The 57,671-nt window shown below is 33.7% G+C and carries 54 protein-coding genes, 1 tRNA gene and 1 pseudogene (2 of these 56 only partly in view); 34 read left to right on the top strand and 22 right to left on the bottom strand.

Annotated elements, in window-relative coordinates:
* Both GIY83_RS23810 and GIY83_RS23805 read right to left on the bottom strand, forming a co-directional pair.
* Positions 1–1,582, bottom strand: partial view of a polysaccharide deacetylase family protein gene (locus tag GIY83_RS23810; protein WP_208683835.1) — the 5' end (the start) only. It extends 1,814 nt beyond the left edge of the window; only the first 1,582 of its 3,396 coding nucleotides appear in the window; it begins with the start codon at positions 1,580–1,582; the stop codon falls past the left edge of the window.
* 415 nt (positions 1,583–1,997) lie between these two features.
* Complete coding sequence (locus GIY83_RS23805; RefSeq protein ID WP_208683833.1) at positions 1,998–2,450, bottom strand: DUF4442 domain-containing protein; 453 nt, start codon at positions 2,448–2,450, stop codon at positions 1,998–2,000.
* 232 nt (positions 2,451–2,682) lie between these two features.
* Between GIY83_RS23805 and GIY83_RS23800 the strand changes: the two genes are divergently transcribed.
* The 5 genes from GIY83_RS23800 (at position 2,683) to GIY83_RS23780 (ending at position 7,043) form a co-directional block, all read left to right on the top strand.
* Entirely contained in the window at positions 2,683–3,162 is a 480-nt protein-coding gene (locus GIY83_RS23800) for a DUF4870 domain-containing protein (RefSeq protein ID WP_229029165.1), read from the top strand.
* A 163-nt stretch (positions 3,163–3,325) separates the two neighbouring features.
* Entirely contained in the window at positions 3,326–3,658 is a 333-nt protein-coding gene (locus GIY83_RS23795; protein ID WP_008464689.1) for a PadR family transcriptional regulator, read from the top strand.
* Between the two features lie 3 nt (positions 3,659–3,661).
* Complete coding sequence (locus GIY83_RS23790; protein WP_208683831.1) at positions 3,662–5,386, top strand: PspC domain-containing protein; 1,725 nt, start codon at positions 3,662–3,664, stop codon at positions 5,384–5,386.
* 3 nt (positions 5,387–5,389) lie between these two features.
* Complete coding sequence (locus tag GIY83_RS23785) at positions 5,390–6,124, top strand: head GIN domain-containing protein (protein ID WP_194616859.1); 735 nt, start codon at positions 5,390–5,392, stop codon at positions 6,122–6,124.
* 85 nt (positions 6,125–6,209) lie between these two features.
* A complete protein-coding gene (locus tag GIY83_RS23780; protein ID WP_208683829.1) occupies positions 6,210–7,043 on the top strand; it encodes a GIN domain-containing protein in 834 nt (277 codons plus the stop codon).
* Positions 7,044–7,267: 224 nt separating this feature from the next.
* Here GIY83_RS23780 and trxB read toward each other — a convergent pair whose 3' ends face one another.
* Complete coding sequence (gene trxB, locus GIY83_RS23775) at positions 7,268–8,215, bottom strand: thioredoxin-disulfide reductase (protein ID WP_208683827.1); 948 nt, start codon at positions 8,213–8,215, stop codon at positions 7,268–7,270.
* Positions 8,216–8,644: 429 nt separating this feature from the next.
* Positions 8,645–8,719, bottom strand: a tRNA-Pro gene (locus tag GIY83_RS23770).
* A gap of 340 nt (positions 8,720–9,059) precedes the next feature.
* Here GIY83_RS23770 and GIY83_RS23765 point away from each other — a divergent pair.
* A pseudogene (locus GIY83_RS23765) lies at positions 9,060–9,338 on the top strand (septal ring lytic transglycosylase RlpA family protein); the annotation flags it as partial.
* Between the two features lie 302 nt (positions 9,339–9,640).
* Here the strand turns inward: GIY83_RS23765 and GIY83_RS23760 are convergent.
* Positions 9,641–11,809, bottom strand: a complete 2,169-nt coding sequence (locus tag GIY83_RS23760; protein ID WP_208683825.1) for a hypothetical protein — start codon at positions 11,807–11,809, stop codon at positions 9,641–9,643.
* Positions 11,810–12,126: 317 nt separating this feature from the next.
* Between GIY83_RS23760 and GIY83_RS23755 the strand changes: the two genes are divergently transcribed.
* The 8 genes from GIY83_RS23755 to GIY83_RS23720 all read left to right on the top strand — a co-directional run bounded on the left by GIY83_RS23755 (position 12,127) and on the right by GIY83_RS23720 (position 21,414).
* Positions 12,127–14,649 carry a DUF2339 domain-containing protein gene (locus GIY83_RS23755; protein WP_208683823.1) on the top strand — a complete coding sequence of 841 codons (2,523 nt, stop codon included), beginning with the start codon at positions 12,127–12,129 and terminating at the stop codon, positions 14,647–14,649.
* Positions 14,636–15,862, top strand: a complete 1,227-nt coding sequence (locus GIY83_RS23750) for a hypothetical protein (protein WP_208683821.1) — start codon at positions 14,636–14,638, stop codon at positions 15,860–15,862. Before GIY83_RS23755 ends, GIY83_RS23750 begins: the two co-directional genes overlap by 14 nt.
* A 243-nt stretch (positions 15,863–16,105) precedes the next feature.
* Positions 16,106–16,873, top strand: coding sequence for a ParA family protein (locus GIY83_RS23745; protein ID WP_065450999.1), 768 nt, complete (start codon positions 16,106–16,108; stop codon positions 16,871–16,873).
* A 5-nt stretch (positions 16,874–16,878) separates the two neighbouring features.
* Positions 16,879–17,781, top strand: a complete 903-nt coding sequence (locus tag GIY83_RS23740; RefSeq protein ID WP_194616865.1) for a ParB/RepB/Spo0J family partition protein — start codon at positions 16,879–16,881, stop codon at positions 17,779–17,781.
* Positions 17,781–18,341: a DUF5683 domain-containing protein gene (locus GIY83_RS23735; RefSeq protein WP_208683819.1), complete on the top strand. Its 561-nt coding sequence runs from the start codon at positions 17,781–17,783 to the stop codon at positions 18,339–18,341. The genes GIY83_RS23740 and GIY83_RS23735 overlap by 1 nt, the downstream gene beginning before the upstream one ends.
* Positions 18,342–18,380: 39 nt before the next feature.
* Entirely contained in the window at positions 18,381–19,082 is a 702-nt protein-coding gene (gene dapB / locus GIY83_RS23730) for a 4-hydroxy-tetrahydrodipicolinate reductase (RefSeq protein WP_208683817.1), read from the top strand.
* A gap of 66 nt (positions 19,083–19,148) precedes the next feature.
* Entirely contained in the window at positions 19,149–20,705 is a 1,557-nt protein-coding gene (lepB, locus tag GIY83_RS23725; RefSeq protein WP_208683815.1) for a signal peptidase I, read from the top strand.
* Between the two features lie 94 nt (positions 20,706–20,799).
* On the top strand, positions 20,800–21,414 hold the full coding sequence (locus tag GIY83_RS23720; protein WP_208683814.1) for a WbqC family protein: 615 nt from the start codon (positions 20,800–20,802) through the stop codon (positions 21,412–21,414).
* A gap of 61 nt (positions 21,415–21,475) precedes the next feature.
* Here GIY83_RS23720 and GIY83_RS23715 read toward each other — a convergent pair whose 3' ends face one another.
* The 6 genes from GIY83_RS23715 to GIY83_RS23690 all read right to left on the bottom strand — a co-directional run bounded on the left by GIY83_RS23715 (position 21,476) and on the right by GIY83_RS23690 (position 27,706).
* Positions 21,476–22,522, bottom strand: coding sequence for an endonuclease/exonuclease/phosphatase family protein (locus tag GIY83_RS23715; RefSeq protein ID WP_194616870.1), 1,047 nt, complete (start codon positions 22,520–22,522; stop codon positions 21,476–21,478).
* Between the two features lie 18 nt (positions 22,523–22,540).
* Positions 22,541–23,404: a rhomboid family intramembrane serine protease gene (locus GIY83_RS23710; protein WP_208683812.1), complete on the bottom strand. Its 864-nt coding sequence runs from the start codon at positions 23,402–23,404 to the stop codon at positions 22,541–22,543.
* A gap of 43 nt (positions 23,405–23,447) precedes the next feature.
* Entirely contained in the window at positions 23,448–24,197 is a 750-nt protein-coding gene (locus tag GIY83_RS23705) for a rhomboid family intramembrane serine protease (protein ID WP_194616872.1), read from the bottom strand.
* Positions 24,194–26,116, bottom strand: coding sequence for a DNA mismatch repair endonuclease MutL (mutL, locus tag GIY83_RS23700; protein ID WP_208683810.1), 1,923 nt, complete (start codon positions 26,114–26,116; stop codon positions 24,194–24,196). Before mutL ends, GIY83_RS23705 begins: the two co-directional genes overlap by 4 nt.
* A 164-nt stretch (positions 26,117–26,280) precedes the next feature.
* The gene (ribH, locus tag GIY83_RS23695) at positions 26,281–26,853 is read right to left on the bottom strand and encodes a 6,7-dimethyl-8-ribityllumazine synthase (RefSeq protein ID WP_194616874.1); all 573 of its coding nucleotides are present in this window, start codon (positions 26,851–26,853) and stop codon (positions 26,281–26,283) included.
* Positions 26,854–26,920: 67 nt separating this feature from the next.
* Positions 26,921–27,706: a tetratricopeptide repeat protein gene (locus tag GIY83_RS23690; protein WP_194616875.1), complete on the bottom strand. Its 786-nt coding sequence runs from the start codon at positions 27,704–27,706 to the stop codon at positions 26,921–26,923.
* Between the two features lie 415 nt (positions 27,707–28,121).
* Here GIY83_RS23690 and GIY83_RS23685 point away from each other — a divergent pair, with 415 nt between their 5' ends.
* The 12 genes from GIY83_RS23685 (at position 28,122) to GIY83_RS23630 (ending at position 39,430) form a co-directional block, all read left to right on the top strand.
* Entirely contained in the window at positions 28,122–29,201 is a 1,080-nt protein-coding gene (locus GIY83_RS23685) for a DNA replication/repair protein RecF (RefSeq protein ID WP_194616876.1), read from the top strand.
* A gap of 368 nt (positions 29,202–29,569) precedes the next feature.
* Positions 29,570–30,268, top strand: coding sequence for a thioredoxin domain-containing protein (locus GIY83_RS23680; RefSeq protein ID WP_208683808.1), 699 nt, complete (start codon positions 29,570–29,572; stop codon positions 30,266–30,268).
* Positions 30,269–30,278: 10 nt separating this feature from the next.
* Positions 30,279–30,959 (top strand): DUF2461 domain-containing protein, encoded by a 681-nt coding sequence (locus GIY83_RS23675; RefSeq protein ID WP_208683806.1) that lies wholly within the window; start codon positions 30,279–30,281, stop codon positions 30,957–30,959.
* Between the two features lie 140 nt (positions 30,960–31,099).
* Positions 31,100–32,155 carry a glycosyltransferase gene (locus tag GIY83_RS23670; RefSeq protein ID WP_194616879.1) on the top strand — a complete coding sequence of 352 codons (1,056 nt, stop codon included), beginning with the start codon at positions 31,100–31,102 and terminating at the stop codon, positions 32,153–32,155.
* A 196-nt stretch (positions 32,156–32,351) separates the two neighbouring features.
* Entirely contained in the window at positions 32,352–33,761 is a 1,410-nt protein-coding gene (locus tag GIY83_RS23665; RefSeq protein WP_208683804.1) for a rhomboid family intramembrane serine protease, read from the top strand.
* 62 nt (positions 33,762–33,823) lie between these two features.
* Entirely contained in the window at positions 33,824–34,837 is a 1,014-nt protein-coding gene (gene murB, locus GIY83_RS23660; RefSeq protein WP_208683803.1) for a UDP-N-acetylmuramate dehydrogenase, read from the top strand.
* Positions 34,838–34,922: 85 nt separating this feature from the next.
* Positions 34,923–35,390: a GNAT family N-acetyltransferase gene (locus GIY83_RS23655; protein ID WP_208683801.1), complete on the top strand. Its 468-nt coding sequence runs from the start codon at positions 34,923–34,925 to the stop codon at positions 35,388–35,390.
* A gap of 2 nt (positions 35,391–35,392) precedes the next feature.
* The gene (locus tag GIY83_RS23650; protein WP_194616883.1) at positions 35,393–36,007 is read left to right on the top strand and encodes an FMN-binding negative transcriptional regulator; all 615 of its coding nucleotides are present in this window, start codon (positions 35,393–35,395) and stop codon (positions 36,005–36,007) included.
* 83 nt (positions 36,008–36,090) lie between these two features.
* Positions 36,091–37,197 (top strand): glycosyltransferase, encoded by a 1,107-nt coding sequence (locus GIY83_RS23645; RefSeq protein ID WP_194616884.1) that lies wholly within the window; start codon positions 36,091–36,093, stop codon positions 37,195–37,197.
* Positions 37,188–37,739 (top strand): RNA polymerase sigma factor, encoded by a 552-nt coding sequence (locus tag GIY83_RS23640; RefSeq protein WP_194616885.1) that lies wholly within the window; start codon positions 37,188–37,190, stop codon positions 37,737–37,739. Before GIY83_RS23645 ends, GIY83_RS23640 begins: the two co-directional genes overlap by 10 nt.
* Before the next feature lie 155 nt (positions 37,740–37,894).
* On the top strand, positions 37,895–38,713 hold the full coding sequence (locus GIY83_RS23635) for an energy transducer TonB (RefSeq protein WP_208683799.1): 819 nt from the start codon (positions 37,895–37,897) through the stop codon (positions 38,711–38,713).
* 336 nt (positions 38,714–39,049) lie between these two features.
* The gene (locus GIY83_RS23630; protein WP_065450978.1) at positions 39,050–39,430 is read left to right on the top strand and encodes a PH domain-containing protein; all 381 of its coding nucleotides are present in this window, start codon (positions 39,050–39,052) and stop codon (positions 39,428–39,430) included.
* A gap of 68 nt (positions 39,431–39,498) precedes the next feature.
* On the opposite strand, the gene GIY83_RS23625 is transcribed toward GIY83_RS23630, so the two are convergent.
* The gene (locus GIY83_RS23625) at positions 39,499–40,377 is read right to left on the bottom strand and encodes a M48 family metalloprotease (protein WP_194616887.1); all 879 of its coding nucleotides are present in this window, start codon (positions 40,375–40,377) and stop codon (positions 39,499–39,501) included.
* Positions 40,378–40,704: 327 nt separating this feature from the next.
* Here GIY83_RS23625 and lipA point away from each other — a divergent pair, with 327 nt between their 5' ends.
* The 3 genes from lipA to GIY83_RS23610 all read left to right on the top strand — a co-directional run bounded on the left by lipA (position 40,705) and on the right by GIY83_RS23610 (position 44,860).
* Positions 40,705–41,571: a lipoyl synthase gene (gene lipA / locus GIY83_RS23620; RefSeq protein WP_194616888.1), complete on the top strand. Its 867-nt coding sequence runs from the start codon at positions 40,705–40,707 to the stop codon at positions 41,569–41,571.
* 92 nt (positions 41,572–41,663) lie between these two features.
* Positions 41,664–42,662, top strand: a complete 999-nt coding sequence (gap, locus tag GIY83_RS23615; RefSeq protein ID WP_208683797.1) for a type I glyceraldehyde-3-phosphate dehydrogenase — start codon at positions 41,664–41,666, stop codon at positions 42,660–42,662.
* A 26-nt stretch (positions 42,663–42,688) separates the two neighbouring features.
* Complete coding sequence (locus tag GIY83_RS23610; RefSeq protein WP_208683795.1) at positions 42,689–44,860, top strand: ATP-binding protein; 2,172 nt, start codon at positions 42,689–42,691, stop codon at positions 44,858–44,860.
* Between the two features lie 12 nt (positions 44,861–44,872).
* On the opposite strand, the gene lpxK is transcribed toward GIY83_RS23610, so the two are convergent.
* From lpxK to GIY83_RS23595, 3 genes are read right to left on the bottom strand one after another with little or no spacing between them, the layout of a single operon-like run.
* Positions 44,873–45,895, bottom strand: coding sequence for a tetraacyldisaccharide 4'-kinase (lpxK, locus tag GIY83_RS23605; RefSeq protein ID WP_208683793.1), 1,023 nt, complete (start codon positions 45,893–45,895; stop codon positions 44,873–44,875).
* A gap of 3 nt (positions 45,896–45,898) precedes the next feature.
* Positions 45,899–46,180: a Txe/YoeB family addiction module toxin gene (locus tag GIY83_RS23600; protein ID WP_208683791.1), complete on the bottom strand. Its 282-nt coding sequence runs from the start codon at positions 46,178–46,180 to the stop codon at positions 45,899–45,901.
* Entirely contained in the window at positions 46,162–46,404 is a 243-nt protein-coding gene (locus tag GIY83_RS23595; RefSeq protein WP_208683790.1) for a DUF2683 family protein, read from the bottom strand. The genes GIY83_RS23600 and GIY83_RS23595 overlap by 19 nt, the downstream gene beginning before the upstream one ends.
* A gap of 210 nt (positions 46,405–46,614) precedes the next feature.
* Between GIY83_RS23595 and GIY83_RS23590 the strand changes: the two genes are divergently transcribed.
* From GIY83_RS23590 to GIY83_RS23580, 3 genes are all read left to right on the top strand, one after another.
* Positions 46,615–47,709: a Nif3-like dinuclear metal center hexameric protein gene (locus tag GIY83_RS23590; protein WP_194616894.1), complete on the top strand. Its 1,095-nt coding sequence runs from the start codon at positions 46,615–46,617 to the stop codon at positions 47,707–47,709.
* A 3-nt stretch (positions 47,710–47,712) separates the two neighbouring features.
* Positions 47,713–48,492 carry a zinc ribbon domain-containing protein gene (locus GIY83_RS23585; protein ID WP_194616895.1) on the top strand — a complete coding sequence of 260 codons (780 nt, stop codon included), beginning with the start codon at positions 47,713–47,715 and terminating at the stop codon, positions 48,490–48,492.
* Between the two features lie 183 nt (positions 48,493–48,675).
* Positions 48,676–49,536, top strand: coding sequence for an alpha/beta fold hydrolase (locus GIY83_RS23580; RefSeq protein ID WP_194616896.1), 861 nt, complete (start codon positions 48,676–48,678; stop codon positions 49,534–49,536).
* A gap of 273 nt (positions 49,537–49,809) precedes the next feature.
* On the opposite strand, the gene GIY83_RS23575 is transcribed toward GIY83_RS23580, so the two are convergent.
* On the bottom strand, positions 49,810–50,490 hold the full coding sequence (locus GIY83_RS23575) for a helix-turn-helix transcriptional regulator (RefSeq protein ID WP_208683788.1): 681 nt from the start codon (positions 50,488–50,490) through the stop codon (positions 49,810–49,812).
* Between the two features lie 208 nt (positions 50,491–50,698).
* Between GIY83_RS23575 and GIY83_RS23570 the strand changes: the two genes are divergently transcribed.
* On the top strand, positions 50,699–51,043 hold the full coding sequence (locus GIY83_RS23570; RefSeq protein WP_208683786.1) for an antibiotic biosynthesis monooxygenase: 345 nt from the start codon (positions 50,699–50,701) through the stop codon (positions 51,041–51,043).
* Positions 51,044–51,312: 269 nt separating this feature from the next.
* Positions 51,313–52,164, top strand: coding sequence for a 23S rRNA pseudouridine(2604) synthase RluF (rluF, locus tag GIY83_RS23565; RefSeq protein ID WP_208683784.1), 852 nt, complete (start codon positions 51,313–51,315; stop codon positions 52,162–52,164).
* Positions 52,165–52,241: 77 nt separating this feature from the next.
* Here the strand turns inward: rluF and GIY83_RS23560 are convergent, their stop codons facing one another.
* The 6 genes from GIY83_RS23560 to ffh all read right to left on the bottom strand — a co-directional run.
* Positions 52,242–53,192 (bottom strand): magnesium transporter CorA family protein, encoded by a 951-nt coding sequence (locus GIY83_RS23560; RefSeq protein WP_229029164.1) that lies wholly within the window; start codon positions 53,190–53,192, stop codon positions 52,242–52,244.
* Positions 53,193–53,377: 185 nt separating this feature from the next.
* Positions 53,378–54,766 (bottom strand): DUF4173 domain-containing protein, encoded by a 1,389-nt coding sequence (locus GIY83_RS23555; protein ID WP_208683782.1) that lies wholly within the window; start codon positions 54,764–54,766, stop codon positions 53,378–53,380.
* A 59-nt stretch (positions 54,767–54,825) separates the two neighbouring features.
* Positions 54,826–55,116: a transcriptional regulator gene (locus GIY83_RS23550; RefSeq protein WP_065450961.1), complete on the bottom strand. Its 291-nt coding sequence runs from the start codon at positions 55,114–55,116 to the stop codon at positions 54,826–54,828.
* Positions 55,117–55,125: 9 nt separating this feature from the next.
* Positions 55,126–55,740, bottom strand: a complete 615-nt coding sequence (locus tag GIY83_RS23545) for a hypothetical protein (RefSeq protein ID WP_208683780.1) — start codon at positions 55,738–55,740, stop codon at positions 55,126–55,128.
* Positions 55,741–56,076: 336 nt separating this feature from the next.
* Positions 56,077–56,961 (bottom strand): bifunctional 5,10-methylenetetrahydrofolate dehydrogenase/5,10-methenyltetrahydrofolate cyclohydrolase, encoded by an 885-nt coding sequence (locus GIY83_RS23540; RefSeq protein ID WP_208683778.1) that lies wholly within the window; start codon positions 56,959–56,961, stop codon positions 56,077–56,079.
* A 129-nt stretch (positions 56,962–57,090) separates the two neighbouring features.
* Positions 57,091–57,671 carry the 3' end of a signal recognition particle protein gene (gene ffh, locus GIY83_RS23535; protein ID WP_083694162.1) on the bottom strand. It continues 772 nt past the right edge of the window, so only the last 581 of its 1,353 coding nucleotides appear in the window; its start codon lies beyond the right edge, outside the window; it ends in the stop codon at positions 57,091–57,093.

Here is a 57,671-nt window from a genome sequence, read left to right as displayed (position 1 = left end):
TACCAATCACAAAAAAAACAGCGGGTACTTTTTCTCTCTTTAAAATATCTAAAACCTGAGGCGTATAAGTCGGATCTGGCCCATCATCAAAAGTAAGAATGACTTGTTTGTGTACATTACCAAATTTACTAATTACATATTTCGTTGGTAATTCTACATATTTCTGTTCCGTAATAATGTCTTCATCCTTATCGATTTCCAATTCAATTTTTCCTGGCTGGGGATCCGCAATAACATTTAATATTTCGCCGTCACCAATATAAGCGGGACTTTCGATTCGTGTATTGACGCGTTTCATTACCTTAAAATCAAAAGTTTTTTTCCTGATGCTTTCGTTTGTTAAACTTCGCTGATAATAACTCCACAAACGCTGATCTTCGCTTCCTAAACGCCATAAGGCAGTTCCTGCCAAACCATATTCGTCGCTAAACCTAATGGTATTAAAATTAGTTGCGGCATCTTCAAAATTAACCTCATGTTTTTTACCATTGCTGTCTGTATAATTAAAAGAGTTGTTATAACTGGTATTGTCAAATTTAATTACGGCATTATGCTGTTTTGCAATTGCAATTGCCTGATCGTAGGTAATGGTTTCTCCTTCCTGCTTTTCCTGCCAATCGTAACCATAACCGGCAAAACAAAGGATAATTTTATCTGACGGAATTTCTTTTGCCGTTTTATCTACTATTCTTTCTATCCATTTCTGACTGCTTACATCTCCGGGAACACTGCCGGCATAATGCTCATCATAAGCCATAAGAAACATATAGTCATTGTATTGTGCCAATGCTTTTACATTAAAATCGTCATCTCCTGCCATGATATCCTGCGTAACGAGATAACCCAGCGGATGCAGTTTTTCATACAATGCTTTTTGAAAAGCAATTATGGGTTCGTCGCCTTTTTCTTTAAATTCTTCGAAATCAATATTGATTCCTTGTAAATCATATTTTTTTAATGCTTTTACAATATCATTAATGAGTCGTTCTCTTTTATTGGTATCATGAAGAATACGGTGAACAAGATCGCCGTCAAAATCGCCTTCGCCTAAAGATTCGTTGATATTATTGATTAAAGGAAGGATTTTTACTTTTCCCTTTTTCATTACTTTTAAGGCCGCAGTATCAATTTCTGTGCGTAGTAAATCGGTTTTTGGATCAATAAAAAACCATTCCGGGACTACCATATTGAGTTTATGAATGTTTTTTTGGAGCGAAAACAAACTCTGCGGATCCCAATCGACATAAAAAGCAGCTCTGATTTCTGAAGCTGTTTTCGAATCAATAGGCTGATTTTTTAGTTTATCAATCTTTGTTTTTGCTCTTAAGAAATAATCAAATCCTTTAAACTTTTTGAGTTCTTTTGCGCTTAAATCTTTTGGTGTAATAGGATTTTCGAGACTATGCCCCACCTGACTGCTATTTGCCAAAAGCGGTAAAGGCGGTTTTAATCCTCTTTTTAGGGTAATGAAGAAAATAGGAATCATTAAAATAAGAAGAAACAAAATAAGTCGGGTCGACCATTGAAAAGTTTTCCAGCGTTTTTGAGTTGTGGTCTGGAATATTTGTTTTTTATCATCCATATACTTTTACTTTTTGAGGCAAATACTTAAAAAGATAAATTGAAAACTTACTGACTTTTTATGGTCTGGTAAATTCTATTTATCTGAAATGATGTAAATAAAGCTTAATTTGAATGTAAAACTATTATTACTAAATGAAGTTCAAATTAATAAACTGCATTTTGATGTAATAGGAATTGTGTAATAAAAATACAAAATAAAACGAGAAAACGCATTGATTCACAAATTGGTATATAAAAAAAAGACCTCAATGTTTTGAGGTCTTTCTATATGTTTTTTTTTCGCCACGAACCTAGTGATAGCGAACCGGCGAAGCAATTTCACAAATTTACACTAATTTAAAATCTAAATTGCTGATTAAATTTGCACAAATAATTCGTGGAGATTATTGAAATTTGTGGCAAAAACTTAAAAGTTATTTAATTCTTACACTCCATTCAAAATCCATTTCTGAAACCTGAACTCCTTCTTCATTTGTTCCTATAGATTTCATCCAGAAGGTTTGACCCTCGCCTGTTTCGATGGTTTTTTTGATGGCTTCAGCAATTAAATGTCCGTCGTTGCAAACGAAAGTTATTCTTCCTGTTGCTTTTTTAGTGAAGTTTCCTTTATTATTGGCGACCAGCATTGAGATTTTTTTTCCGCTTTGCTGAATTTGCGAGATTACTAATGCTCCTGTTGTTAGCTCTGCTGCCATTGCCTGAACTGCAAAATACATGGAGTTAAAAGGATTTTGATTGATCCATCTGTGTTTTACGCTTACCACACATCTATCTTCATCGATTGCCTTTACGCGCACACCACAAAAGTATGCTGATGGTAATTTGAATAACACAAATTTATTGAGTTTAGAAACTGATATTGCCATGGTATTTTATTTTTTTATGTAAAAATACAAAAAAACTATGCACGCACAATAAATCGCAATTACTTTCCTAAAAAACCAACAAAATCAAGTCTTTTGAATGGTTTTCAATGCATTATAAGCAATTTTAAAATTTCATATTTGTTAAAATTTTGTTAATATTTGGTACTATGCAAAACAAGATACTGTCTTTTAGACATATATTTGCATAAGAAAATACTATATACTTTTAATCATGGAAACAACAACACCACTCATCATGGGAACAACAACAGAAAGAAACGTCGCAACGTTCACACATCTAAGTACTTTAAGTCAATATATCATTCCGTTTGGAAATTACATTTTCCCAATATTGATCTGGACGAGTTACAAAGACAAATCAGAATTTGTAAATTTTAATGGAAAACAAACCTTAAATTTTCAATTGAGTCTTTTGCTTTATACTTTGATTTTAGCTTTAATTGCCATTCCGATTTTTGCATTCGTGCTTTTAAAAAACCTACCAATCAATACGGTTTTTAACGATGAAGATTTAATCATCAGAAATCTAAACATCGACGGAAATATTGGAATTTTAAGTATTGGAGCAACAGCAGTTTTACTTTTTGGATTGTTAAAATTTGTTGAATTCTTTTTAGTGATTTACGCTTCAATAAAAACTTCAAACGGAGAATTATACAAATATCCGCTTACGATTCCTTTTATCAAGTAATAAAAAAGGGCTTCCATTTCGCTCAGCCTGACATAAAAAATTAAAAGTTATAGTCGAAACTTTACAAGCAATCAACACGAATTGTTTCGCAATCAATCATCATCAATCAATCATCATCAATCAAAAAACGAATTGTTCAATCTAAAAAAAACAAAATGAAATTATGAACATTGAAAACACAAAAGCACAGATGCGCAAAGGTGTTCTTGAGTTTTGCATCTTATCGGTTCTAAAAGAAAAAGACGCATACACATCAGAAATATTAGACACTTTAAAAAACGCAAAATTACTAGTTGTTGAGGGAACAGTTTACCCACTTCTAACGAGGCTGAAAAACGACGGTTTGCTTAATTATCGCTGGGAAGAATCGACTTCAGGACCACCACGAAAATATTATGGATTAACCGAAATAGGACAAACATTTTTAAACGAACTTAGCGGAACATGGACAGAATTGTCTGACGCCGTAAATCTAATCACCAATCAAAATCAATAAGTCATGAACAAAACAGTAAATATTAACTTAGGCGGTATGGTTTTTCACATCGATGAAGACGCATATTTAAAATTGACACGCTATTTTGACGCTATAAAACGATCATTGAACAACTCATCTGGACAGGATGAAATTATTAAAGACATCGAAATGCGTGTTTCTGAATTATTAATAGAGAAACAAAAAAGCGACAAGCATGTTGTAGGACTGAAAGACGTTGATGAAGTGATTGTAGTGATGGGACAACCGGAAGACTATATCCTGGAGGACGAAGAAAAATCGAACCAATCCTTTAATGACTACGGAGCAAGAAAACATAAAAAATTATACCGCGATAAAGAAAAAGGTATGATTGGTGGTGTAGCAACTGGTTTGGGTCACTATTTTGGAATTGACGCTGTTTGGATCAAAATCATATTCTTGATATTTGTTTTTGCAGGTTTTGGAACAGGGATTTTGGCTTATTTCGTTCTTTGGATTGTAACTCCGGAAGCGGTTACAACATCTGAAAAATTGGAAATGACGGGTGAACCGGTTACGATTTCGAACATAGAGAAAAAGGTTCGTGAGGAAATTGAATCATTGTCTGATAAGTTTAAAAGTGCAGATTATGACAAAATGGGAAACCAGGTAAAGTCGGGAGCTGAGAGAATAAGTAGTTCATTTGGAGACTTTATTATGACGGTTTTTAAAATCTTCGCAAAGTTTTTGGGCGTAATTTTGATCCTGTCAGGAATTAGTGTTTTGATCATGTTATTGATTGGGGTTTTTACCTTAGGCACAAACATCTTTATCGATTTTCCTTGGCAAAACTTTGTTGAAGCAGGAAACTTTACAGATTACCCTATCTGGTCATTTGGTTTATTGATGTTCTTTGCTGTTGGAATTCCGTTTTTCTTTTTGACACTTTTAGGTTTCAAATTGTTATCTCCAAACTTAAAATCTATTGGAAATATTGTAAAATATACTTTGTTAGCCATTTGGATTATTGCAGTTGCAATCGCAATTAGCATAGGAATTAAACAAGCTACTGAAATTTCATACGATAATAAAACAGTAGAGAAAAAAGTGCTTAACATCACGACAAAAGATACTTTGTTTGTAAAATTTAGATACAATGATTATTATGCAAAAGATCTAAATCATCACAGCGAATTTGAATTTGTTCAGGATTCAGCAAACAATCAATTATTATATTCAAATGATGTTCGTTTACATGTTTTGCGAACGGATGAAGCTGCTCCTTATATTCAGATCGAAAAAAGTGCCAGAGGAAATTCATTTATCTCGGCAAAACAAAGAGCAGAGAAAATCAATTACAAATTTCAGATCAACGGGAATCATTTAGTTTTAGATAATTATTTTCTTACTGATGTAAAAAACAAATTTAGAGGTCAGGAAGTTGATGTATATTTGTACTTGCCTGAAGGTCAATTATTCAAGCCAGATGCTTCTGTTCAGGACTATGATGATTCTGAAAATGATTTTTTCAACTTACACTTTAGCGGTAACTATAACTATAAAGTAGAAGGTTCTAAAATTAAATGTTTGAATTGTCCATCTGAAGAGAATGACTATAATGATATAAACGAAGAAGAAACTCAGACTGACAATGACACAGTAAATGAGGTTTCGGTTAAAATTAATGGAAAAGAAATTTTAAACGGAAAAAAAACTAACGGCAGATTAACCACTGACAAAAACGGAGTTATAATCAAAATTAACTAAGCCATGATAAAAATAATCATTCATATTACGAAATTTATAGTTGCGACTGTTACAGCACTATTGTTTGCCTCATGTAACTTTAACGTGAATACAATTGAAGGAAGCGGAAATGTGACTACTGAAAAAAGAATTGTTCAGGGAGATTTTACAAAAATAGATGTAAGCAATGCAATTGACTTAGTGGTTATACAATCTGATTCGACTGAAATTGTTGTTGAAGCGGATGATAATCTTCAGAAAGACATTATTATCAAAGTAGAGAACGGAACTTTGATCATTAAATCTAAATTCAATTCTTTTCGAAATATAACAAAGAAAAAAGTAACGGTAAAAATGCCTAAAATTGACAAGTTGGAAGCTTCAAGTGCTTCAACTGTATCAAACCAGGGAATAATTCAGGGTGAAAATCTAGATTTAGAAACTTCGAGTGCAGCCACTATAGATGTGACTGTAGAATCTGATAATATCTCTGCTGATTCAGGAAGCGGAAGTACGATTAGCATAAAAGGAAAAGCATTAATATTCCATACTTCGGCATCAAGCGGGTCAAATGTAAATGCAGGTGAATTATTAGCCAATGATATTCATGCTGAAGCTTCAAGCGGAGCCAGTGTAAATGTTCACCCTATTGTAAAATTGAAAGCTGAAGCAAACAGCGGAGGAAGTGTTAACTATAACAACACTCCTAAAACAATCGAGAAAACTTCGAATTCAGGAGGAAGTATTAGCCAGGGGTAAAAGATATTTATCTGTTAAATATAAAAAAATCATTCATCGAAAGTGGATGATTTTTTTATATTTGTGAAAATCAAATCTAGAATTAATGAAAAAAAATACAGCCTTACTCCTATTATTATTGGTTACGACATTAACTTTTGGTCAAAGAAGAGAAAAAATAAAAGGATCTAAAATCGTAACCACTTCAGTAAAAGAAGTAGGAGAATTTGATGGCATTGAAGCCGATGATAATCTGGAAGTTTATCTTGAAAGAGGAGAAAAAAACGAAATTAAAATTGAAGCCGACGATAATTTACATGATATTATCGGGATGGATTTAAGAGAAAAAGTACTTCGTTTATATACCTCTAAAGAAAGTACCATTTTTAAAAAGCTAATTGTTCGCGTGACTTATACCAGTTCCTTAAAAACTGTAATAGCAAAAAATGATGCCATAGTTTATGCCATTCAGGAACTTCAGTTAGACGATATTACGTTTAATACTTTTGATTATGCTAAATTATTTTTGAATGTAAATTCTAAAAAGTTTACATTATTTGCTGATGATAAATCAAAAACCGAATTGAACTTAAAGTCTGAGGATGCAAATTTACAGTTGAGTAAAAACTCCTCGATAAAAACATTGGTATCGGCTATAAAATTCAAATGTGATTTATATCAAAAAGCAGTTGCCAACATTGAAGGAATTGCCGAAAAAGCAACTATTCGTTTAGATAATAATTCCATCTTTACCGGAACCAAATTTACATTGAAAGAGGCTACTATTACTGCAGAAAACTATGCAACAGGAAGTGTTTTAGTAGAAACTACAGCCTCAATAGCGCTTGGAGACAAAGCTGAACTTTCTCTTTTAGGAAGTCCTGCTATCACGTTGACTCGTTTTTCTGAAGAAGCTAAATTATTGAAGAAGATAAAGTAAAAAAGTTTCAGGTTTCAAGTTGTTGGAACTTGAAATTTACCGCAAGGTTCGCTAAGATTCATTTTTTATGTCATCAAAAAATCTTGCAAAGACGCTAAGTCGCAAAGTTTATTATAAAAATAATGTCCCACTCTAAAAAAAGAATGGGACATTATTATTTTTTGATCTAAAGTTTCCCGCTCCAACAACTTGAAACCTGAAACAAGGAAAACCTGAAACTAAATTTACTCTTTAGACGCCAAATATCTTTCAGCATCTAATGCAGCCATACATCCTGTACCAGCCGCAGTAATTGCCTGACGGTATACATGATCTGCAGCATCACCAGCTACAAAAACACCTGGTACATTTGTATTAGATGTTCCCGGAGTATTGATGATGTAACCTGTTTCATCAAGTGTGATGTAATCTTTAAAAATATCTGTATTTGGTTTGTGACCAATAGCTACGAAGAATCCTGTTGCAGGAATTTCAACAACTTCAGCAGTAGTTTTATTCAACGCTTTTATGCCGTGTACAACATTTCCATCTCCTAATACCTCAACAGTATCGTGGTTTAGTAAAATTTCTATATTTTCGGTTTTGCGAACGCGTTCTTCCATGATTTTAGAAGCTCTGAATTTTTCGCTTCTTACCAACATTGTTACTTTTTTACAAAGTTTAGATAAGTAATGTGCTTCTTCACAAGCAGAATCTCCAGCTCCCACAATTACAACTTCCTGATTACGATAGAAAAAACCATCACAAACGGCACAAGCAGAAACTCCACCACCCATTTGTAAATAATGTTGTTCTGATGGTAATCCTAAATATTTAGCCGATGCTCCAGTAGAAATAATAACTGTTTCACAGTGCAATTCGATTGAATCGTTAATCCATACTTTATGAATATCTCCTGAAAAATCAACTTTTGTAGCCCAACCATCACGGATATCAGATCCAAAACGTTTTGCTTGCTCTTGTAATTGAACCATCATTTCTGGTCCTGTAACACCATCAACATAACCTGGGAAATTTTCTACTTCGTTTGTCGTAGTCAACTGACCACCAGGCTGCATTCCTTGATATAAAACTGGATTCATATTTGCTCTGGCAGCATAAATAGCAGCAGTATAACCTGCAGGACCAGAACCTATGATTAGGCATTTAATTTTTTCGATTGTATCTGACATAATATGATTCTATTAATAATTGATGGTGCAAAAGTAAGTTTTTATTGTTGGAATAAAGAACTCAATTAATCAGTTTTTGCTATTCTGAAATAGAGAATAGCGAATACGGTAGAAATAAAAATACTTCGTGACGTATCAGTGCTAAATATTATAGAGAAACATCAAAAGTTTATGTTCACTAATTATTTTTTACCGCAGAGATCGCAATCCCGATAGCTATCGGGATTCGCAGAGTTCACGGAGATTGGAGTTGTGTTATACAATCTAAGTCCGCAAAGCTTTGTGGCCTTTGTGTTTTTACTGAATTTAGAATGTTTAAAAAACTTACTGTTCTCCGTGGCAATTTTTTTTCTCTCTTCAGAAGTTTTGATATTGGAATTTCCGTTTCATGCAAAAAAAAAGCCTTTTCAAAAAATGAAAAGACTTTTGTCGGGGTGGCAGGATTCGAACCTGCGGCCTCCTGCTCCCAAAGCAGGCGCGATAACCGGGCTACGCTACACCCCGTAAGCGGGTGCAAATATATAACTATTTTTTGCTTATCCAAAACAATTTTAGAAATAAGAACAAAAATATTTCACAACAAATTATAATTAGAAACAAATGAGTCAATTACTAATTTATACAAACAACATAAATATGTCTTTTAATATCATAAGTATGGCCTTTACAATAAACCTAGTTGTCTAGATTAAGCTTTTTTTGCAAAAAAAATCAAGAAAATGAAAAGAATACTATTATATAATATTTTCACTATCTCAGTGACAGCCGTTGCACAAGAGAGCCCAATATCCAAAGATGAAACATCAAGATTGAAAATTTAAAATTGCATACAGAAAAGGCACATGCTTCTTATTATCATGATAAATTTAACGGAATAAAAACAGCAAGCGGTAAAAAATTCGACAACAATAAACTGACTGCCGCGCATAAAAAGCTTCCTTTTGGTACAAAACTAAAAATCACAAACGTATTAAATAAAAAATCTGTTATAATAGAAGTTACCGATAGAGGTCCTTTTGTTAAAGGCAGAGAAATTGACCTTTCTAAAAAAGCTTTTATGGATATTGCCTCAAACAAAAATAGTGGAGCGATTAATGTAAAAATTGAGATTTTACAAAACTAGGATCCTATTTTAACAGCTGTCCTAAATATTTTTTAAAATTAAAGTCAGAACAGTTATCACCTGATTGAGAATCATAGCCCGTGGTTTAAACCATGGGAAACGTATCTTACTAATACATTGTGATAAATGTATTAGAACCCAACGGTTGAAACCATTGACTATGCTCAAATGCGATAAATGCCTCTTTAAGGTTTTGCCATCCTGATTGAAAACTGGGATGTTACCAGATTGGAATAAAAAAACTCTGAAGATCAATTGACCTTCAGAGTTTTGTTTGAAAGGTTTCTGATGAGTCTTTCTTTTTACTTCTCCATAGTAATATACGCAGGATACGATTCACTATTAGGCAAATCGAATTCTTCATCATAAGGTTGTGTACCTTCGCCATTATTGTATAATGTCACACGTTTCACACCAGTTGCTGTACTGCCGCCGATACCATTGATAACATTTTGAATATTACCCGGACCAGCAAAACGAGTAATACACATTTTTTCGAGTTTCACATTTGGGCTATTAGGAGCTTCAAAACCATTTTTCTTATTCACTTTACCATCAGTTCCTGTAAAAACGGCATAAGATCCCATTCCTATACTTTGATGTTCTTTTACAGTATTAGCAACTTTGAATGCTGCATAACCATCAACTCGTCCTCCCTGACTACTCCAACTTGCCTGATTTGGCGCATCGTATGGTGGTTCATTCTGAAAGAAATAAGTTCTGCCGCGTTCTCCTAACCAAAGCACTTCATATTCTTGATAATGTTCTGTAAACAAAGCATAAAGTGTAACATCATCACCGGAAACAATAAGTCCGTTTTTGCATCTATCTCTTAACCAACGTAAATCACCACCACGCTGCGAACCATGGTCGGCGCGCCACAGCCAAAAATGATCACCCACCACATTGTTACTATTTATTTGCATAGAAGCATCTATCTGAATATTTTTTGACTGAACTCCACCTACTCTACAAGTAATATCTGTAACCAAAATAGGATTTCCCGAATGATCTGCATTTGCTCCTTCGTCACCAATTCTAACCTGATACGTTGTACTATTGAATGAATCCATAAGAAGTCCTGCAATGATAATACCGTCCTTGTCATCAGCATAGATACATCCCCAGGTATTTTTCTCAGTAGGCTCCAGCGTTACCGATGCTATACCGGCCCCCAGAAGTATGGCATCTTTTCTATTTACCTGAATAGGCGCATTCAATGTGTAATGTCCTGGTGCAAAAAATATATTTTTGCCATTTTTTAGCGCATTATTGATTTCTACATCAGTGTCTCCTTCTTTGGCAACATACCAGTTAGTAAGCAAATCCTGAATTTTTCCTTTACCCATATCTGTTGACGACCATGAAACTCCTACTCTGTCCTTTTGCCATGCCGGAACAAATACTTTGTACTCGCCATCGTTATCTATAAAAAGAAAAGGTTTTTCTCTGATAATAGGTGTAGTAGGAACCGGTGAATTGGCATCATCTGCTTGTGGGGGATTGACGCAACCTTGCCAAACCATATTATATGAACCTCCCATTGCTCCGGAACCTGACGGAAAAACAGCATTTCTGGTATACCATTGTTGTTGTCCTCCCCAGTTTGGCCTGGATGATGTATAATGCGTATCAGCAATAAAACCTCCACTGCCCCAAAAATTGGTATCTCCAATATCCGAAATATATTTCGAAGTACTTTCAATCAGCATTCTTCTTGCACTGGTTGATTGAGAAACTGTCCAGGCAAAATCACGCATCACTGCTACATTTTCTACAGAACGCCAAAATGTACAGGTAGCATTTGCTCCTCCTGAAAGGTGAGGTCTGGTAAATACAGCACCCAATTTAACAGCCGATGGCACTTTACCCAAACCTCCTATGTGGGAATAAAATCCTAATTCTATTGAATTCGCTGTTGCAGATGATGCAGATCCCGACCCGCCCGAATCGTAAGTCTGATCCTTAATATTTGCTTTAAAATAATAAGCCTGACGCTTTGTAGTCCACTCACCATTTGATCCGCCAAGACCAATAGCACTAAACTGCGAATTAATATCGTTTCGCGCAGTTTCTGCTTTTTCGTATTTTCGATCATAGAAATACATATTATTGCCAAAGATTTGGTTCTCCAACGAAACTATTATGGTTATAGCATTACGGGTAATTTTATAATAGTTCTCGTATTTATCAGTATTTGGTTTATTATCTGTAAATGTCAATTTGGTAGTCGAACCAACAGAAACAAAATCTGATGCCAGGTGACTGCCTCCTCTTGTAATTACGTAATTTCCTGAAGCGCCAAATGCCGGCCATGATAAGGTTATACTATGTTTCTTTTTGTTGTAAACAATCTTGCCTTCTGTCTTATTCTCCTGATTTTTTTCATCAGATAAATTTAGCGTTACAAAACTGCATAGCATCAGCATGACTGTAAATGCAGTAAATACTGAGATTAACTTTTTAATCATAAATAATCTTTTTGGTTTAATAGTAATAATAGTTTTTAAGGATTCGAAAAATAGTCATAATCTTTAACCTATAGGTCCGTATTTGGTCCCGATTTTCTCATCAAAAACTATACAAAGGCTCAATTTTCCTTTAATACCAGCGCTAAAAGTTAAAGACTGAACACCTAACAGAGTTGTAATTACAAATAGAGCGTTTTGGATCAGGTGAATTCTATAGAAAAACAAATATTTCATTTAACACGAAAAGAACTAAAAAAATCACCTTCGTATCAAAATGTTATTATATTTACCAATCATAACATTATACTTAGTTCTTTATGGAAAGTTTTCTTATAGTTGCGTTATTTTGTTTTTTAATCTACATCCTTAATACAATCAAAGGCCGTTTCGACCGTCTTGAAAACGACATTAATAGACTTAGCAAGAAGATTGATGTTTTAAAAACAGTTGAAAAACCTGCTGAAATTATTCCTGTTGCACCAATTGCTGTTGCAAAGAAAGAAGAATTCAAAATTGATCCTGAACAGTCGAACAAGGCTATTTTTGAACCTACTCCACCAGAAGTTGTCAAAGAAAAAATCTCAGACGAGCAATTAGAAAAAATAGCTTTATCTTCCAATATTGATAATACATCTAAACCTATTGAATCGAGACCTCTGGAACCAAAACCAGTTCAAAAACCAATTATTCCTGTTGAACCGAAAAAATCTTTTTGGGAAAATTTCAAGGAGAAAAATCCGGATTTAGAGAAATTCATCGGTGAAAACCTTATCAATAAAATTGGAGTTTTGATTCTTGTATTAGGAATTAGTTATTTTGTAAAATATGCTATAGACAAAGACTGGATCAACGAACCTGCCCGTGTTGGAATTGGTGTTTTATGTGGCGCCCTAGTGATGGGAATTGCTCATAAACTACGTAAAAATTATGCCGCCTTTAGCTCTGTAATTGTTGCTGGGGCAATTGCGATATTCTATTTTACAATAGGAATTGCTTTTCATGATTATCATTTATTCAATCAAACGGTTGCCTTTAGTATCATGGTAATTATTACGGCATTTAGCGCTTTAATATCATTATCCTATGACCGAATTGAATTAGCAGTACTTTCGCTAATTGGCGGATTTGCGGTTCCGTTTATGGTCAGCACCGGCGAGGGGAATTACGTGGTGCTTTTTACCTATATCATCATTTTAAATATCGGGATTTTAGGCATAGCTTATTACAAAAAATGGAATCTGGTTAATGTACTTGCCTATATATTTACCGTCTTATTATATGCCGCATGGTTAACCAGAGATTTAAGTTCTGACAAACCTCACTATTTAGGAGCCTTAGTATTTGGATTTATTTTCTATTTCATTTTTATATTAATGAACCTTGTAAACAACATCCGATCTAAAGGGGAATTTTCTAAAACCCAACTCACAATTCTGGCTAGCAATACCTTTTTGTTTTATGGTGCCGGAATGGCGATTTTGACTAATTATCATCCGGAATTAAAAGGTTTATTTACTACGATTCTTGCCTTGCTGAATTTAATTTATGCCTGGTTTTTATACAAAAAATTCGATCTCGACCAGAAAGCTGCTTATTTACTTATTGGCTTAACGCTGACTTTTATAACATTAGCAATTCCTATTCAGTTCGAAGGGAATTATATCACCTTATTTTGGGCAGCAGAAGCCGTTTTGTTATTGTGGTTATCTCAAAAATCCAAGGTTACAAGCTATCGATTTGGCTCTATAATAGTTCACATTCTAATGATTTTCAGCCTTATCATGGACTGGAACAAATACTACAATGGTACTTTAGCTTTAAATATTATTATAAATCCTATATTTATAACGTGCATTTTTGCTGCAGGTTCTTTGTTTGCGATTTGGTATTTATTAAAAAATGAAACCGAAAATTCAACTATTTTCGACATCAGTTTTAATCCTGAAAAATATAAAAGAATCGTTTTAGAAGTTGGCTTTGTGATTACCTATTTCACAGGTTTGCTCGAAGTTATTTATCAGTCCAATCATTACATCGACAGTATTTACAGTTCTATAGCATTACCTATTTTGTATCATTTGCTATTCTCTGCTTTGTTTTCTTCTTATCTTATAAAAAGAAAAACAGCAACAGGATATCAGGGCGCTTTATTACTTGTGATTTCTAATATTGTATTGTTTGCTTTATGGTTTTCAAATTATCCTTTTTTTGAACATAAAGACATTATTAGCTCAGGAAACGGAAAAGCAATTGCTTTTTACCTTCATTACATTTCATTGATTATCACGATTTATTTTGGTTATCAATTGTTTCAAATCTATAAAAAAGTTGATTTTACTTTTCTTAAAAGCCGATACTTTATGTGGGTTGCTGCTTTTTTTGTCATTTACATTGCCAGTTCAGAAGTTATGCTTCATGGTCTTATATTTATGAATTCTCCGGTAACCGTTCAGGACATACAGACAAGTCCTATGTACGCGAGTTACAAATCGAATTTGCCTTATTTACGTGATTTTATTGCCGAAGATTATATTGGATTAGCCAGAACTAAAATCATCAAAACAGGATTTCCGATTCTTTGGGGAGTTTTAGCTTTTGTGTTTTTGATAATAGGAATTAAAAAACAACTTAAATCTTTACGTATAATCGCTTTATCCTTATTGGGCCTAACGATTTTAAAACTATTTTTATACGACATAAGCAATATTTCCGAAACCGGAAAAATCATATCGTTCATCCTTTTAGGAATTTTAATTTTGATTATCTCTTTTGTATATCAAAAAATCAAAGTATTAGTTATTGACGAAAACAAGCCTGAAGAAACCAATGAAACTAAATAAATTTATCTTATTGCTATTGGTCGCAAACCTCTCGTTTGGGCAATATCAAACTACTGCGAAACTAAAAAAAGTTAGTCAGAGTGGTTTTAATGAAATCATTTTATCACCAGAGGTTCGTTCTTTTTCGAAACAGGATTTGAGCGACATTAGGTTATTTGATGCTAAAGGAAATGAAGTTCCGTATTTTATTCAAACCCCTAAAAATGTTTCATCAAATACTTTTGAAGAATATACTATTGTTTCAAAAACAACTATTCCTAAAAAGAGTACTTCGATTATTATTGCAATTCCTTCAAACAAACACAATAATAAACTTTCGCTCTTTATCGCTAATTCTGATGTAGAAAAAAAATATTCTGTTTCAGGAAGTGACAACCAGAAAGAATGGTTTGGAATCTCTGACTCGCAAACACTTTATGATTTAAACAGTACATCAGAAACAAGTGTTGTTAAAACGATATCTTATCCTTTAAGTACTTATCATTATTTAAAGATAGATTTTGATGACCGAAAAACACTTCCGATCAATGTTCTGAAAGTTGGAAATTTTACCTCGCAATCACAAAAAAGCGCTTTACAGGAAATCTTTCCAAAGAAATCCGTCACAACAGAAATTCCTTCAGGAAAAGAAACTCAAATTCACATTCTATTTGATGCGCCACAGGTTATTAATGAGATTTCATTCGAAATTTCAAAACCTACTTATTACAAGCGAACTGCTATTCTTTATAAGAAAACAAAACGCCAGACAAAAAGGAAATCCCAAATATTCGACGAAGAAATTACTTCTTTTGAATTGAATTCAACTGCTACAAATACCTTTATATTTCCTCAAATATTCGAAAAAGAGTTCTTTATTAAAATCAAAAATCACGATAATCAGCCCTTATCGATTTCAAAAATAAAATACTATCAAAAACCAATTTCTATTATTGCAGATTTAAATTCTAATGAAACTTATATCCTAAAAACAGGAAACAAAAACCTGGCAGAACCGGAATATGATCTTTCAAATTTTAAAAACAATATTGCCGGCAATTTACCGCAAACAACCCTCTACGATATTCAGCAAAAAAATGCGGTAAAAAATCCAATAGCAAATCAGTCTTTTTGGCAAAAATCCTGGTTTATGTGGCTTTGTATTGTTTTAGGCGGTATTACAATTTTATTTTTTACAGCCAGTTTAGTAAAAGATTTAAAAACAAAAAATTAAAATAAAAATCAGATTTAAGGTTTAAATACTTTTTTAAGATTTAAACCACAAATTGTTCTTTTATACTAAAAACAAGAATGAAATAGAACGAATTTTCGGTACTATTTTTTTATTCTATAAGAAATTAAATCCCTCAGAACACGCACCATACAACGATTAACCGAAGTTTCTTAAATGTTAACAAAATAGATTTTCAGAAACCATAAATAATTGTATTTTTACGGTTCAAAATTCAGAAAATAAATGGGCAAAATCATTGCGATTGCTAATCAAAAAGGAGGCGTTGGAAAGACTACTACATCGGTAAATCTTGCAGCCTCATTGGGTGTTTTAGAAAAGAAAGTATTGTTGATCGACGCTGATCCTCAAGCAAATGCCACATCTGGCCTTGGGATCGATGTAGAATCTGTTGAGATGGGTACCTACCAAATACTTGAACACAGTAACACTCCCAAAGAAACCATTATAAAATGTTCAGCTGTAAATGTTGATGTGATCCCTGCGCACATTGACCTTGTTGCCATCGAAATCGAATTGGTTGATAAAGAAAACAGAGAGTACATGCTTAAAAAAGCATTAGAAAGTGTAAAAGACGAATATGATTATATCATCATCGATTGCGCACCTTCATTAGGTTTACTAACCTTAAATGCTTTAACAGCGGCTGACTCAGTTGTTATCCCTATTCAATGCGAATATTTTGCACTTGAAGGATTAGGAAAATTACTGAACACCATAAAAAGTATTCAAAAAATACACAACCCGGATCTTGATATCGAAGGATTGTTACTTACTATGTACGATTCAAGATTACGTTTATCCAATCAGGTTGTAGAAGAGGTTCAAAAACACTTTAACGATATGGTTTTTGATACCGTTATTCAGCGAAATGTAAAATTAAGCGAGGCTCCAAGTTTTGGCGAAAGCATCATTAATTATGACGCAACAAGCAAAGGAGCAGTAAATTACATTCATTTAGCTCAAGAAATTATAAAGAAAAACAGTAAATAGTTTTTATGACAAAAGCAATTAAAAAACAAGCCTTAGGAAGAGGATTATCAGCATTATTAAAAGATCCGGAAAACGACATTACATCAGTAGAAGATAAAAATGCTGACAAGGTTGTTGGAAACATCATTGAGCTTGAAATAAGTGCTATCGAAATAAATCCATTTCAGCCTAGAAGCAATTTTAATGAAGAATCGTTACGCGAATTAGCCACTTCTATTAAAGAACTTGGCGTGATTCAACCTATTACTGTTCGAAAATTAGACTTCAATAAATATCAGTTAATTTCAGGAGAGCGCCGTTTGCGTGCTTCGACTTTGGTTGGCCTGACACATGTTCCTGCATACATTCGTATTGCAAACGACAATGAGTCACTGGTTATGGCTTTGGTAGAGAATATCCAGCGTCATGATTTAGATCCAATCGAGATCGCACTTTCGTACCAACGTTTGATTGATGAAATTCAATTGACACAGGAACAAATGAGTGAGCGCGTTGGAAAAAAACGTTCTACAATTGCCAATTATTTACGTCTTTTAAAACTGGACCCGATTATTCAAACCGGTATTCGCGATGGTTTTATCAGTATGGGACACGGTAGAGCAATCATCAATATTGAAGATTTAGATGTTCAGACTGATATCTACCAAAAAATAGTAAGCCAGAATTTATCTGTTCGCGAAACAGAGACTTTAGTAAAAAATTACCACGAAAGCTTAAAACCAAAAGTTGAAGGAAAACCAAAAGCAGATTCTTCATTTGTGGTGAGAGAAACACAAAAAAACACTTTCAACGATTATTTTGGTGCGAAAGTTGATGTAAAAGTCGCAGGTAACGGAAAAGGAAAAATCACCATTCCTTTTAATTCTGAAGCCGACTTTAATCGAATTATAAAATTAATAAACGGATAGTGAATAAGATTGTCCCCATAAGTCTATTGTTCTTTCTCATAGGAACCGTTTCTCTTTTTGCCCAGGCAAAAAAAGACACGGTTTTGGTTGTTAAAGACACTAGCAAGTTACAAGAAATAGATCCGCTTACACCAGCAAAAGCAGCTTTTTACTCTGCAATCTTACCCGGTTTAGGTCAGGCATACAATAAAAAATACTGGAAAATACCTTTGGTTTACGGAGCAATTGGTACCAGTTTATATTTTTATATTGACAATAATAACAAATACCGCGATTATCGTAACGCCTACAAACGAAGATTAGAAGGTTACAACGATGATAAATACCAGTTTCTGGACGAAAGCCGACTTGTTGCAGGTCAGAAATTCTATCAGCGAAACAGGGATTTATCAGCTTTATTTATTGTTGCTTTTTACGCCCTAAACATTATAGACGCCAATGTTGACGCAGCTTTGATTCAATTCAACGTAAACGAAAGACTATCAATGCGTCCGGAGGTTTATCCTAACGACATTACTTTCAGACCAAACGTTGGACTAACTTTTAATTACCACTTTTAAATAACTCCTGTTATTTAAACTCAAAAAAATACATACAAAATGAAAATTGCGCTTTTAGGATACGGAAAAATGGGTAAAGTAATTGAACGAATTGCTTTAGAAAGAGGTCACGAAATTGTTTTAAAGAAAGACGAATTCAACACATACGACGGACTTTCAACTGCAGATGTTGCAATTGACTTTAGCGTTCCGACTGCTGCAGTAAGCAACATTTCGAGCTGTTTCAACAACAATGTACCTGTTGTTTCAGGCACAACTGGCTGGTTGGAGCATTTTGACGAAATGGTCGCTCTTTGCAACGAAAAACAAGGTGGATTTATATCGAGTTCAAATTTCAGCTTAGGAGTAAATATCTTCTTTGAATTAAATGACTACTTAGCCAAAATCATGTCGCAATTTGATTCTTACAAAGTATCAATGGAAGAAATTCATCATACTCAAAAATTAGATGCTCCAAGCGGAACAGCTATTTCTTTAGCAAAAGGTGTTATCGAAAATAGCAATTACACCAATTGGACTCTGGATCAGGCAAAAACAAATGAGATTCATATTGAAGCAAAAAGAATTGGCGATGTTCCGGGAACTCATACCGTAACTTACGACTCAATTGTAGACAGCATCGAATTAAAACATACTGCACACAACCGCGAAGGTTTTGCTCTTGGAGCTGTAATTGCCGCCGAATGGCTTGCTAGTAAAACAGGAATTTACAGCATGAAAGATGTATTAAATTTAAAATAATCAATTTTTAAAGCATCAGGAGTTTCTATAGAACAAACCTGAACTTGAAACATAAAACAAAAAACTATGACACTATATCTTTGGTTCGTATTTTTCTTAGCCGTACAAGTAATTCACTTTCTGGGAACCTGGAAACTGTATCAGGCAGCCGGGAGAAAAACCTGGGAAGCTGCAATTCCGGTTTACAATTCAATAATTTTAATGAAAATAATCAGTCGCCCAACCTGGTGGACTTTATTACTTTTCATCCCGATTATTAATTTAATTATGTTTCCTGTTGTTTGGGTAGAAACCTTAAGAACATTTGGTAAAAAATCTACTTTAGATACTTTATTAGGGATTTTCACTTTTGGATTTTATATCTATTATGTAAATTATACTCAAAAATTAGAATATAATGCCAACAGAGAATTAAGACCTCAAAATAAAACTGCAGACACTATAAGCTCTTTACTTTTTGCTATTATCGTAGCAACATTAGTACATACTTATGTGGTACAGCCTTATACAATACCTACTTCATCATTAGAAAAATCATTATTAATTGGTGACTTCCTGTTTGTAAGCAAAGTAAATTACGGCCCTCGTGTACCTATGACAACGGTGGCGCTGCCAATGGTTCACGATACGATACCATTTGTAAAAAGAAAATCCTATTTAAGCTGGCCACAATTACCTTACTTTAGATTGCCGGCTTTAGAAAAAATAAAACGATCTGACATTGTGGTTTTCAACTGGCCCGTAGATACTGTTCATTATTTTTATGAGCCAAAAGGAAGACCCGGAGTTATAAAACCTATCGACAAAAAATCGAATTACGTAAAAAGATGTGTTGGTATTCCTGGTGACAGCTTGTCAATTGTAGACGGTTTTGTTTTTATTAATGGAAAAAAATTAATTTTACCGGAACGTGCCAAACCTCAATATTCATATGCTGTAGCTTTAGACGGGAAAACTTCAATTGATTTTGAATCATTAATGAAGGAGCTTGACATTACGGATGGCGCTTATATTAAAGATCAGGAAAAAAGAGATACTATATATTTCAGAGCATTAACAGAAGCTAGTGCAGAACGTTTAAAAAACACTCCCGGAATTACTGCTGTAAAAAGAGAAATTGACAGAGGAAATGACAACGCAATTTTCCCTCATATCAACAAATGGAGTCAGGATAATTTTGGTCCAATATACATTCCTCAGGCAGGAAAAACAGTCGCTTTGACCAATGAATCTCTACCATTTTACAAGGAAATCATTACCAAATACGAAGGAAACACTTTGCAATTAGATGGTTCTCATTTTTTAATCAACGGAAAACAAGCTACTACATATACCTTTAAACAAGACTATTACTGGATGATGGGAGACAACCGTCATAACTCTGAAGATAGCCGTTACTGGGGTTATGTTCCTGCAAATCATATCGTAGGAAAACCGGTTTTTATCTGGATGAGCTGGGACACTAACGGAAAAGGAATTAACAAAGTTCGTTGGGACAGGGTTTTCACTACCGTTAATGGCGAAGGACAACCACAATCTTACTTTAAATACTTCTTAATTATTCTTGCAGCCTATTTTGTTGGAGAATATTTCTGGAGAAAAAGAAAAGAAAACAAAGCATAAAAAAAATAGTTATTTTTGTTTCAGGTTTCAAGCTTCAGGTTCTTTGCGAACGTGAAACTTGAAACCTGAAACTTTTAACGAAAAACTTAATAAAATGAATTCCTTATTACTTCCTACCTATTTTCCGTCGATTAGTCACTTTGCAGTTATGGCTCAATCTGAAAATATTACTTTTGAAATGGAAGATAATTTTCAAAAACAGACCAATAGAAACCGTACTTACATCTATAGTCCAAACGGAATTCAGTTATTGAACATTCCTGTTAAGCATTCAAAAACAACACATCAAAAAACGAAAGATGTTTTGATCGAGAATGAATTCGACTGGCAAAAACAACATTTTAAATCACTGGAAGCAGGATATAGAAGTTCGCCTTTTTTTGAGTTTTTTGAAGATGATATACGCCCTATTTTCGAAAAGCAACATACTTTCCTTATGGATCTGAATATGGAAGTTTTAGACATTGTAACGAAGTGCTTACGAATGAAATTAGAATTTTCTAAAACCACCGAATATTTTCATGAGGCTGAAAACATCACTGATTTCAGATTTTTGGCCAACGGAAAAAAAGATCCCAATGTATTTAAAAAATACACCCAGGTTTTTGATGACAAACACGGATTCATCAACAATTTAAGTGTTTTGGACTTGCTTTTTAACGAAGGTAAATTTGCCATGGATTATTTAAAAACACAGAAACTAGTTTAATTACGTCTTTATGTTTTCTTTTTGGAATTTGGAATTTTAAAAAATTGATTTTCTTTTCAATTTATTCCATCGAAAGTCTCGCCATTATAGGGTAATGATCTGAATTTTCGAAATCGGGGAAACTTTCAAAACCTTTTACTTTCATCTTACTGTCAGTAAAAATATAGTCAATTCGGGCTGGGTAATAACGAAATTTGTAAGTCGCGCCAAAACCCTCTCCTGCTTCTTCAAAAGCATCTTTTTGTTTTCCTTTTATACTTCGGTATACATACGAAAACGGACTATTATTCATGTCTCCACAAATAATAAACTGAGTTTTGCATTTTTTAATATTCTCTTTAAATATTTCAGCCTGCTCCTGTTGCTGCCTGAATCCTTTACTTATTCGGGTATAAATAAGCTGTGACTTTTCCTGATTTACATTATCTATATTATTCGAAATATTAGTGACATCAGGCGAAATTTTGATGGATTGCAAGTGCATATTGTATACACGAATTACATCTTTGCCACGCTTTATATCAGCATAAATTACATTATTATCCGAATTTGGAAAAATAATATTTCCTTCAAATATGATAGGAAACTTAGAGAAAATAGCCTGACCAGTTTTAATCTGATTTCCATCGATAAATATATAGCGATGAGGATACACTTTTAAGTCTATATGAGCAGAATTGGAGTATTCCTGAATACAAAGAATGTCCGGATCTTTTTCATCAATAAAAGCTTTTATATTTGACGGAATATCATCACGGTCCAGCCATTTAAAAACATTAAAAAGACGTACGTTATAACTCATAATAGAGAAGTCCTTCTCGTCTTTGATATATTCCTTGGCAGAGAATTTATAGAATTTACTGATAAAGGTAATTCCGGTCAGTAAAACCAAACCAGATAAAATAAGACGTTTTTTAAACTGAATTGCCCAATAAATAAAGAACAATCCATTCAGCACGAAAAAAACCGGCATAAAGAGCGTAAGCACCGATAGAAGAGGAAAACTTCTAGGTGCCAAAAATGGTAAAATATAAATACTAAATGTCACTACAGTCAGCACTATATTCAAAAAGAACATTATTTTATTAAACCACGAAAGGTTTTTCATATTTCTATGCTAAAAGGATTATTTTCCAGCTTTAAATAAAAACTCTTTTTCTTCTTTTGTAAGACAATCATAACCCGACTGGCTAATCTTATCTAAAATTTCATCAATTTGTTGTTGCGTTTTATCTTTTGTAACAATTCTTGACGTCACTTTTTCTGTAGGTTTTTTGTAATTTTTATGAACTTTTTTGAAAGGGGTCGAAGGGGATTTTTTAAATAGATTTACAAAGAAATCTATTGTTCTGGAAACTATTTTACTTAAATCTGTTCCGTTTTGAAGCAGTTTAATAAACAGGAATCCAAAAATTGCTCCGGCTAAATGAGAGACATGCCCACCGGTATTATCTAATCGAAACTGCATTAAATCAAGCACCAGGATTACAGCTGTAATATGCCAGAGTTTAACATTGCCAAAAAACATTAAACGCACACCCATTAAAGGCTGATATGTTGTTACAGCAACAAGAATTGCCATAATCGCAGCAGAAGCACCAACAATAGGAGCCGAAATATTAAAAAAGTAAAAACTCAGGGCAAAAGCAACACCTGCAAAGATTGCTCCTAAAACATACAATCCTAAATATTGTTTTTGGGTAAAAAAGGTAAGAAACAAATTGCTCGCAAAGTTTAAAACCATCATATTAAACAGCAAATGCAGGAACGATGCATGAAAAAAAGCATACGTTAAAAATGTCCAGGGCTTAAACAAAAATATATTGGGATCTGATGATAAGGCCAACCAGGTTGGATAATTAAAACCACCTCCTGAAAATGAATAAAAGAACACCAACGAGATCAGAAAACAAACAATGTTCCAATAAATAACACGCATTGCTATACCACCCAATCTATACTGTAATTTTAAATCATCAAGAATATTCATAAAAGCTTTCTTTAGTTTTTATTTGCGATATTAAAGTTAAAAATTAATTCCAACGATTACCATTAAACTGATTTTTTTTCCAGTACCACATAATCAAAAATCCAGTCAAAGCTCCACCAACGTGTGCAAAATGTGCGATTCCAGTTCCTCCGCTTCCAAATAAAGAGCTTCCTCTAAATCCTAAAAACAAATCAACAGCTAAAATTCCAGGAACAAAATACTTAGCCTTAATAGGAACAGGAATAAACATAAGCGCTAACTCAGCATTAGGAAACATAAAAGCGAAAGCTGTAAGCAAACCGTAAATAGCTCCTGAAGCCCCCACAACTGTACCAATATAAGAATCTGTAAAACTTGAGAATTGAGAAACAGAAACTAAATCCTGCCATCTTGTATCTATTTTACCTTCGCTCAAAAGCTTCATGACATCCGCTTTTTGATATCCATTAGCCATTAAAACATTCATAGTATCCTGAAAAGAATAATAATTTACTGCTGTATGTAGTAACGCAGCACCTAAACCACATGAAATGTAGAAAAATAAAAATTTCTTACCTCCCCAAAAATGTTCTAAAGCTGAACCAAATGAAACCATTGCAATCATATTGAAAGCAATATGCATAATACCGCCATGCATAAACATGTGTGTTATGGGCTGCCATGCTCTGAAATTTGGATTTTCAGGAAAAAACATAGCAAAATATTCATAAGAAACCGGCACTAATTGAGAACCAATAAAAAAAATAATATTAATTATCAATAATTGTTTTACAACGGGAGTCATATTCATCATAAGGCAAACTTTTTATCTATATCTTCCACACGCATGGTGATGAAAGTAGGTTTTTGAAAAGGTGAAATATTTGGATCTTTACAGGCAAACAAACCGTTTACCAAATTATCTTGTTCTTTTTCGGTTAAATAAGACCCCGTTTTAACCGCTAAACTTTTGGCCATCGATTTGGCAATTGTATCGTTCTGGCTATAACTGCTGGCCGGGATTCCGTCTTGTAAATCGCTCAACAATTGTTCTATTACAAGGGAAACTTCACTTTCGGTAATATTTACCGGAATTCCTGAAATGACAATATGATCCGTCTGCGCTTCTTCAAACACAAAACCGGTTGTTTCTAAAGAAGGTTTTAATTCTTCGATTAATGTCATTTCATCAGAAGAATAAAATAAATTCAACGGAAACAGCAATTGTTGGCTCGAAGCCTGATTAACGGTCATATTAAGCAGAAATTGTTCGTACAAAATACGCTGATGCGCTCGTTGCTGATCAACAATGACCATTCCGGATTTTATAGGCGAAACAATATATTTTTTATGAATTTGATAAGTTCCCTGACTTGCCTGCTCAATTTCATTATCATTAAACAACGATGAAGTTACTTCTTCATTTTCGAATGTAAAAGGCGAACTTTCTATTGTATCGGTTTCTAAACCTACATATAAACTTTCCCACGTTGCCGTTGGCTCTACTCTTTTATTATATCCTGAATATGAATTTGAACCCGAACCAGATCCCGAACTAAAACCAGAGCCTGAACCTGAACCCGATCCGGAACTTGTTTTAGCATAATGCTGGTTGGTTTTATCATCTGTAAACGGATTAAAAGTTCCGTCAACCTGAATTGTTGGCGTTTCTGCCTCTAAATCTTTATAGTGATATGGTGTATCTAAATTGGCATCGCGATCAAAATCAAGAACAGGTGCAACATTAAATTGCCCCAAACTATGTTTGATCGAAGCTCTTAAAATAGCATACAAAGCTTGTTCATCGTCAAACTTAATTTCTGTTTTAGTAGGATGAATATTGATATCGATCGTGTTTGGCGGAACCTGCAAAAACAAGAAATAACTTGGTTGAGAACCATCTTTCAAAAGTCCGTCATAAGCCGCCATTACTGCATGATGCAAATAACCACTTTTTATGAAACGATCGTTTACAAAAAAGAACTGTTCTCCCCTGCTTTTCTTGGCAAATTCAGGTTTGCAAACAAATCCCTGAACATTTATTATTTCTGTATCTTCATTAACAGGAACCAATTTTTCATTGGTTTTGCCGGACATAATCCCCACAATACGCTGACGATAACCTGCAGCAGGCAAATTATACATTTCGCTTCCGTTATGATAAAACGTAAAATGGATATTAGGATGTGCCAAAGCTACACGCTGAAATTCATCCATAACATGACGGAATTCAACTATATCAGATTTTAAGAAATTGCGCCGGGCAGGAATATTAAAAAATAAATTTTTAACAGCAAATGAAGTTCCTTTTGGTAAAACGGCGACTTCCTGCGAAACAAATTTACTTCCTTCGATTACGATATGAGTTCCCAGTTCGTCCTGATCTTGTTTGGTTTTCATTTCCATGTGCGCAATTGCGGCAATAGAAGCCAATGCTTCACCACGAAAACCTTTTGTACATAAAGAAAATAAATCCTCGGCCTGGCGGATTTTAGAAGTGGCGTGACGCTCAAAACACAAACGCGCATCGGTCACACTCATTCCTGAACCATTATCGATAACCTGAACTAATGATTTTCCGGCATCTTTAATAATCAATTTAATGTCAGTTGCCTTAGCATCAACAGCATTTTCTAACAGCTCTTTTACGACTGAAGCAGGTCTTTGAACCACTTCTCCAGCGGCAATTTGGTTAGCAACGTGATCAGGAAGTAATTGAATGATACTCGACATTAAGAAAAAATAATTAAAAAGTTAAGGTTAAAGTTTTCGAACCAAGAACCACAAATTTAATGAATTTCTCTTGGCTTTTAGAATAAGTGCTGTCATAAAAAAAACAAAAAACCTGCACTATTTTACACAGTACAGGTTTTTAATATTTTAGAAGAAAAATATTGCTATTCTTTCTCGATTTTTATCGGCGTTTCTTCTATCTGAATTGCTCCTGAAGACAACAATGGTTGATTAAACGGATGTGACATCGAAGCTTGTTGGCGAATATAAGCCATTTTGATCGCAGCAATCGCAGCTTCAGTACCTTTGTTTCCGTGAATTCCTCCACTTCTATCAATCGACTGCTGTATATTGTTGTCTGTCAAAACGCAAAAAATAACCGGAATATCAGTTTGAACATTCAAATCTTTAATTCCTTGTGTTACACCTTCGCATACAAAATCAAAATGTTTGGTTTGTCCCTGGATTACGCATCCAATTACAATTACTGCATCTACATTTTGTGTCTGCAACATTTTTTTTGCGCCATAAATCAACTCAAAACTCCCCGGAACATTCCAGCGGATAATTTGTTGAGCCGGAACTTCATTATCAATTAATGCTTCAAAAGCACCATTATAAAGTCCTTCAGTTATAGTTTCATTCCACTCAGAAACAACAATCCCAAATCGAAAATCTTTCGCATTTGGGATCGTGTTTTTATCGTATTCTGATAAATTTTTATTTTCGGTAGCCATCTGTATATTTTAAATTTTTAAATTCTCAACTACAAATCTACAATCTTAAATCTTAAATCTAAAATTATTATTGCGCTAATCCAATCAATACATCAACAGAAGCTGCTTCCGGAGTTGCATCGTAATTTTCTTTAATATCTGTTAAATATTTCAAAGCATCCTCTTTTTGACCTAAAGCCAAAGCAGTTTTACCAGCTTTTAATAAGAAACGAGGTGTTGTAAAATCGTTTTTGTTAGATTCAGCTGCTTTTACATAATAGTCTAAAGCTTCTTTTTGTTGGTTTTTTTGAGAATAAGCATCTCCAATTCCACCAATTGCCAAAGCATTCACGATAGCTTCTTTAGATTTAAAGTTACCTAAATATTTAATAGCCTCATCAAATTTACCTGTATTCAAATATGCCATACCAGCATAATAGTTTGCTAAATTTCCAGCATCAGTTCCAGAATATTCTTCAGCAATTTTCACGAATCCAAATTTACCTTCAGAACCATTCAAAGCTAATTTGTATAATGAATCACTTGCTACACCATTTGTCGCTTTATCAAAATTTTGCTGAGCAACAAACATTTCGCTTGCAGCTTCGTCTTGTTTAGGAGCTTCGATGAATTTTTGGTAAGCCAAATATCCAATAGTAGCCACAGCAATACCGGCAACTAAACCAATAATGATTTTTTGATTTTTAGCAACCCAATCCTCAGTTCTTGAAGCAGTTTCATCTAGTTTAGAAAAAACGTCAGCAGTAGTACTGTTTTTTCCATCAAGAATTACTTGTTGTTCTTCATTCACAACCTCCTCTTTAACTTCCTTTTCCTTTGGTGCTTTATATCCTCTTTTATTGTAAGTAGCCATTTAAAATTAATTTAGTGAACGGCAAAAATAAAATTTTTATTGAAACTAACGTAAAAAAAAGCAAATTTATATCTATTTAAAAAAAATAATTCACTAAACAGCTAATTCTTTCACTTTAATCTCGAAATAATTCATCCCAAAATCCGCTAAATACCTAACTATTTGGATCTTTTTACCCATTTGCATCTGACTATTTTCTAATTAATAGAAAGTCTCTAATTCTATTAAAAGTAATTTTTAGCGACAGATTTCACAGATTCTAACAGATTAAGCATTAATTGAATTAAATTTGCGGAACAAAATCCTTTTTAATCTTTTATCCCGATAATTATCCGGAGCTGTAGAAAAAACCTAATCTGCAGGAGAAAGTCATAAATTGGACAAGCCAACTTTTATTATTACAGTTTCAAAAAAAATGTATTTAAACAAAATTTCTTTATTCAATTATAAAAATTTCTCCGAAGTCAGTTTTGATTTTGACCGCAAGATCAATTGTTTTGTGGGCAAAAACGGAATTGGAAAAACGAATGTACTGGATGCTATTTACCATCTGGCTTACGGAAAAAGTTACTTTAATCCGCTGGCCGTGCAAAACATCAAGCACGGAGAAGAGTTTTTTGTTATTGATGCCGAACTGGAAAAGAATGACAGAACAGAACAAATTGTTTGCAGTTTAAAAAAAGGGCAAAAGAAAATTTTAAAACGTAACGGAAAACCTTACGATAAATTCTCAGATCATATTGGATTTATTCCGTTGGTAATTATATCTCCGGCTGATCGTGATTTAATTGTTGAAGGAAGCGAAACGCGTCGTAAGTTTATGGATAGCGTCATCTCGCAATTAGACTCCACTTATCTGCATCAGCTCATTCAATATCAAAAAGTAATTGTACAGCGAAATGCTTTATTGAAGTATTTTGCATTGAACCGTACTTTTGACAATGATACCTTATCTATATATAATGACCAACTGAATAGTTTTGGGCAATCGATTTTTGAAAAAAGAAAAGATTTCCTGGAACAATTTATACCTATATTTAATATACACCATCAGGCCATAACCGGATCTGAAGAAACAGTGCAATTGGTTTATGAAAGTCATTTGTATGAAAAAGACCTGTTGACTCTTTTAAAAGAGAACATCAATAAAGATCGTGCGCTGCAATATACAAGCGTAGGAATTCATAAAGATGATTTATCTTTTGAGATCGATTCTCATCCTATAAAGAAATTCGGATCACAAGGGCAGCAAAAATCATTTTTGATTGCTTTGAAATTAGCTCAGTTTGAATTTCTAAAAAAACAAAGTGGTGTAAAACCGCTATTGCTTTTTGATGATATTTTCGACAAGCTTGACGAAATCAGAGTGGGTAAAATCATCGAAATGGTCAACAGCGAGACTTTTGGTCAGCTTTTTATTTCAGACACACATCCGGAACGTACCGAAACTATCGTAAAATCGACACATCAGAGTTATAAGATATTTAATTTGTGATTTTTTTTGCCACAGATTAAAAAGATTAAATGGATTTCAAATCTTTGACAAAGTAACCACAATATTGTCATCCCCTATTTCTATGATAAAACCAAATCTTTTTTTTCAGGAGAGAATCTCGCTATCCGTTTCAAACGAAGTTCACTGAACTACGAAATAAAATAGAAATTAAGTGAAGTAATCTTTTGTGGCTAACCGCGCCAGAAGAGTTTTTCCACTTCTTTAGAGACTAGGCATTAGTTTTCCTAACAATATTTTTAAAAACTATTCATGAAATTCGTGGCAAACTTTTTTTATTTCACTTTCTATTAAGAATTCAAAATTGAAAAATCATTACTTTAGCGATACCATATTTAAAATTTAATTCCATGAAATTCCCCAAAATTTTATTGCTAATAGTTTCAATTGTACTTATTTCCTGCAACGATAAAAAATCTAGCTCCTTTGAATCACTGCATCCAAAAGAATTTGCAGAAAAAATTAAAACAACAGATCATCCACAAATTTTAGACGTTCGAACTCCTGACGAATTCGAATCGGAACATATCGATAATGCCAAAAATGTAAACTGGAATGGTGACGATTTTGAAGCAAAAGCAGCATCTTACGACAAATCGAAACCTGTTTTTGTATATTGCCTAAGCGGAGGAAGAAGCAAAAAAGCAGCCACAAAACTAAAAGAATTAGGTTTTGATACTGTTTACGAATTAGATGGCGGTTTCCTGAACTGGAACGAAGAAGGATTTGGAATTCCTGCAGAGGTAGATGCCGGAATGTCTATGAATGAATTTAATGATTTATTAAATTCTGACAAAAAAGTTCTGGTTGATTTTTATGCGGTATGGTGCGGACCATGCAAGCAAATGGAACCGTTTCTTTTAACAATGCAAAAAGATATGGCAGATAAAGTAAAGATTATTAGAATTGATGTTGATAAAAACAAAACGTTGGCAACTCAATTAAAAATTGACCAATTACCAACAATTGTATTATATGAAAACAAAGCCGTACAATGGAAAACTACAGGCTTTATCAGTGAAAAAGACTTAAAAAAACAACTGCAATAAAACAAAGAATATGCTAACGAAAGAATCATTGCAATTTTTAGACGATTTAAAAAAGAACAACAATAGAGAGTGGTTTCAGGACAATAAAAAACGATACGAGATTTTCAAAAAAGATTATCACCAGTTAGTGAGTGATTTTCTTGACGTAATGAAACCTCTTGATCCGTCATTAGAATTACTGGAAGTTAAAAATTGCACTTTCAGAATCAATCGCGATATTCGATTTTCTAAAGACAAATCACCTTATAAAGCGCATCTTGGTGTTTGGCTTTCATCAGGAGCAAAAGGACAAAATCGTTCCGGATATTATGTTCATATCGAAAAAGGAGCCAGTTTTATTGCTGGAGGATTTTATTCGCCAGAACCTGATCAGCTAAAGAAAGTCCGTAAAGAAATTGCTTTTTTTCATGATGATTTAGAAGCTATTCTTGCCGATAAAAACTTCAAGAAAGAGTTTGGAAATTTGGATGTAAATGAAACCAATTCGCTTAAAAATCCGCCAAGAGGTTATGAGAAAGACCATCCGGCAATTGAATTTTTAAAACTAAAAAGTTTCACGGCTACTCAAAAATATGATATTTCCGGAGTCACTCAAAAAGACTTTGTTGCCAAAATGAGTAAAAAACTTATCGCTTTAAAACCACTAAACGAGTTCATTAATCGCGCCTTAGAAACGGACGAAGAATTTTAAAAAAAGTTAGCCACAGATTAACACAGATTAAAAATCCTTTAAATCTTTTAATCTGTGGCAAAAAAAACAAATAGGTAAAAAAATTACCACGACTAATTAGTGAAAATTCGCGAAATTCGTGGCAAAAAACTACTCCTCAAATGACAAAAAGAAAAATACTTTTTCTTGGAGAATCCTATCGCGCTGACGCTATTACATGGATGAATGGCTTGAAGGAATTTGGCGACTTTGAAATTCGCACCTGGGAACTTCAAACACCAAACAACTCGAAACTCAACCGCTTCAAACGTATTTTAGAATATATCTTCTCTCCGCTTTCTATTCGAGAAACAATCCGAAAAGAAAAACCGGATATGATTATTGCCGAGAGAACGACCAGTTACGGCTTTCTGGCTGCGATTTCAGGAATGCATCCTATTGCAATTGCACAACAAGGCCGAACCGATTTATGGCCGGAAGGTTCTGTATTGTTACCCTTAAAAAAAATCATTCAGAAACACGCTTTCAAAAAAGCCGATTTAATTCATGCCTGGGGTCCGGTTATGACAATTTCAATGAAAGCAATTGGTGTTGATATGAATAAAGTTTTGGTTATCCCAAAAGGAATTGACTTATCACTTTTTTCTCCTTCGATCAATAATTCAAATAAAATTGAAGCCATTGTTACACGTTCTTTACAACCGGAATATCGACATGATTCGATTTTGAAAGCATTCGCAATTTTAAACCAAAGAGAAATCGATTTTTCGTTGACGATTGTTGGCGACGGAACACGTTTGCAATCTTTGAAAGATTTAGCTGCAACATTACAAATCGAGAACAAAGTAATTTTCACAGGAAGAATCCCAAATACCGAACTTCCTAAATTATTACAGCAATCCAATATTTACATCAGTATGCCAATTACCGAAGGGGTTTCGGCTTCTTTATTCGAGGCAATGGCTTGTAATTGTTATCCGGTAGTTTCGGATATTCCCGGAAATCAAAGCTGGATCAAACATCGTGAAAACGGACAATTAATAGCAATTGATAATATCGAAATGCTGGCCGAAGAACTAATTTGGTCTTTCGCGAATACTGAATCCAGAAATGATGCTATTATTCAAAATCGAAAATTTGTAGAAGAGAATGCGAATTATGATATTAATATGAAGATTATTGCAGATAAATATCATGAGTTGCTGAACAATCGCTAAAATTTGAAGCCCATATAAAAACAAAAGACTAGTTTATCAATCAAAAATGAAAGACTTTTTAGAAAAAATCAGATTAATATTCTTACCTTTTTTCGCTGTTGCAATAAGCTTTATTCTAATTTATACTTTCCTTCATTGGCTATTAGTTATAAAGTTTGAAGTTTTTTCTGTTAAAGAAATATTTTTAAAATTCTGGTTGCCGTTTCTATTACCGTGGTTACCCATATATTTTATTTTAATTCCAAGATTAAAAATTTTAAAATTTAAAGATGACAACAAATCTTTTGGTTTTCAGTTTTTAGCAGTTTTAATTGTTGCAATTCCGACCATTATTGCACAAGAATATTTGGTTACAGCAACAGGCAAATTGAGCAAACTTAAAACAATCTATGAATTTGAAAAAAAGGAAACAACAAAGTATTACACTTTAAGAAAATTCCACATTGACAAAACGAATATTGGAGTTTTTAAAACCAGTGATGTTTCAGGCAAAAACAACGAACATTTTAATATGCTGATTTATGTTGCAATGCCAATTTTCGAAAACACAAAAGACACTTCAAAAACCGAATGCAAGTATTGGTTAGGAAAGCGATATTCTAAAGAAATCAGCAATCATTTTTCTATTGATGAAAAAAAGACAAAATATCATGAATTTGAACAAGAAGTTGAGGCTGAATTTGTAAAAACTAATTTTAACGATTTTACTTATTTAGAGTTAATTGGCAATACAGACGATCACGAAAACTTTAATGACGCTATTAACGAAAACAAAAAATACGATTTTAACGAACCACTTGTTTTTGAAACACATAAAGATTCTTTTAGAAACAGAAATGGTGAGAAATTAAGCTGGTTCCTTGGCACATTAACAGGAGGCTTTTTAGTTTGGTTAATAATTTTATCTTTTATAAAATTTCAACCAAAATCTAAAAAAAACAAAACCAGTATTTCCAGGAAAACTTCAAATTTAAAAGACCTTATAAGTTTTTTAACTCCTAAAGAAGAATTTTACATTACGCCTATTCTATTGAACCTTAATATTATTATCTTTCTAATAATGTTATTTGCCGGATTTAGCTATGGCTTTCTTTCTATTAAAAGCAAATATCTATTAGAATATGGCGCAAATTACAGTTCTTACATCAAAGAGGGGCAATTTTGGAGATTACTAACTTCTACATTTTTGCATGGCGGAATAATACATTTATTCAATAACATGATTGGACTGTGGTTTATCGGAATGTTTCTTGAACCATCTCTTGGAAGAATAAAATTTCTTTCTGCTTATATAATAACCGGAATTTTAGCAAGCATAGCTAGTGCTTGTTGGCATCCTGTTACGATTAGCGTCGGTGCATCTGGTGCAATTTTCGGGCTATGTGGTTTATTTTTGGCTTTATTGGTTTTCAAAGCTTTTCCTTCAAATTTCAGCAAAATATTTTTAAACCTTATTTTAGGTTATGTCGGAATTAATTTAGTTATGGGGCTTTTAGGTGCTGGAGTCGATAATGCAGCTCACATCGGCGGACTTGTAAGTGGCTTTCTGATGGGCTGCATAATGTCTCCTCAATTAAGAGAAGAAAATGAATTTGACAATGAATAAAAAACAACTCAAATAAATTATAATCCTTACTTTTGAACTCAGATTATAAAAGCCTTTTATTTATGGAAATCCAATCCAATTTTTCTTTAAAAAACTACAATACATTTGGTATCGAAGCCAAAGCCAGACAATTTGTTGCCGTTCATTCAGTTGATGAATTGAAGTCGATTTTGAAAGAACACAAAAACGAGAAAAAATTTATTCTAGGCGGCGGAAGCAATATGCTTTTAACTAAAGATATTGAAGCTTTGGTCATTCATATTGATTTAAAAGGCAAAAAAATCATTAAGGAAGATGACGATTTTGTCTGGGTCGAAAGTCAGGCTGGCGAAACATGGCACGATTTCGTTCTTTATACCATCGATAACAATTTTGGAGGTTTAGAAAACATGTCGCTGATTCCAGGAAATGTGGGTACAACTCCGGTTCAGAATATTGGCGCTTATGGAACCGAAATAAAAGATACTTTTGTTTCGTGCGAAGCCATGAACATTGAAACTCAGGAAATAAAAACTTTTACGAATACCGAATGCAATTTTGGATACAGAGAAAGCATCTTCAAAAACAACGTTAAAGACCAATATATTATTACGGCTGTAGTCTACAAACTAACAAAGCGCAATCATAAAATCAATACTTCATACGGAGATATTACGGCCGAATTGGCTAAAAATAATATCGTTACTCCCACTTTAAAAGATGTGAGTAATGCTGTAATTGCCATCAGACAAAGCAAATTACCGGATCCTAAAGAACTGGGAAATAGCGGAAGCTTCTTTAAAAACCCAATTTTATTGAAATCTGATTTCGAAAAAATTCATCAAAACTTTCCTGAAATGAAATACTTTGAAGTTTCAGAAACCGAAGTAAAAGTTCCTGCTGGCTGGCTAATTGAGCAAGCAGGTTTTAAAGGAAAACGTTTTGGCGACGCCGGAGTGCATAAAAATCAGGCTTTGGTTTTGGTAAATTACGGAAACGCAACAGGACAGGAGATTTTAGCAGTTTCAAAAGATGTTCAAAAAACGGTTTTCGAAAAGTTCGGAATTCATATTGAAGCTGAAGTTAATATTATTTAGATTCTTTTCGCCACGAATTACCGAGAATTAATTAGTGTAAATTCGTGGAATTCGTGGCAAAAAAACACTACTCTACTTTTCTCAAATGAAAGAACTTATTTCCATAAAAATCGAAAATCCAGACGACGAAAAAGTTTTGGCAATCACAGAAGAATTATCAGAAAATCTTTATATTCGTTTTGGAAGTGACGGAAAGAATTCTTTTCAGGATTGGGAGAATGAAAATTCAAAGTTTGTATTTGTTATAGCTCAAATTAATACTGAAATTGTGGGTTGCGGAGCCATCAGACCAATTGACCCAACTACTGGAGAAGTAAAACGAATGTATGCCAAATATCCTGGAAAGAAAATCGGACAAACGATTTTAGACTTTTTAGAAAATAAAGCTGTAAATCTTGGTTATGCTAATTTGATTTTAGAAACACGAGTAAAAAACAAAAGTGCTGTTCGGTTTTATCAAAAACAAGGTTATAAAATAATTCCGAATTACGGAAAATATACAGATCGAACAGAAGCCATTTGTCTGGGAAAATCTTTAAATCAAAATTCATAAAAATGTATACTCCTAAAATATACAAAGACGAAGATCCTGAATCGATCAGAGCTTTTTTGAAAGAAAACAGTTTTGGCATTCTGATCAACCAGACACACGGAAAATTATGCGCAACACATATCCCCATAGAACTTGAAGTTACAGCTGAGGGAAAAGAAGTTTTGCAAGGACATATTTCAAAATTAAATACACAAGCAGAAGGTTTTGCCCAAAACGATCAGGTTTTAGCTGTTTTTACAGGTCCGCATAGTTATATTTCGTCTTCCTGGTACGATCATGAAAATGTACCTACCTGGAATTATATAGCCGTACATGTTTATGGCCGAATTAAAATTGTAGACGAAGCCACCACAATAGAACAACTTAAAAAATTGGTTGATAAATACGAAGCCACTTCTGAAAATCCGGTTCGTGTTGAGGATTTATCAACAAAAACAATGCGCGAAGCCAGAGGAGTATTTGGTTTTGAAATTGAAATTGATGAAATTCAGGCTACCAAAAAACTGTCTCAGAACCGCGACGACCACAATTATAAAAACATTATTACGGAATTAGAAAAAACTGAAAACCCTCAGGCTATTGCTGTTGCGAAAGAAATGTCGAAATGCCGAAAGTAAATTGGCTTTAGCCATTGAAATCTAGGAATTCATAAGTACATTTGCACGCGCAAGATTCAGAAATTAAAAGACATTAAAATCAGATGCTTATAACTTTATTTTACTTCTTTATTGCTATTGTTGTTATCCAGGTTTTCTACTACTTAGGAATTTTTGGAAAGTTTGCTTTTGCTAAACCACAAGATATTACATCAAAAAAATTGCCTGTATCTGTAATTGTTTGTGCTAAAAATGAAGAAGAAAACGTAAAAAAGTTTATTCCGTTATTGGCAGAACAAGATTATCCTGATTTTGAAATTGTTTTAATAGACGATGCTTCAAGCGACGAAACCCTAGAAGTTTTTGAGCAATTCGAACAACTATATCCTAATATTCGTTTAGTAAAAGTGCAAAATAATGAAGCTTTTTGGGGAAATAAAAAATATGCTTTAACCTTAGGAATCAAAGCATCCAAAAAAGAATACTTGTTATTTACTGATGCTGATTGTTATCCTACTTCAAAAAACTGGATCACGGCAATGACTTCTCAATTTACCATGAATAAAACAATTGTTTTAGGATACGGAGGTTATGAAAAAGTAGAGCGTTCTTTACTAAATAAAATCATTCGTTTTGAAACTGTTTTAACAGCCGTACAATATTTTTCATGGGCAAAATTAGGACTTCCGTACATGGGAGTTGGCCGTAATTTAGCTTATAAAAAAGAAGAGTTTTTTAATGTAAATGGTTTTATCGAACACATCCAGATTCGTTCTGGCGATGATGATTTGTTTATCAATCAGGCGGCAAACAAAAACAATACAACTATATCCTATACTCCGGAAAGTTTCACCTACTCGAAACCAAAAGAAACTTACAGAGAATGGTTTACTCAAAAAAGAAGACACATTTCTACCGCTGAACATTATAAGTTTTTCGACAAAATGCAGCTGGGTCTGTTTTTTATATCACAATTATTCTTCTTTATCTTAGTTATAGTATTATTGGCTTTCCAATTTCAATGGATTGCTGTACTGGCTATTTTAGCAACACGTTATACCGTGGCATGGACTGTAATTGGATTTTCTGCCGGAAAATTAAAAGAAAATGATATTAAAGTTTGGTTTCCTATCGTAGAAATCATGCTTATATTCACGCAAATTAATATCTTTATAACTAATATCTTTTCAAAACCTGTATATTGGAAATAAATTCTAAAATAGAAAAAGCGAAAAAGGGCGATCAAATCGCCTTTACTTTTTTATTAGATTATTTCTGGAACGAAGTGTACGGCTTTATGCTAAAGCGCACTGAAAACGAAACTACTGCCGAAGATATCACCATCGAAACCTTCTCTAAAGCTTTTGACAAAATAGGCTCTTACAACCCTGAATTTCAATTCAACACTTGGTTAATTGCTATTGCAAAAAATGTATATATTGATTTATTGCGTAAAAAGAAAACCAATCTTTTTATAGAGATCACTGATAACGAAGACCAACAGGCTTACAATATTGCCGACCCCACTCCATCAGCCGAAGATGCTTTAATTAAAGAGCAAAATCTTTCGCGATTGCTACAATGCATCAAAGAACTGAAACCACATTATCAGGAAGTAATCCAGTTGCGTTATTTTCAGGAAATGACTTATCAGGAAATCGCACTTAAAATCGATGAACCTTTAAGCAATGTAAAAGTAAAATTACTTCGTGCTAAAAAATTATTGGCAGAAATCATCGAACGTAATAGATAATTTATTATCTTTAGGTAAAGAATAAAATATAATTCACTTTATTCTTAAAAAAGTAAATTATCCACACATTAAAACAACAACGCTTCGTTGTTTGCTAAACCCAAAACCTTATTGCTTATGATTTAAATGTTACTTAACCTTAAAATCCATAAATCATGTCTAAATCAAGTATCTACGAAACAAGCTGGACCAATCTTGTTTTCGAAAACAAAAACAAAGAGTACGGCGCCTACCAATTACGCCAGGAGAATTCAAAAACCACCATCTCAGCTCTATTTATGGGTTTGCTATTATTAGCCGCTTTGGGAAGTGTATCAGTGTTAATTAACAAATTCAGGCCTGTTCCGACAAAAATAGTACCATTAGATCCTGGTCCATTAGTTGTAACACCGTATGAGGTACATCCTGTTATTCCAAAAACAGAAGAGCCAGTAGTTCCTCAGCAACAAAGTGCAGCTGCAGCGCCAGCTACCAGTACACAATTAACAAATCCTGTTGTTGCTGCACCAGATCAAGCTACTCCTGAAATTGCGACTAATGCAAATAATGCTCCTGCTGTAGAAAATCCTACAGGAACAGGATCTGTTGTAAACGCAATACCAACTACTGGAGGTGGAGGTGGCGAAGCCGAAGTACCTGTCATTACTAATGAACCTTTACCAACTGCACTTTTAGATAAAATGCCGGAATTTCCAGGAGGAATGGCTAAGTTTTACACTTATGTAGGTAACAATTTCAACAGACCGGAATTGGATGCTGAAAAAACATTAAGAGTGTATGTTTCATTCGTAATCGAAAGAGATGGTTCTATTACCGATATCATGGTAAAAAACGATCCTGGTTACGGACTTGGAAAAGAAGCGATCAGAGTATTAAAATCATTAAAAACAAAATGGATTCCCGGAGTATTAAACGGGAAAGCAGTTCGAACTGCCTATAACCTTCCGATCACTATAAAAACGGAAGCTCAATAATAAAAATAGAAAAGCAGAATTTAGGTTCTGCTTTTTTTTTGCGCGTTACCTCAACAACGAAAATTTCTTTCGATCATCCTGATACCCCAAATTACGACTTTGCTCCTTCAAATTTTTATGTTTTTTTTTTCTCAGCAAAGAAAACCTCACGCAAAGCCACAAAGACGCAAAGTTTAAAAATTCAAAACTTTAAAAAAAGCTTTGCGACTCTGCTCCTTTGCGCGATTAAATTTTTAAAAAGCTTTCCATCTTTGCGACTTTACGAGATTAAATTTTAATTACTTTTACAACACCTTTTAAAGGAAAATCAAATCTATCAAAATTAAAAACTAAAAAATGGGAATATTTTCAGCTATCCTTGGCAACGCCGGTTCTGTAAGTCAGGAAGATTTAATTAAAAAATACGGTCAGCTTTTGACTGATAATGAAGAGATCGAAATGGGTTTTAAATTAATCCGCGATACTTTTATCTTTACGAATAAAAGATTAATCTTAGTTGACGTACAAGGAATAACGGGCAGCAAAACAGAATACAAATCGATCGCCTACAAAAGCATCACTCGTTTTAGCGTAGAAACCGCAGGAACTTTTGATCTTGATGCCGAATTAAAAATTTGGGTTTCAAGCGAACTAAACCCAAGTATTGTAAAACAATTTAATAAATCTGTAAACGTGTATGATGTACAAAAAGTACTGGCTTTTCACGTTTTAGGTTAGTATCAAAAATAATAAACCCGACAAATTTCTCAGAAACTTATCGGGTTTTATTTTACTGTCAGAAATTATTATTTCTTTTTAGTAGTTGTTTTTTTCCTAGTGGCAGCTTTTTTGGTTGTTGTTTTCGTAGCTACCGGTGCAGTATTTACAATTTTTTGTTGCACATACGGTTTGTACAAACCATCTTTTTCTGCTCTTTTCTTAGCATCTTCGGCTCTTTGTTGTGAATCCGGATGCGAACTCATCATCTGATCGATAAATGACGCTTGCGATCCTTCGCTCATCTTCGCCAGAATTCTAAAAGCAGATTCTTCGGCATTTACATTATAACCATTCTTTTTCAAGAAATTGTATGAGAACAAATCAGCTTCGGCTTCTTGTTTACGGCTAAATTTACTGTCGATTATCGCGCTTCCTATTTTACCCAGCTGACTATCTGTAACGCTTGCAATCGTAGCAGATTGTGAAGCCGCACCTTCTAACAAAGCTTCTTTTCTGTAAGCTGCTTTTATCGCATCTCTTGAATCATTATTGGCAACGTGACCAATTTCATGGCCAATTACTGCAAGAAGCTCATTATCATCCATGATATCCATTAAACCCGAATATACACGAACACTTCCGTCTGCAGTTGCAAAAGCATTAACTTCCTTTAATTTATACACTTTATAATTTAAAGTATATCCGTCACCAGTAGTATATTTTCCAAAAACTCTGTTCAATCTTAAAGTGTAAGGATCTGTTGCACTTGCAACTTCATTTTCAGTATCCATCTTATCTACTGCAGCTTTAGAAAGTGCAGCTGCATCGGCATTACTAAACGTAAAACCAGTTACTCCTTTTTGAACAGCTCCAATGGCTTTTTCGCCAAAATTAATCTGCGCATTCATTTTAGTAAAACCAAAAGCGGCAAACAAAACTCCCAATACAATAAATTTCTTTTTCATGTTTTATATTATTACAATTTAACAACAAATGTATTACAATGTTTAGTTTTTTCTATTTCAATTAAATACAATTTATAACAAATAAAGATATAAATATTAAACGAGTAAAAATCAACCCTGTGCTATAATTATCCTTCTTACTCAAATAAACAAACAAAAATTAACGGATTTTATTAGCATCATGATTTAAAAACAATAATTTAACACGTGGGTAGAATTATCATCAAAACAGCTTTTCAAACTATAAAGAGATCAACACCAAATTAAATGGTAAACGAATCATCAAATAAACTACATTCCTTATCTTTGTACTTTGAATTTTGATATATGGAAACAGTCATTGAAAATATACCAACTGGAAAACCTAAATGGTTAAAAGTAAAACTTCCAATTGGACAAAAATATACTGAACTTCGCGGTTTGGTCGATAAATATAGCTTAAACACCATTTGTACCTCAGGAAGTTGCCCAAATATGGGTGAATGTTGGGGTGAAGGAACAGCTACTTTTATGATTTTAGGAAATGTTTGTACGCGTTCATGCGGATTTTGCGGTGTAAAAACCGGAAGACCGGAAACCGTAGATTGGGACGAACCTGAAAAAGTGGCTCGTTCTATAAAAATCATGAACATCAAGCACGCTGTTATTACAAGTGTTGACAGAGATGATTTGAAAGATGGCGGTTCTATTATCTGGATCGAAACCGTAAAGGCCATTCGAAGAATGAATCCACACACTACTCTTGAAACTTTAATCCCTGATTTTCAAGGAATCGAAAGAAACCTGGACCGAATTGTGGAAGCAAATCCTGAAGTAGTATCTCACAACGTTGAAACGGTTCGTCGTTTGACTCGTGAAGTACGCATTCAGGCAAAATACGATCGTAGTTTAGAGGTTTTACGTTACCTGAAAGAAAAAGGAATTAACAGAACCAAATCCGGAATTATGTTAGGTCTTGGAGAAACTGAAGAAGAAGTTTTTCAGACTATGACAGATTTACGCAATGCAAATGTTGATGTTGTTACTATTGGTCAATACCTACAGCCAAGTAAAAAACATTTACCTGTAAAAGAATTTATTACCCCCGATCAATTTGCACGATACGAGAAATTTGGTCTTGAATTAGGTTTCCGTCATGTCGAAAGTGGACCTTTAGTTCGTTCTTCATACAAAGCACAAAAACATATTCTATAAAAAAAGTTATTGGTTCAATCGTTTATTTGTTTAATCGCATCAGCGGCGAAACAAATAAACGATTGAACAATTTAAACAAATAAACAAAGCACTTGAAAACAAGAATTGCTATTAATGGTTTCGGAAGAATTGGTAGAAATTTATTCCGCTTACTTTTAAACCATCCTGACATTGAAGTTGTTGCCATCAACGATATTGCCGATAACAAAACCATGGCCCATTTGACAAAATACGACAGTATTCATGGGGTTTTACCTTTTATCGTTAGTCATGACGAAACAGGAATAATTGTTAATGAAAAACATTATTTATTTTTTCATGAAAAAAGCATTTCAAAGTTAGACTGGAAAAGCCATAATATTGATTTTGTAATAGAATCTACAGGAAAATACAAAACCCACGAAGAACTAAACGCTCATCTTGAAGCAGGTGCTAAAAAAGTAATTCTTTCAGCTCCTTCAGAAGTGGATACGATCAAAACAGTCGTTTTGGGAGTTAACGAAAATATCCTGGATGGAAGCGAAAACATTATTTCAAACGCAAGTTGCACCACAAATAATGCTGCCCCGATGATAAAAATCATCGATGAATTGTGCGGAATTGAGCAAGCGTACATCACAACGATACATTCTTACACTACAGACCAAAGTCTTCACGACCAGCCACATAAGGATTTACGCCGTGCAAGAGGTGCAAGTCAGTCAATTGTTCCAACAACTACAGGTGCAGCTAAGGCATTAACAAAAATTTTTCCTAAATTGCATGAAAAAATCGGAGGTTGTGGAATTCGCGTTCCCGTTCCCGATGGTTCATTGACAGATATTACGTTTAATGTAAAACGTGCTGTTACTATTGAAGAAATAAATAAAGCATTTCAAGAAGCCTCAAAAACAAATTTAAAAGGAATATTAGATTACACAGAAGATCCTATTGTTTCTGTTGATGTAATTGGCAATACACATTCGTGTTTGTTTGACGCGCAATTAACCTCTGTCATTGACAAAATGGTAAAAGTTGTGGGTTGGTACGATAACGAAATTGGCTATTCATCAAGATTAATCGATTTGATTTTGCGTACAAGAAAAACATAAGATTCATTGTAAAAGCATTGCATTACATGAAATACCACTTTTTTATTCTTTTTTGTTTTTTTAATTCATTTTTGTATTCTCAATCCAAAAAGAATACGGACAGTGTTTCCTATTACAACAAATTAGTCAATAAAAATCTGGAAAATAAAAAATACAACCAAGCTGTTTTTTATACCCAAAAATCTATCAATTTTTGCGAATCAAATCACAAACATGAAGGTTTAGCCAATCAAACTTTTAAGCTTGGAAAAATTTACTACAAACAACATAAATACGATGAAGCCCTAAAGAGTTTTCATAAAAGTGTTGCTTCATTTGACAGCGTAAAACCAACTTGTACCAAAGTTCTGGCATTGCACTATATTGGCGTAGCTAATACTGCAAAAGGCGATTATGAAACCGCTGCTCTTTATTACAAAAAAGCCAAATCGCTTTTGAATCAGTTAAAAATGACTGATCATGCCCAAGTTTTGAACTATCAAAAAGCGATGGCATTTAAAGCAAATAAAAATTTACCTCTTGCTGCAAAATCTTTTCGCGAAATAACACAAAGAGCTGACACCCCTTCTATCCTAAAAACTAAGACTGATGCCTATTACCAACTAGGGGTAATCGAAACACAACTTAAACGAAATGATTCTGCTATAATTTATCTGGACAGCGCCTTAGAATACAATTCAAAAAGCAATAATCTGGCTCAGAAGTCCAAAATCATTTTAGCGATAAGCCAATATTACAAAAAAAACAAAAACTTTGACCTCGCCTACTCTTATCTGGATGAGCATTATCAGTTAGAAAATTATATTTTAAAAATAAAAAATGCAAAACTTGATCTTAATGAGTTCGAAAAATTCAAAAAGAATCAATCCTTAAACAATACAATTAAACGCGAAAGCGAAGAAAAAATTCAGTTAAAAACATATCGTTATTCTAAATTGGTCAGCATTCTGGCCATTGCACTTATTTCGATTTTATCTCTTTTAAGCTTAGCATTGTATAAAAATAATATTATTCGAAATCAGAATAACTTACTTTTAAGAGAAAAAAACAAAGAACTTATTTTAGCCAAAAACAAAGCTGAAAAGGCGTCAAAAGCCAGATCCGAATTTCTATCAACGGTAAGTCATGAGCTCCGGACGCCCTTAAATGCTATTAACGGAATTACGCATTTACTTCTTCAGGATAATCCAAAAAAAACACAATTAAAATATCTAGAATCTTTAAAGTTTTCAGGAAACTATCTCACGACATTTATCAATGAAATTCTGGAAATTAATAAAATCGACTCGACAAAAGTTGAAATAGAAAATATTAGTTTCAATTTAAAAGAGTTGTTATTCAATATTCAAAGCTCCTTAAAAGAATTAGCAACGGCCAACAAAAACTATTTCAACCTTGAAATAGATGATGCTATTCCGGATAATTTAATTGGTGATCCTACTAAGATTTCTCAAATCATTTTAAACCTAATTAATAATGCTTTAAAATTTACACAAAACGGCAATGTAAATGTAATTGCAAAATTATATACGAAAGAAGAAGATAGCGCTACAGTCTATTTTGAAATTGTAGACACAGGAATTGGTATTCCAGAAGACAAACTGCAAACTGTTTTTGAAAGCTTTTCGCAAGGCTCAATCGAAGTCAATCGCAAATATGGCGGAACTGGTTTAGGATTAACAATCGTAAAAAAACTGATTGAACTTTTAGGAGGCGAAATAAAACTAAAAAGTGAAGTGGGTAAAGGTTCTACTTTTACCTTTAAATTGAAATTTAAGATTAACAATGAACCTTTGGAAGTGGTAAAAGAAGCAAAACCCTATAACGACAAACAATTAAAACACAAGTCGATTTTATTGATTGAAGACAACAAAATCAATCAAATGATTACTCGAAAAATGCTAGAAAATAAAGCCATCACCTGCGAAATAATCGATAATGGCGAAGATGCAGTTGAGCTTTTAAAAGTAAAAAGGTTCGATATGATTTTAATGGATGTTCATTTACCCGGAATCAATGGCACAACGGCCACAAAATTAATCAGGGAATTTGATAAAACAACCCCAATTATTGCCTTAACAGCAATTTCGCTTGACGAAAACAGAGACATGCTTTTATCTTTTGGGATGAATGATGTTATTACAAAACCTTTTGTTCCCGATGAGTTTTATAGTATTATTGCGAAGTTTTTCGATTAATTCTTGTAGCTGCTAAGATTCGGAGTTTAATTTAACATACTCTAAAATCGTTGCGTCAAAATTTTGCTGATGATTGATAAACGTACTTCTTATTGGCAGATAATACAATTGCGAAGCCAGTTTAGAATCTTTTAAACGCACATAATCCTTTTCTGTTGTAATGATTTTTTTATTACCCGCTTTACCCTGAATCGACTCTAAATCACTCTCCGAGAAATTATGATGATCCGGATAAGTCAGGCATTCATCATTTTCATTTTTTAAATAATTAAAAAACGGCGTTGGTTTTGCAATTCCTGCAAGAAGCAATTTCGATTCTGATTTTATTTCATTTACAGCTATTTTTTTATTTTCTCCATAAATATAATCATCGTAATCTATAAACGTAAAATAGATTTGCTGCGAACAAGTCAGTTTCAATTTCAAAAGAATTTCTGCTTGTTCTGTATCTGACAAATCTTTCGGGCATTTCGTAACAATTACAATATTTGCCCTATTGGCTCCACTTCTGCTCTCGCGAAGATTTCCCGTTGGCAGCATAAAATCATCGGCATATAAATCACCGTACGAACTTAATAAAATATAAAAACCCGCTTTTACTTGTCGGTGTTGGTAGGCGTCATCTAATAAAATAACCTCTGGCTTTTCATTCTGCGAAAGCAATTGTATAATTCCGTTTGTTCTGTTGGCATCCACTGCAACCTGAATATGAGGGAATTTTTGATAAAACTGAAAAGGTTCATCGCCTAGAATTTCTGCATTAGAACTTGAACTGGCCAAAACAAAACCTTCAGATTTTCGTTTATAACCACGGCTTAAAGTAGCCACTTTATATTGATCAGATAATAACCGTATTAAATATTCTATTTGAGGAGTTTTCCCGGTTCCACCTACGCTTAAATTCCCAACGGCTATTACAGAAATATTAAATGAAGTCGATTTGAGAAATCCTTTATCAAAAAGAAAATTACGAATGCTTGTAATGAATCCGTATAAAACGGCGAAAGGAAAAAGTATTTTTCGAAGTAAGTTCATATATTATTTATCAGAATAATGTCCCATTGCAGAAACTATAATAACGGTCACAATTTCTTCTTCTACTCGATAAATCATTCGGTCTTTTTGATTAATCCTTCTAGACCAATACCCATTAAAATTATATTTCAATTCCTCCGGTTGTCCTTCTCCAAAAAAAGGAGTTTCAGTCAATTCTAAAAGTATTTTTTCAATCTTTTTTATAGTAGCTTTATTTTCTGATTTATAGTGATTTTTTAAATCTTTACGAGCAATATCGTCAAATTCTACAAAATACTTCCCCATATATCATCTGGATTTAATCTTGTCGTTTTTCCTTGTCTAATATTCTCTTCCGCTTTTTTAACTTTTTCAATAAATTCAGAGCTGTAAATACTTGGCTCTTCATTAACCTTTCCATATGTTGGTTCAACGATCTCAATACCTTCAACACCTTTAAAAAAAGCTTCAAACATCGCCATAAATGCTTTTCCTGTCTTCGTTTGCTCGTTAACTTTTATTGTAGTCATGACTTTAGGTTTAGAACTACAAATATACGAAAATCGTACAATTTAATATCAGTAATTTACACCACCAGTATCAACTATTTATACTTGGCAACAACTTTTAACTAAAGCATCAAGCTCTCAAAGTATATTATTTTTCGTTAATTTGTTTCAAATTTAAAGTTTCAAATTACAATGTAAAACCTGAAACTTGAAACCTGAAACAAAAGAATAATGAAAATCAAAGAAATATTAGCAGTCCTGGAAGAAATGGCTCCTTTGGCTTACGCCGAAGATTTTGACAATGTTGGTCTTTTAGTTGGCGATGCTGAAACCGAAAGTACTGGGATTTTAGTTTGTCATGATGCTTTAGAAAATGTAATCGATGAAGCCATTGCTAAAAACTGCAATCTGGTAGTTTGCTTTCACCCGATTTTATTCTCCGGAATTAAAAAAATTACGGGTAAAAATTATGTAGAGCGCGCTATCCTGAAAGCCATCAAAAATGATATTGCTATTTATGCCGTTCACACAGCTTTAGATAATCATTCGGCTGGAGTTAATAAAATATTTTGTGATGCTTTAGGATTAACGAATACTAAGGTTTTAATTCCGAAACAGAGTTTTATCAAAAAACTAGTTACTTACACTACTCCTGATAATGCTGATAACGTCCGAAACGCCTTGTTTCAGGCTGGAGCAGGAACTATAGGCAATTATGACAATTGTAGTTTTAATACCGAAGGCTTTTTTACTTTTCAGGGAAATGAAGACAGTAATCCTGTCATTGGAGAAAGAGGAAAATTACATACCGGAACCGAAATAAAAATTGAAGTTGTTTTTGAAAAACATTTACAATCCCGAATTTTAAAAGCTCTTTTCGCGAATCATATTTACGAAGAAGTAGCTTATGAAGTTTATGATTTACAAAACTCCCATCAAAATATTGGCTTGGGAATGATTGGTGAATTTGAAACAGAAATGGATGAAAAAGATTTTTTGCTTTTTGTAAAAAATAAAATGATTGCCAACGGAATTCGTCATTCGGCCTTTACAGGAAAAAAAATCAGGAAAGTTGCCGTTTTGGGAGGCTCAGGAAGTTTTGCCATAAAAAATGCAATTATGGCCGGAGCCGATTCTTTTTTGACTGCCGATTTAAAATACCATCAATTTTATGAAGCCGAAAACCAACTACTTTTAGCCGATATTGGTCATTTTGAGAGCGAACGCTATACAAAAAACTATATTGTTGATTATCTTCGAAAAAAAATCCTTAATTTTGCCATCATTTTATCAGAAGAAAATACAAATCCAGTTAAGTACTTATAGAATATGGCGAATACGAAAGAATTAAGTGTTGAGGACAAGTTAAGAGCAATATACGATTTACAGCTTATTGACTCTAGAATTGACGAAATCAGAAACGTGAGAGGAGAACTTCCTTTAGAGGTGGAAGATCTAGAAGATGAAGTTGCAGGTTTAAGCACGCGTTCAGAGAAACTGAAAAGTGAACTTGAGGTTATTGAAGATCTTATCAAAGCAAAGAAAAATGCAATTGATGAGCACAAAGAGGTTATCAAAAAATACACAAAACAACAAGAATCAGTTCGTAATAACAGAGAATTTAATTCTTTGACTAAAGAGGTTGAATTTCAGGAATTAGAAATTCAATTGGCTGAAAAGCAAATCAAAGAAATGAAAGCTTCTATCGAACATAAGAAAGAAGTTACTTCGAACTTAAAAGAAAAACTTGACGCTAAAAGTTCTCATTTAAAACATAAAAAATCTGAACTTGATGCTATTATGGCTGAAACTCAAAAAGAAGAAATCTTCTTGTCTGAGAAATCAGCTGAGTATTCTGCTCAGATCGAAGAAAGATTATTAGCTGCTTACACTAGAATTAGAAGTAGTGTTCGTAATGGTTTAGCGGTTGTATCTATCGAAAGAGGAGCTTCTGCAGGATCATTCTTCACAATTCCACCTCAAACGCAGGTAGAAATTGCTTCTAGAAAGAAAATCATTACTGATGAGCACTCTGGAAGAATTTTAGTTGACAGCGCATTAGCTGAAGAAGAAAAAGAAAAAATGGAACAATTGTTCTCTAAATTCTAATACGAGTCCCGATTTTATCGGGACTTTTTTTTTGTTTTTTTTGCCACAGATTAAAAAGATTATAAAGGATTATTTTATCTCAAAGCTGAGTAATTCAATCTGTGTTAATCCTTTTAATCTGTGGCAAAACAATTTTTATCCAGTTTAAAATCTTATTTTTTACCTTTATAAAAAAATTAAGTTTTGGGAATTAAAAAAGGAATTCGTTTCATTACATTAAAATCGGTTGGGTCTTATATCAACTTCTTAAGCTATGTTCGCCCACAAAAAGCTGTTGAACTTTCTTATGCTCTTTTTAGCCAGCCCAGAGTTGGTCGATTACAAAAAGAAGATTTACCCAAAATATTAAAAAATACAGAAACCGAAACGTTTCATCATAACGAACATCATTTTCAGACGTATATATGGAAAGGGAATCAAACCAAAATTCTTCTCGTTCACGGTTGGGAAAGTAATGCTTCGCGCTGGAAAAAAACATTACCACATCTTCAGAAATCCGGAAGTACCATTATTGCTATTGATGCTCCCGCTCACGGACAAAGCAGCGGTAAGGAATTTAATATTCCGCTTTATGCTGAATTTATAAACAAAGCGGTCGAGAAATACCAACCAACCATTATTATTGGTCACTCAATTGGTGGTGCGGCTTGCGTTTATCATCAATATTTATTCCCGAATACGAGCATTAATAAAATGGTGATTCTTGGAGCGCCATCAGACTTAAAAACACTGATCGACAATTATATTGCCATGTTGAGTCTGAATACTAAGATGTTTTCACTTCTTGAAACTAAATTCATCAATCGTTTCAATTTTAAAATTGGGGATTTCTCCGCACAAAAATTCGCATCACAATTTAATGTTGCCGGTTTTATCGCTCATGATACTTCAGATAAGATTGTTGCTTTTGAAGAAGGTCGAAAAATTGCCAGTAACTGGAAGAATAGTCAGTTTATAGAAACTGAAGGTTTAGGCCATGGTATGCATGATGATGAATTGTATGAGAAAGTAATTGAGTTTTTGTTTTCTGTAGAAAAGGCTTAATGCCGCTCAGTCGCTAAGGATCAGAGTTTTTTTTTTCATTCTAATTGTATTGTATATTCTCTGCGGAGTTTCTAGTGTGATTCTTCGTTCCTCAGGATGACAAGATTGAGAATAGAGGATTGTAAAGAAAAAAATCCGTTTAAATCTGCGTTTTTGCAATGCAAATCCGCGTCATCTGCGTATCATTATTAGCTATTTATTTTGTTTTAAGTTTTTCTTTTTTCAGCGTAAAATGAAAATAAAACTTAGTGCCTTTGTGTCTTTGTGGCAAATCTAAACAACTATTTTAAAAGACTTCAACATTTCTTTTTCGCCTTTTCCTGTTATTATGATTGCCCTTGAATCTTTGGTTTTTCTGATCCAGTCTTTCTCCAGCATTTTATTCAACAACAAAGTTCCTACTGATCCTGCGATATGATATCGTCTTTCGCTCCAGTCAAGGCAAGGTTTTAAGAATATTCTTTTTTGCTTTTGAGCTTCTTCTAAATTAATTCCAAAATCTGAAAACCATTTTTCTCCTTCGGGACTAATTTCGAAAGTACTATTCTTTTCGATTATTACTTTTTGTTCTACTAAACTATCGGCTAAAGCCACTCCTATTTTACCCGCCAGATGATCATAACACGTTCGGCAATATTTTACGGGAGGATAATTTTCGGTTTTCTTTTTTGAAGAAATCTCCGGCTTGGGGATAAGATTAGCCATAGCTTCAACAACGTAGGCTACTTCTTTACTCGAAAATCTATAATATTTATGTCGGCCTTGTTTTTTGACAGTCAGTAAATTTGCCTCAAGAAGTTTACCCAAATGCATACTCATATTTTGCGGCGATGTATTTACAGCAATCGAAAGCTCTGTGGCTGTAAAAGCTCTTCCGTCTAACAATGTCCACATAATGGCTGCACGCGTGGCGTCTCCAATTAATCCTGCCGCTTTTATAAATTGATCTTCCATTTTAGGTTTCCATAGTTAAATATAGAATGAAGTATTCTTTTGTAAAGTTAAATAACTTTGCTTTATTCCGTCAGCCTAGTGAAGTTTTATGGTTTTTATTTCATGAATATAAAACGATTACACTTTTAGAAAATAATATAAAATACGAACCCTTGATTAATGCCAGATTAGCTAAAGTATCTGGATGCGATAAAATAAAAAACAAAATATGATAGCAGTAATTTTTGAAGTAATCCCTAACGAAGGAAAAAAAGAAGAATATCTGAACATCGCCGCAAGTCTGCGACCAGAATTAGACTATATCGACGGATTTATTTCGATAGAACGTTTTCAGAGTTTTAGCGATCCTGAGAAAGTTCTATCCTTATCTTTTTGGAAAGATGAAGAAAGCATCCAGCAATGGCGAAATCTCGAAATGCACCGTCACGCACAGGCAAAAGGCCGAAATGAAGTTTTTAAAGACTACCATTTAAGAATTGCCACAGTTGTTCGCGATTACGGAATGTTTGAGAGGAAAGAAACGCCTGAGGATAGTTCTGAGTTTCATTCTTAAAATAAGGTTCAAAGGCGCAGAGGTTCAAAGGGGCAAAGGTTTTTTTAGATAAAGTAACCGCATGTTTGTCATCCTGAGGAACGAAGGATCACACCAGAAACTCGACAAAGATTATCAACTTTCTTTACGGAATTACTCATGTGATCCTTCGTCCCTCAGGATGACTAGATTGTGTGAAATCTAAAATTCTACCAATCCAACAACCCAACAATCCAAAGATCTAATAATCTAAAATTCTAAGAAGTCCAAATTTTGCTTACTTTTGCAGTATGGAAGAGAATTTAAAACGTCTGAATAAATTTATTGGTGAAACAGGATATTGTTCCCGCCGTGAAGCTGATAAACTTATTGAAGAAGGACGCGTAACAATAAATGGTGTTGTACCTGAAATGGGAACGAAAGTTTCGCAAAATGACGAAGTGCGTATTGACGGAAAACTGATTATTGAGAAACACGAAAAATTGGTTTACCTGGCTTTCAACAAACCGGTTGGAATTGAATGCACCACGAATCTTGAAGTTCGAAATAATATTGTGGATTATATTAATTATCCAAAACGCATTTTCCCAATTGGACGATTGGACAAAGCCAGTGAAGGATTAATTTTTATGACGAATGACGGCGATATTGTAAACAAAATTTTACGCGCCAGAAACAACCACGAAAAAGAATATACCGTAACGGTAAACAAACCTATTACAGAACGTTTTATACAACGTATGGGAAATGGTATCCCGATTCTGGATACTGTAACCAAAAAATGTAAAGTAGAGCAGATTAGTCAATTTACTTTTAAAATCATTTTAACGCAGGGTTTAAACCGCCAAATTCGTAGAATGACCGAATATCTGGGTTATGACGTAACGGCGCTTAAACGTATCAGAATTATCAATATTTCGCTTGATGTTCCGGTGGGACGTTATCGTGATTTGACTGATGATGAAATTAAAGAATTAAATCATTTAATTGAACCGTCAAGCAAAACCGAAGAAGCAAGTTTACCAAAACCTGAAGCTCCAAGACGACGAACTGATTTTTTATCAAAAGATGATGTTCCTAAGCGACGAACAGATTTTATATCAAAGGATGATCCCAGATTTAAGAAAAAAGGAGATTATTAAATTGATCTTATAAAAAAAGACCCTTTCGTTGCTGCGGAAGGGTCTTTTTTTTTATAACGCTTTTCTAATTTATTTTATCAAAACCATCTTCTTCTTTTGAATAGATAAACACCAAAAATAGATAAGATTACCGATACTAAAAGTAATATCCAGATTCCGTATTTACTTTCTTCTAAACCGTTTGGCACGTTCATTCCGTATAAACTGGCAATTAAAGTGGGGATCATTAAAATAATAGAAATTGAAGTCATTTGCTTCATAATATTATTCATATTGTTCGAAATCACCGAAGCATAAGCATCCATCATTCCGGTTAAGATATTGCTGTAGATATTTGCAGTGTCTTGCGCCTGACTTAATTCGATATCAACATCTTCCAATAAATCCTGATCAAAATGTTCTCTTTGGGCTTTTAGATTTTTAATTCGGTGAAACAAAACATCATTTCCTTTTAAGGAAGTAATAAAGAATACCAGACATTTTTCTATTTGCAAAAGTGCTTGTAATTCTTCGTTCTTGATTGATTTCTCTAAATTATCTTCGGCCAGTTTGATCTTTTGATTAATTTGTTTCAGATATTTTAAGTACCAAACACTTGAGGATAATAACAATCGTAAAACGAGATCAAAATTATCTCTTATGTGTATATTTTTTCGATTGGTATATTGTACAAAATCAGAAATGATTTCGGTTTCGTAAAAACTGATGGTAACACAAATATCTTCTTTAAAAATTAATCCTAACGGGATAGTTTGAAAAGGCAGTTTAACATCATTACTTTTTACAGGGATACGCATGATAAACAAAGTCCAGCCGTCTTCAGATTCCATACGAGGTCTTTCGTCGATATCTTCAATATCATTATAAAAGGCTTCAGGAACTTGCAGTTCTTCCAGTAAGTATTTTTTTTCTGTTTCTGAAGGAGACTCAATGTTAATCCAGCAGTTTGGAGTCCATTCTTTTGTCTCGGTTAATCCGTTGTTGTTTTTGTAAAAGGCTTTCATTTCAAAATTGCAGGGTTTTATCATAGCATTTTGAAATAATTCAAAAGCTATTTTAATTTAATACTAACGAATAATAATCGTCCATTGGAGAAGTTTTTTTTAAGTGGTGCAAAAGTATCCTTTATTTTTAAAACCCAAAAGTTTAAAAGTATAATTAAATACTAAAAAACCACCTTGAGCATTTTACTAAAGGTGGTTTGAGGAAAAAATTACTTTTTATTATTCAAAAACTCATAGTACAACGCTTTTGATAAAAATATCTTGTTTTGATATTCATCAATCTCTTCTTCTTTTCTAATTTCAATTAATTTTCCATCTAAGTGAAGTTTTGAAAAATACGCTCTTCGGGCTTCGTCATTAAAATTCAAACCGCTCAAAAATAGTGGTTCGACACATTTGTTTACTGCAATATTGTAAGTCGTAATCAGATTTCCCCAATTTACAAAACTGCACAACAAAACCGTTCCGTAAAAATACCATACCATTTGGTTGGCCAGATAAGCGTTTGTTTTTTGTTTTGTTATTTTTAGAAAAACAAAAACTAAACCTATGATAGCCAAAGTCAAAAAAGCATAAACTCCCAATCGTTTATAAGTTAATCCGAAAACTGAAATGTATTCTGAGTTTTTAATAATGGTACTTACTATTAAAAGTCCGTTTAAGACAATCCAAATTTTAGCCAGTTTTTTGAGATTAGCTGCTTGTTTATCAAAATTGAATCCGCCTTTAAAATAGAACATAATAACACCAACAGCCATAACAATTGAGAAAATTACCGAATTGACTCTTTCGTGTGTATCTGCGCTCAGGTTTGATTTTTCTATCACTTCAAAAAACTGTTCGTAATTGTAGGTTACAATAAATACTAAAAGCATAATATTTAGCAACAGTAAAGTGATTTCACCGCTTTTTCTCTCGAAGTCAATATCTAAAAATGAAAATGTATTTTGGTTTTTAATTTCGGCTATGTTATTAAAATCATTGTCTAATAATTCATTTTTTTCATAACAAATTTCGGGTACCCAATAATTCCAGAAACCGAATGAAATATAAAACCCTAATATTCCAATTAAGATTACTTCTACAATATCGATATCTAAAGTATAATCTGTAAGTAGAGAAGAGAAATGAGTACTTCCAAAAGAATAGGCTGTAAAAAATACTATTATAAAAATTGTTGGAATAACGAAATAAGCGATCAGCTTCTTGGCAAAGTTGTTATGAATTTTTCTTTCCGGAAGCCATTGGCTGAACATAAAAATACGACCTATCGACGCGAATGCATTTAAAAATACCAATGGAAATACCTGTATGATTTTAAGTTTTGATTCCTGGGTTTTAAACTGCAAAAAGAGAATGGAGATTGCCAAAGCCAAAAAAGAAACAAAATCTCCGTACCAGGCAAAAGCCAGACAAGATAAAACCGAAGTAACAACCAAGATTAAATGTGATCTGTCTGTAAAGCGATCCTGAAAGAAATAACAGATTGAACCGGTTAAGAATAGTCCAAAAATAGCGAGGTTTACTCCTATTGACTCGTTGTAAAAAAGCAGTGTAAATAGTATACTGCAAGCTAGAATGATTTGATGTTTTTTCATTGTTTTAAATTTTAAAAGTACTTTGTATTTCAAAGTATTTAGGTAAAAAAATATAGTTATTACGATTTCATTAATTTTTCAAGGTAAGAAAGGTGTTCCTTAAAGGCCGCACGTCCTCTGGGAGTCACCTGGTAAGAGGTTTTAGGTTTTTTACCCACAAACTCTTTTTTGACTTCGATATATTCTGATTTTTCGAGCGCTGAGGAATGACTGGCCAGATTACCATCTGTAATGTTCAGAAGGTTCTTCATCTCGGTAAAATCAACCCATTCATTGACCATCAGGATGGACATAATACCCAATCTGACACGGCTTTCAAAATCTTTATTTAGTTTATCAATGATTCCCATTGCTTGGATTTATTTGTATTTTTTGAACATTATTAATCCGTAAAAGATATGCAAAATACCAAAACCGATGATCCAAAAAACTAAACCATATCCGATATAAAAAAGAGAAACAAATCCTAAAAATAATTCACAGAATCCTAAGTACTTAACATCAGAAAATGTATATTTTTCTGCATTTACAAGTGCTAAGCCGTAGAAAATTAAAGTAGCCGGAGCGACTAATCCATAAATTTCGTGGTATAAAAGTGCCAGACAAAATATACCTCCGGCCAAAAGAGGAACGGCTAAATTGAATAACATATTTTTTGTTGCCGATGTCCAGATTGGTAAATCGTATTTTCTGCTTTTTCTGATTGTAAAAAATATACCAAAAGCAAAAGCACAAACTAAAATTGCAACGCCAATCCAGAATAATTCTGAAACTAAGTTACTAGTCAACAATATATGTTGATCAGTAAAATATTCTATCCCGTTTACTTTGAATAGCTGATACACGTACAATCCGCCAATTAAAGCCGATAGGCCCGCAAATACTCCTGAGAGTCCACTTAGGGATATAAATCTTGAAGAGCGCTCCATCATGGAACGAATGTGTGCTAAATCTTCTTGATGCTTCTGATTCATAAATAAAGTACTTTGTACTGCAAAGTTATATTTTATTTTCAATTAGCAAATAGAAAATTGATTTTTTTGTTGTGATTTTTTTTCGATGCGCCTAAATCGCTTTACAACCGGTAACTCCTAGCGGAGTTTATTCTGGAAATTAAATATTGTATATTTTAATATGTCACCCCGATGGGGCTCTACAAAACATAAATCATATATTTCTATAAATATATCGTCCCTCTGGGACTGCCGCATCACGCAACGTTGCGTGAGGGATATGGTCGGGCCCAAAGTATATAAAACAGCAAAGCCTACTCGATTGAATAGGCTTTGTTTATTATTTGATGTGAAAAATTACTTTTTCGCGCTTCTCATTTTTCTGGCTAAAAGGGTATTTTTAAGCAGCATTGCAATTGTCATTGGCCCTACTCCACCAGGGACTGGCGTGATAAATGATGATTTTTTGCTTACTTCGTCAAAATCAACGTCGCCTTTGATTACATAACCTTTTGGGTTTGATGCATCGTCTACACGAGTAATTCCAACATCTATAATTACAACTCCGTCTTTAACCATGTCTGCTTTTAAGAATTCAGGAACTCCTAAAGCGGTGATAATAATATCAGCATTTTTAGTGAATTCGGCTAAATTTTTAGTGCGGCTGTGGGTTAAAGTTACTGTTGAATCTCCAGGATTTCCTTTACGGCTCATTAAAATACTCATTGGTCGGCCTACAATGTGGCTTCTACCAATAACAACGGTATGTTTTCCGGCAGTTTCTACGTTGTAACGCTCTAGTAACTGCATTATACCGAATGGCGTTGCAGGAATAAAGCTTTCCATCTCTAAAGCCATTCTCCCGAAGTTTGTTGGGTGAAAACCATCAACGTCTTTATCCGGATCGATTGCCAATAAGATTTTTTGCTCGTCGATATGTTTTGGTAACGGTAACTGAACGATGAAACCATCAAGATCGTCATCTTCGTTAAGTTCTTTGATTTTTGCCAGTAAAGCTTCTTCGGTAATATCTTCGGGTAAACTTACTAAAGTTGAATCGAAGCCAATTTGCTGGCAAGATTTTACTTTACTTCCTACGTAAGTTAAACTTGCCCCGTTTGTACCAACGATTACGGCTGCCAAATGAGGTACTTTTCCTCCGGCATCTTTTATCGATTGAACTTCGGCTGCAATTTCGTTTTTAATGTCTTCAGCTGTTTTTTTACCGTCTAGTAGTTGCATTTCTTTTGAGTTAAATGTTTTGAGTTAAAAGTGAGAAGTTAACTGCTTCTCTATTATTAATATAGTTAAAAAATTTAAGGTCTAAAATTCCAAGCAACTTGAAACTTTAAACCTTAAACAAATTTTTCTTTATCTCGGCATTCCGCCTGGCATTCCTTTCATGCCTCCCATCATTTTCATCAGGTTTTTTCCGCCCGGACCTTGCATCATCTTCATCATTTTGCTCATTTGGTCGAATTGCTTCATTAACTGATTTACTTGCTCGACTTTGGTTCCGGAACCTTTAGCGATTCTGGCTTTCCTTTTTACGTCGATTATGGCAGGTTTGCTTCTTTCGATTGGCGTCATCGAGTGAATGATTGCTTCTATATGTTTAAATGCATCATCTTCTATCTCTACATCTTTCATGGCTTTTGAAGCTCCCGGAATCATTCCAACCAGATCTTTCATATTACCCATTTTCTTTACTTGTTGAATCTGCGTTAAGAAATCATCAAAACCGAATTCGTTTTTAGCGATTTTCTTTTGAAGTTTTCTGGCTTCTTCTTCGTCAAATTGTTCCTGCGCTCTTTCTACAAGTGACACAACGTCTCCCATACCTAAGATACGCTCGGCCATACGATCCGGATAGAAAACATCAATTGCTTCCATCTTCTCGCCTGTACCTACAAATTTGATTGGCTTGTTGACAACCGATTTAATCGAAATTG

This window comes from Flavobacterium sp. SLB02, assembly GCF_009664855.1.
Classification (GTDB): domain Bacteria; phylum Bacteroidota; class Bacteroidia; order Flavobacteriales; family Flavobacteriaceae; genus Flavobacterium.
Note: the sequence above shows the minus strand (reverse complement) of the source record. Positions and strands in the feature narration are given on the sequence as shown.

Coding starts and splice junctions, on each gene's coding strand:
- mutL (WP_208683810.1), bottom strand. CDS start 26,116: ATGTCGAGTATCATTCAATTACTTCCTGATCACGTTGCTAACCAAATT.
- GIY83_RS23645 (WP_194616884.1), top strand. CDS start 36,091: ATGCTTATAACTTTATTTTACTTCTTTATTGCTATTGTTGTTATCCAG.
- GIY83_RS23595 (WP_208683790.1), bottom strand. CDS start 46,404: ATGACTACAATAAAAGTTAACGAGCAAACGAAGACAGGAAAAGCATTT.
- GIY83_RS23560 (WP_229029164.1), bottom strand. CDS start 53,192: ATGATAAAACCCTGCAATTTTGAAATGAAAGCCTTTTACAAAAACAAC.
- GIY83_RS23625 (WP_194616887.1), bottom strand. CDS start 40,377: ATGAAAAAGAAATTTATTGTATTGGGAGTTTTGTTTGCCGCTTTTGGT.
- GIY83_RS23545 (WP_208683780.1), bottom strand. CDS start 55,740: ATGAATCAGAAGCATCAAGAAGATTTAGCACACATTCGTTCCATGATG.
- GIY83_RS23630 (WP_065450978.1), top strand. CDS start 39,050: ATGGGAATATTTTCAGCTATCCTTGGCAACGCCGGTTCTGTAAGTCAG.
- dapB (WP_208683817.1), top strand. CDS start 18,381: ATGAAAATTGCGCTTTTAGGATACGGAAAAATGGGTAAAGTAATTGAA.
- GIY83_RS23760 (WP_208683825.1), bottom strand. CDS start 11,809: ATGATTAAAAAGTTAATCTCAGTATTTACTGCATTTACAGTCATGCTG.
- GIY83_RS23680 (WP_208683808.1), top strand. CDS start 29,570: ATGAAATTCCCCAAAATTTTATTGCTAATAGTTTCAATTGTACTTATT.
- GIY83_RS23800 (WP_229029165.1), top strand. CDS start 2,683: ATGGAAACAACAACACCACTCATCATGGGAACAACAACAGAAAGAAAC.
- GIY83_RS23635 (WP_208683799.1), top strand. CDS start 37,895: ATGTCTAAATCAAGTATCTACGAAACAAGCTGGACCAATCTTGTTTTC.
- GIY83_RS23590 (WP_194616894.1), top strand. CDS start 46,615: ATGAAAATCAAAGAAATATTAGCAGTCCTGGAAGAAATGGCTCCTTTG.
- lipA (WP_194616888.1), top strand. CDS start 40,705: ATGGAAACAGTCATTGAAAATATACCAACTGGAAAACCTAAATGGTTA.
- GIY83_RS23750 (WP_208683821.1), top strand. CDS start 14,636: ATGAAACTAAATAAATTTATCTTATTGCTATTGGTCGCAAACCTCTCG.
- GIY83_RS23690 (WP_194616875.1), bottom strand. CDS start 27,706: ATGGCTACTTACAATAAAAGAGGATATAAAGCACCAAAGGAAAAGGAA.
- GIY83_RS23675 (WP_208683806.1), top strand. CDS start 30,279: ATGCTAACGAAAGAATCATTGCAATTTTTAGACGATTTAAAAAAGAAC.
- lepB (WP_208683815.1), top strand. CDS start 19,149: ATGACACTATATCTTTGGTTCGTATTTTTCTTAGCCGTACAAGTAATT.
- GIY83_RS23570 (WP_208683786.1), top strand. CDS start 50,699: ATGATAGCAGTAATTTTTGAAGTAATCCCTAACGAAGGAAAAAAAGAA.
- rluF (WP_208683784.1), top strand. CDS start 51,313: ATGGAAGAGAATTTAAAACGTCTGAATAAATTTATTGGTGAAACAGGA.
- GIY83_RS23685 (WP_194616876.1), top strand. CDS start 28,122: ATGTATTTAAACAAAATTTCTTTATTCAATTATAAAAATTTCTCCGAA.
- GIY83_RS23555 (WP_208683782.1), bottom strand. CDS start 54,766: ATGAAAAAACATCAAATCATTCTAGCTTGCAGTATACTATTTACACTG.
- GIY83_RS23720 (WP_208683814.1), top strand. CDS start 20,800: ATGAATTCCTTATTACTTCCTACCTATTTTCCGTCGATTAGTCACTTT.
- GIY83_RS23755 (WP_208683823.1), top strand. CDS start 12,127: ATGGAAAGTTTTCTTATAGTTGCGTTATTTTGTTTTTTAATCTACATC.
- GIY83_RS23705 (WP_194616872.1), bottom strand. CDS start 24,197: ATGATGAATATGACTCCCGTTGTAAAACAATTATTGATAATTAATATT.
- GIY83_RS23805 (WP_208683833.1), bottom strand. CDS start 2,450: ATGGCAATATCAGTTTCTAAACTCAATAAATTTGTGTTATTCAAATTA.
- GIY83_RS23600 (WP_208683791.1), bottom strand. CDS start 46,180: ATGGGGAAGTATTTTGTAGAATTTGACGATATTGCTCGTAAAGATTTA.
- GIY83_RS23550 (WP_065450961.1), bottom strand. CDS start 55,116: ATGGGAATCATTGATAAACTAAATAAAGATTTTGAAAGCCGTGTCAGA.
- GIY83_RS23745 (WP_065450999.1), top strand. CDS start 16,106: ATGGGCAAAATCATTGCGATTGCTAATCAAAAAGGAGGCGTTGGAAAG.
- GIY83_RS23655 (WP_208683801.1), top strand. CDS start 34,923: ATGAAAGAACTTATTTCCATAAAAATCGAAAATCCAGACGACGAAAAA.
- murB (WP_208683803.1), top strand. CDS start 33,824: ATGGAAATCCAATCCAATTTTTCTTTAAAAAACTACAATACATTTGGT.
- GIY83_RS23610 (WP_208683795.1), top strand. CDS start 42,689: ATGAAATACCACTTTTTTATTCTTTTTTGTTTTTTTAATTCATTTTTG.
- GIY83_RS23650 (WP_194616883.1), top strand. CDS start 35,393: ATGTATACTCCTAAAATATACAAAGACGAAGATCCTGAATCGATCAGA.
- GIY83_RS23795 (WP_008464689.1), top strand. CDS start 3,326: ATGAACATTGAAAACACAAAAGCACAGATGCGCAAAGGTGTTCTTGAG.
- ribH (WP_194616874.1), bottom strand. CDS start 26,853: ATGGCTACCGAAAATAAAAATTTATCAGAATACGATAAAAACACGATC.
- GIY83_RS23740 (WP_194616865.1), top strand. CDS start 16,879: ATGACAAAAGCAATTAAAAAACAAGCCTTAGGAAGAGGATTATCAGCA.
- GIY83_RS23710 (WP_208683812.1), bottom strand. CDS start 23,404: ATGAATATTCTTGATGATTTAAAATTACAGTATAGATTGGGTGGTATA.
- lpxK (WP_208683793.1), bottom strand. CDS start 45,895: ATGAACTTACTTCGAAAAATACTTTTTCCTTTCGCCGTTTTATACGGA.
- GIY83_RS23670 (WP_194616879.1), top strand. CDS start 31,100: ATGACAAAAAGAAAAATACTTTTTCTTGGAGAATCCTATCGCGCTGAC.
- GIY83_RS23790 (WP_208683831.1), top strand. CDS start 3,662: ATGAACAAAACAGTAAATATTAACTTAGGCGGTATGGTTTTTCACATC.
- GIY83_RS23585 (WP_194616895.1), top strand. CDS start 47,713: ATGGCGAATACGAAAGAATTAAGTGTTGAGGACAAGTTAAGAGCAATA.
- GIY83_RS23540 (WP_208683778.1), bottom strand. CDS start 56,961: ATGCAACTACTAGACGGTAAAAAAACAGCTGAAGACATTAAAAACGAA.
- GIY83_RS23575 (WP_208683788.1), bottom strand. CDS start 50,490: ATGGAAGATCAATTTATAAAAGCGGCAGGATTAATTGGAGACGCCACG.
- GIY83_RS23715 (WP_194616870.1), bottom strand. CDS start 22,522: ATGAAAAACCTTTCGTGGTTTAATAAAATAATGTTCTTTTTGAATATA.
- GIY83_RS23785 (WP_194616859.1), top strand. CDS start 5,390: ATGATAAAAATAATCATTCATATTACGAAATTTATAGTTGCGACTGTT.
- trxB (WP_208683827.1), bottom strand. CDS start 8,215: ATGTCAGATACAATCGAAAAAATTAAATGCCTAATCATAGGTTCTGGT.
- GIY83_RS23780 (WP_208683829.1), top strand. CDS start 6,210: ATGAAAAAAAATACAGCCTTACTCCTATTATTATTGGTTACGACATTA.